Here is a 55,899-nt window from a genome sequence, read left to right on the forward strand (position 1 = left end):
ATCTACCAGAACTGCAACATCTTCAACGACGGCGCCTTCGATGCCCTCAAGGACAAGCAGCAGTCCCAGGAAGCGGTCATCCGCCTGGAACACGGGCAGCCCATCCGCTTCGGCGCCGACGGTTCGCGCGGCGTCGTACGCGACCCGCAGACCGGAGACCTCAACGTCGTCACCGTCACGGCGGACAACGAGTCGCAGATCCTGGTCCACGACGCCCACTCCGCGTCCCCGACCACGGCCTTCGCGCTCTCCCGCCTAGCCGACCCCGACACGCTCCACCACACCCCCATCGGCGTGCTCCGTTCCGTGGACCGGCCGGTCTACGACACCCAGATGGCCGACCAGCTGGACACGGCCATCGAGCAGAACGGCAAGGGCGACCTCGCCGCGCTGCTGGCGGGCGGGGACACCTGGACGGTCGTCGGCTAGCCGAACCGGTATTTCACGAGGCCCGGGCGCTCGCCGCCCGGGCCTCGTCGTATGCGCGGCGGGCCTTCTCGACGTCGTCCATCCGGTCCGAGGTCCAGATCGCGAGCGTCTTCACCTGCGTGGCGGCCTCGCGGCCCAGTTCGGTGAGCGAGTAGTCGACGCGCGGCGGGATGACCGGTTTGGCGTCGCGGTGCACGAGACCGTCGCGCTCCAGGGTCTGCAGCGTCTGCGTGAGCATCTTCTCGCTGACGCGCCCGATGGCGCGGCGCAGCTCGCTGAAGCGGTACGGGCGGTCCAGGAGCTCGATGAGAACGAGCACACCCCAGCGGCTGGTGACGTGCTCCAGGACCAGGCGGTACGGGCACATCGCTGCGTCGGTCTCGTACTTGCTGACTGCTGTCCTACTTACGGCCATGCCAGTACCTTACTTCAAAGTGGGTACTTACGCAGGGTTAGTGCACCTCCTAGGGTTAGTGCCAGACCCACCCCACAAGGAGTTGTTTCAGATATGAGCATCGTCGTCACCGGAGCCACCGGACACCTCGGCCGTTTCGTCATCGAAGGGCTGCTGGAGAAGGTCCCGGCGGACCAGATCACCGCGGTTGTACGTGACCAGGAGAAGGCCGCCGGTTTCGCGGCGCGCGGCGTGAAGATCGCGGTCGCCGACTACAACGCACCCGAGACCTTCGACGGGGTCATCTCCGCCGGCGACAAGGTGCTGCTCATCTCGGGCAACGAGTTCCACCTCGGCCGCGTCGCCCAGCACCAGGTCGTCCTCGACGCCGCCAAGGCCGCCGGTGCCGCGCTCTTCGCCTACACCAGTGCCCCTGGCAGTCTGACGGCCGCCCTGGCCGACGACCACCGGGCCACGGAGGAGGCGATCCTGGCGTCCGGTCTGCCGTACACCCTGCTGCGCAACGGCTGGTACAACGAGAACTACACGGAGAACCTCGCCCCCGTCCTCGAGCACGGCGCCGTCGTCCAGGCCGCCGGAGAGGGCCGGGTCGCCTCCGCCGCGCGAGCTGACTACGCGGCTGCCGCCGTGGCGGTGCTGACCGGCGAGGGCCACGAGAACAAGAGCTACGAGCTGAGCGGCGACACCTCCTTCGGCTTCGCCGAGTACGCCGCCGAGATCGCCGAGCAGTCCGGCAAGGAGATCGTCTACAACGCCGTTCCCGTCGAGGTCTACAGCGGCATCCTGGCCGGCGCCGGTGTGCCCGAGGGCCTCGTCGCCGTCCTGGCGGGCGTGGACACGTCCATCGAGAAGGGCGAGCTGGCCGTCATCACCGGCGATCTGTCCCGCCTGACCGGCCGCCCGACCACGCCGATCGCCGAGTCGATCAAGGCGGCACTGAAGGGCTGACCCTCCCGGCGGCTCCCCGGGCCTCCTTCCCCATCCGGCCTGGGCATCACCCTCCGAACCCCGCCTGTCATGACCGTATGGCGATACGGGCATGACAGGCGGGGGCGCTCGGCGCTACCTTCTTTCAGGCTGCTCCGCCACACGGGAGCGGCCGTCACACGAGAGGGAGGCGCCGGTGGCCGGGAAGCCGAAGGGCGAGCAGCACATAGGTCTGCTGAACGGCTTCGCGGCGTACGGCATGTGGGGGCTCGTCCCCCTCTTCTGGCCGCTGCTGAAGCCCGCCGGGGCGGTCGAGATCCTCGCCCACCGGATGGTGTGGTCCCTCGCCGTGGTCGGCGCCGCGCTGCTGGTGATGCGGCGCTGGGCCTGGGCGGGCGAACTGCTCCGGCAGCCTCGCAAGCTGGGCCTGATCACGATCGCGGCGGCGGTCATCACCGTCAACTGGGGCGTCTACATCTGGGCCGTGAACTCCGGGCACGTGGTCGAGGCCTCGCTCGGCTACTTCATCAACCCGCTCGTCACCATCGCGATGGGCGTACTGCTCCTCAAGGAACGGCTGCGGCCGGTGCAGTGGACGGCGGTCGGCGTCGGCTTCGCCGCGGTCCTCGTCCTCACGATCGGATACGGCCGCCCGCCGTGGATCTCCCTCTGCCTCGCCTTCTCCTTCGCCACGTACGGGCTGGTGAAGAAGAAGGTCAACCTCGGCGGTATCGAGTCGCTCGCCGCCGAGACCGCGATCCAGTTCCTGCCCGCGCTGGCCTATCTGCTGTGGCTGGGGACCAAGGGTGACGCGACCTTCGGTACGGAGGGCGCGGGGCACGCGGCGCTGCTCGCGGCGACGGGGCTCGTGACCGCCATCCCCCTTGTCTGCTTCGGGGCCGCCGCCATCCGCGTCCCGCTCTCCACCCTCGGGCTCCTCCAGTACCTCGCCCCCGTCTTCCAGTTCCTGCTCGGCATCCTCTACTTCCACGAGGCCATGCCGCCCGAGCGCTGGGCCGGGTTCGCGCTGGTCTGGCTGGCGCTGTCGCTGCTCACCTTCGACGCGCTGCGCACCGCGCGCCGCGCGGCCCGCACGCTCAGGGCCGAGACCAGGGACCCCAGGACGACCATCATCACCGGCACGGTCAGCGCCGCGCGGAAGGCGGACAGCGTGGCGGCGGGACCCGACCCCGTGGACGCCAAGCCGTAGACCGCGGTCACCGCCGAGATCCCGATCGCCGAGCCGAACTGCGCGGCCGTGTGCAGCAGCCCGCTCGCCAGGCACTGCTCCTCCTCCGCCACACCGTCCGTCGCCGCGATCGTCAGCGGCCCGTAGGCGAGGGCGAACGCGGTGCCCGCGATGATCAGCGTCGGGAACATCGCCGCGTACGACCAGTCAGCGCCGACCGGCAAGAACAGCCCGTACGCGACGACGGCGAGCACAAAACCGCCGAGGATCACCCTGGCGTTGCCGTACCGCTGCACGAGCTTCGGCGTGAGCGCGGGCGCCAGCACCGCGTCGCAGCCCATTACGCCCGGTCGGCACACAGCGGCTGGCCGGGACGTTATAAGTGGTAACCATGACGCCCACTCCCCTGCACTGGAAGCTCGTCATCGACGCGGCCGACCCGCACGCCCAGGCCGACTTCTGGGCCGCAGCGCTCGGTTACGAGGTCGAGGACAACAGCACCTTCGTGGAACGGCTGCTCAGCCTCGGCGCCCTGCCGGCGGAGGCCACCGTCGAGTTCCGCGGCCGCCCGGCCTTCCGCGACCTGATCGCCGTGCGGCACCCGGACGACCCGTACGACGAGGAGCGCGGCACCGGCCTCGGCCGACGGCTTCTCTTCCAGCGCGTACCGGAGCCGAAGACCGTCAAGAACCGGCTCCATCTCGATCTGCACCCCGGTGAGGGCCGCTGCGCGGACGAGGTCGAGCGGTTGGAGGGGCTGAGGGCGAGCGTGCTCCGGCGGGTGAAGGAGCCGGCGGGCGAGTGGGTGGTGATGGCGGATCCGGAGGGGAACGAGTTCTGCGTGCATTAGCTCCGACCATGCCCCCTTCAGAAGCGCCGGTATTGCCCGGGCGTTCGCCGGGTCAACTCCCTTGCCGTGGAGGAGCGTTCTACGGTGAGGGCGTGTGCGGCGACCGGCGTGGACCCCGAGCGCATACGGGCCGCGACGGCCGTCGGCACGCGCGCGCCGCGGGCGACATCGGCCTCGACGCGGGAGCGCAGGGCGCCGACCTGGGCCAGGTGATGCCGCAACTGGTCCGGCGTGAGCGTCTCGACCGGGACGCTCACCGCGGCGCGCACGGCGGCCGGGTGCGTCGGGATGGGGGCGGCGCCCCTGGGGGCGCGGGCACGCGGGCCGCCACGCCGGGCGGTTTCGCCGGGAGCGGCGAGCGTACGCCAGCTCATCGTGCCGGTCAGCTCGTTGACGCATACCTCGACGCGCGGGCGCGGTTCGTGCGGACGCGGTTCGCGTGCGCGCGGTTCGTGCGGACGCGCTGAGCGACGGCGGGCGGCGTCGGCCCGGTCATCGTCGCCGCCCCCTCGCCGTGGTCCGGCCGGACCGCCCCCGCCGTCGCCACCGACGACGACGGGCGGGTCCGGCCTCCGTGCTCCCGTCCTCCGACCCCTTTGGTCGTCACTGGCCATGGGCTCGCGGGCTCGGGCTCTGGGTGTAGGGGTTGTCGGCCAGGACGCGGGCGCGCTCGGCGAGGCGGCCCATGCGGGTGCGGGCCGATTCGAGCTGCTCGATGTCGTCGGCGGCGGGGCCGCCGTCGGCCGTGAGCTCGGTCCACACGCCGATCAGATCGCGTCCGAGGTGCAGTCCCTGCAGGGGGTCGCGGACGGCGCGCCAGGCCGCCGCCGCGCTCTGTACGTTGCCGTACGCGGCACGCGGGTCGCGATGGCGTCGGCGGACCCGGGCGAGGTCCAGCGACAGGTGGAACGACCTGAGCGCGTCACCGGCCAAGTAGGCGATGTACGCGGTCAGTTCGCGCAGCTTCAGCACCTCCGGGTGTTCCTCGCCCAGCGACTGCGCCGCCTCCGCGACGGCTCGCTCCGCCATCCCCGCGGCCGCCTCGATCCGGCCCATCTTCACGGCCTCGTTGATCCGCGCCACCGGTTCCACGAGGAACGCCACGGTACCGTCGCCCTCCTGGGCCGAGTTCGGCGCAAGCACCGCCTCGGCGACAGCGTCGAAGCCCCGCACAGGCGCGGGCTTCGGCTCCGGCTCGGGCTCCGGGTCCAGCACGGACATGGCTTCCATCCCCGGAGCCGCCTTCCGCGCGGGAGCTCCTTCGGCCGCCGGAGCCGGCCCGAACTCCCCTGTCGGAGCCGCCACAACCCCGGCCGCCGACTCCGGCACCGACCGCAGTACACGCGTCGCCGCGCTCCCGGGAAGCGGCTTGGGCTCGGGCACCGCCCGCAGCACGAAGGTCGACGGGGTGGGGGTGCTGGGCTCGGGGGCGGCGGGGGGCGCCGGCGGGCGTACGGGTTCTGTGGTCGGGTTGGCGGGTGCCGCGGCGTGTACGGGATCAGGTGCCGCGTCGGCGGGCACCTGGCCACGTGCCGGTTCAGGCGCGGGGGCGGTATGTGCGACGGGAATCGCCGACACGGAAGCCGGGGCGGGCGCCACGGGCTCACCCACGGGCAGTGGCGCCGGGGGCTGGACGGCACTCGTGGAAACGGGTGCCGGGGCGGCGGACGGCGCGGCGGCCGTCGGAAGGGGCGCCGGATCGGCGAACGCCGCGGGCCTCACCGGTTCCGGCGCCGGCACTGGAACCGCCTCGGGCTTCGGTGCGGGCTCAGGTGCATGCGGGAACGTGGGCGCAGGCGCGGGCATGGGCGCAAGCTCCGGCTCCGCGACACGCGCAGGCCCGGGCGCGGGCGCGGGCTCCGGACTCGAGACGGGTACGGGAGCGAGCTCCGGGCCCTGCACAGGTGCCGGGCCAGGCTCCGGCTCCGTGACAGACACCTGCACGGTCCCGCGCTCAGCCTCATCCGCAGGCGCAGGCCCGGGCGCGGGCGCAGGCCCGGGCGCGGGCGCAGGCACCGGACTCGAGACGGGTACGGGCGCGAGCTCCGGGCCCTGCACAGGTGCCGGGCCAGGCTCCGGCTCCGTGACAGACACCTGCGCGGGCCCGCGCTCAGGCTCAGCGGCAGCGGCAGCGGCAGCGGCAGCGGCAGGCCCAGGCTCGGGTGTCGGCTCCGGTACCGCTCGCAGTACGTACGTCGCCTTGTCGCGGCGCGGAACCGGTGGCGTCTCGGGCGCTGTCGGCGCTCCGGTCGCCGGACCCTCGGGCGCCCGGTCACCGGATGCCGGAGGGACGACGGGGGCAGACGGAACCGGTGCGGTCGGCGGCGCCGGTGCGGTCGGCGGCGCCGGTGGCCGCGGCGACTGTCGAATCTCAGGCTCACGCGGCTGCTGTCGCGGTGCCTGCGCGACCCCGGACTCGCGAGCCTCGCCCAGCCCCGGCCGCTCCTGCGGATGCGGACGCGGCTGCGGCTGCTGCGGCGGCTGGATCTGGCCTCCCGGCTGCGGCTCCGTCGCATTCCCCGCCGCCCAAGCCCCCGGCACCGCCGACGTCCCGGCCCCCACCCGCACCGGCTCCCCGGCATACCGGCTGGAGCCGTCCACGGACACCTGGAGCGGTACGACGTAGCCGATGCGTTCGTCGTGGATGGTGGCGAGAACGGGGTGGCCGGTGGCGAGCGCGAGGCGGTGGAGGTAGTTCAGGACGGCGGCCTGGACGGTCTCGCCGGGCGCGGCGAAGACCGGCATGCCGCCGACCGTGGCCCCACCGGCGTCACCGCCCGTGGCACCACCTGTGGACGCCGGCACCCGCACCTCGATCGGTGTCACCCCGGCCGCCGGTTGCCCCCCGGGCACGGCACCGGCCGCGCGCTGCCGCTTGAGTTCCCGCTTCTGTTCGCGGCTGAGTCGAGACATGGGTTCCCTCACGAAGGTGTGGACGAGGAAGAGAGAGACGGGGACGAGGGGGACGGGGACGAAGGAGAGGGGGACGGAGGAACCGCGGCCTCGACCGCTGTCACCTCGTCGACGTGCCACGGCTGTCCCCGACCCGCACGCGTCAGCTTGAGATAGACGTTCGCGCGCGGCCCCGTGCCCGTCCAGCCGTCGCGGCCGTGGGCCGTGCCCTCGACGAAGAGGGCGCGGTAGGCCAGGACAGCCGTGTCGACGGGGCCGTCGCCGTCGTCGTCCGCGGTCACGTCCACCGTGGTCCACGCCTTGTGGCCGGCCCAGGTGTTCCAGTCGTTGCCCGCCCCGCTCGCGGGCCGGTACGACCGCTCGGCGGCGGCCTTCTTCGCCGTGAACCAGCGGGCCGAGCGCAGCACGGCATCGTGCGGACCGGAGTCGTACTTCGTGTCATAGCCGTACGCCACCTCCGCCCACGCCTCCGATACCTCTGTCGCGTCCGTCCCGTCGACGCCCGACGGGCTCGGCACCCGCGCGTCCGCGCCCAGCGGCCTGCCCGACGGCAGTGGCGCCTTGGGCGCCACCGACGGGACCGCGGAGGGTGACGAGCCGGGCACGCCCACCGAATCACGGTGATCCTGCAAACCACAGCCCGTCAACGCCAACAGCCCCGTGACGGACACGACCGCCAGGGCGATCGTCCTCGTAGGCATCGTCGTCGTACCTGTCCTCATACCCGTATTTCCACGCGTCCTCATCCTCGCCTCCCTCCTCACTTCAGCCCCAGCCAGGGTGCCGGATCCACGTACTTGCCGTTCTGCATGACCTCGAAGTGCGCGTGCGGTCCGGTCGAGTAACCGGTGGAGCCCACCTCGCCGACCTGCTGGCCGACCTTCACCTTCTGTCCGACACTGACGTTGAGGGCGCGCATGTGGTTGTAGGTCGTCGAAATCTGGTCGCCATTGATGGTTCCGTGGGAGATCACCACACGGTTTCCGTATCCATTGGCCCAGCCGGCGGAGGTGACCGTGCCGTCCCGGGCCGCCTTGAACGGCGTACCGGCCGCCGCCCCGAAGTCGATGCCGGTGTGCAGCTTGTAGACGTGCAGGATCGGGTGCATGCGCATGCCGTACGGGGAGGTGACGGGCGGGTTGCCGGGGAGCGGCATCGCCATTTGCTGCCCGTCCGGGATCTTGCCCGGCGGGTCGTCGATCGACTCGTACTTGGATATCAGCGACTTGATGCGGGCCACGTAGTTCTGGGTCTCGGTGTACGGAGGCATACCGCCGTACTGGTGCACCGCGCCCGGTCCCGCGTTGTACGCGGCGAGCGCGAGGTCCAGTGTCTCGCCCTGCGCCTCGCCACGGTTCTTGTAGCCCTCGACCTGCTTGGCGAGGGCGCAGTCGTAACGGCCCTGGGCCATGATCGCGTCGCCGGGGTCGAAGGGGGAGGCAACGCCGTTGCCGTCGTCGTCCCGGCCCCACGTCTGCCAGGTGCCGGGCATGAACTGCGACAGCCCCAGGGCGCCGACCGGCGATCGGGCGTTAGGGTTCCAGCCCGACTCGGCCTCGATCTGCGCGGCGATGACCGCGGGCTTGATGACGTCGCAGAGGGCGCCCGCCTTGAGGACCCAGGGCACGTACTGCTGCGGCACCGTGCCGTCCTTCAGCCCCCCGCCCGCGCCCGACCCCGTATCCGCCTCGCTCGGCGATCCGCTCACCGCGACCATCATGACCACCGGCATGATCACCGCGGCAAGACAGCCGCCGACCACCCAAGTCATGGTGGATCCACCCCCGTTGGACATCGGCTCCCCTCAGCCTCAAGATCCGGTCGTGTACCTGCAGTTGAGTCTCTCGGCTCCCACCCGCTCCATGCGTCACCACGGCGTCACAGGCTCGTCCCAGGAACTCACGCCCCGTTACCTAACCTGTTCGGGCGCCGTGAAGATCGGTGGGCGACGACGGAGGAGAGTGGCGATGCAGGGGGTGGCGATGCACGGGAACGAGCGGCGCGGGCCGGACGGGCCCGAGATCTGGATCCGCGGGCCGGTCGGCGAACCGGAGCCGCACCGGCGGCAGGAGGAGGGACCGGAAGCCCACCAACTCCCGGTGAGCACACGGCGGTTCGCCTGGGTCGCCACTCACGGCGGCGCCGGTGCCTCCACGCTCGCCGCCGTCTTCGGCGGTCACGACGCGGGCCGCAACTGGCCCCGGCCGGAACAGGGCGAGCCGGGTTCCGTCCTCCTCGTGGGGCGTACGCACGCGACCGGCCTGGACGCCGTCTCGCACACCCTCGACATCTTCCGGCGGGGCGACGCGCCCCCGGGGCTCGACCTCGACGCCATCGTCCTGGTCGCCGACGCGCCCGGGCGACTGCCCCGTCAACTCACCCAGCGCATCAAGGTGATCGGCTCGGTCATCGACGTCTACCGAGTGCCCTGGGTGCCCGCATGGCGCACCGGCGACCTCACGGGACCGCTGCCGCGCGAGATCGCATCACTGGCCCGACTGACCGGGAGGACGACCCCATGAGCACCCTGCACACGATGACCGCCACGCTGGCGGCGGGGGACGGCCCTCCGGCCGGTGTCGCCACCCAGCTGAACTACGTCCTGAACATCATCGCCTGGCTGGTCACCGCGGCCGGCGTGACGGGGCTGATGATCGTGGGCTCCCGCATGGCGATCGCCGTCAAGGTCGGCGACGGAGAAGAGCACTTGAGCCAGTTCCTGATGGTCATGGGGGCGTGCGTCATCGGCGCGACGGCGGGCCCGATCGTCGGTTTCCTTCTCTGAAACACCCGTCCGTCAAGCTCCACCCCCCGAAGGCGCCATCCGAACCTGATGGCGCCTCACTTCTTTTACGGGGCCGCCCACCTGGTACTTGATGACGATCTCTTCCCGTCTGTCACGGACACGTCACTGACAGGTGCTGGATCACTACATCGCTTGGCCGGAACTCACAGGAGTCGCCAAGCTCACTGTGCAACCGGGAACTCGGGCGTCACACAGCCCTCAATCACCCGCGAGAGAACCCTCAAGCACCTTCAAGCACCGCTCACATCAAGCACGTTGTCGGCCGGCAGCCGACCACATCGGGGAGAAGCCATGTTCAAGGCGATAGCAGCCAAGGCCCACATCTACCTGGCGGACGGCAAGGTCCCCAACCCCAAGAGCGACGCGCCGGGCGAGCTGACCGGCAAGGTCGACACCGTCCTCGGCATCCTCGCCTGGGCCGGCACCGCGGCGGGCGTCGCGGGTGTGCTCATCACCGGCGCCATGATGGCGATCTCGATGCGCCGCGGCGAGGGCTCGGAGCACATGGGCCGCCTCGGCATGGTCCTCGGCGGCTGTGTCCTGGTCGCCACCGCGGGCCCCGTCGTCACCTTCGTCTTCGCCTGACCTGATCCACACCTGATCAGAAACCGATGCGAAGGGAGCGCAAACCATGCTGAACTCCGGCCGGTCCCAAGGGGGCAGCGGGGAGTGGGAGCAGCCGTTCTGGCAGCAGCGAGGCTGGATCCTGTCGGCCGGGTTCCTGCTGGTGCTGCTCGTGCTCGCCGGCTTCACGATGATGAGCGGCGGCGACGGGAAGCCGGCGAACGGGTCGGGCGCCCCGGACCCGCAGCCGACCTCGTCCGCCGGCTCGGACTCGGGCGGCGGCAGCGGCGGTTCGGACGCCCGGCCCGCCGGCTGTCGCACCGACGACAGCGACCAGGCCAAGCCGACGGCCGCCCCGAAGGACTTCACCTGGAAGGCCAACGGCACCGGACTGGTACCCGTCTCGAAGACGGTGGGCCCGCTCAAGTACGACGGACCGGTCTGGTCCTGCTTCGCACACACGCCGATGGGCGCGGTCATGGCCGCGCACTCCATCACCGACCACCTGAGCTACCAGGGCTGGCGCGAGGTCGTCGACCGGCAGGTCATCCCCGGTGCGGGCCGCGACGCGCTGATCAGGAGCCGTACCGCGGAGGGCGACAAGCCCACCTCGGGCACGCCCGATGCGGGCGGCTACGCCGGCTTCACGGTCCTGTCGTACGACAAGGAGAAGACGACGTTGATGGTCGTGGTCCGCATCGCAGGCAAGGACGCCTACGGCACCGCGTCGGTGACCATGCGCTGGCAGGACGGCGACTGGAAGCTCGCGCCCGACGCCGACGGCACCGTCTACTCGGGCATGTCGCAGGTCAGCGGCACCTCGGGCTTCGTCACCTGGGGGGCGTGACATGGCTTGTTCCTGGCGGATTTACGACTGTGTGATCGACGAGGTCGGTACCCAGTTCACCCAGGGTGCCGTCGTGGTCTTCGCCAAGGCGATCGGCGACGCCGCGTCGGAGGTGCTCAAGGCGCTCAACGGCGTCTGGATGAACGTCGACGTGGACGACCCCTCGAAGCCCATCGGCCTCATCGACAAGGAGGTCGACTGGATCGTCGCCTATGTGGCCGTGGCCTCGCTGCTGGTCGCCGCCATCAGAATGGCCCTCGACCGCAAGGGCCAGCCGATGAAGCAGGCGTTCCTGGGGATGTGGAAGGTCATCCTCGTCGGCGCGGTCGCCGTGCCGGTGGTCCAGGCGCTCACCAAGGCCTCGGATCTGTACGCCCAGCACGTGTACGAGAAGTCCGACCTCGGCGACACCGCGTCGACGATGCTCGGCGTACTGACGCTCAACCAGCCGGGCCTGGTGCTCATCTTCGGTCTGCTGGTGATGCTGTCGAGCTTCGTGCAGATCTGTCTGATGTACATCCGCATCGGCGTCATGATCATGCTCGTCGGCACGCTGCCGCTGGCCGCCGCCTCCTCGATGACCGGGTGGGGCGAAGGCTGGTGGAAGAAGCACATCGGCTGGCTCGCGGCCTGGCTGCTCTACAAACCGGCGGCCGCCCTGATCATCTATTCGGCCACGTCGATGACCCAGGACACCAAGAACCTCGACCAGACCATCGCGGGTCTGGGCATGCTGATCATGGCGGTGTTCGCGCTGCCGGCGCTGCTCAAGCTGATCGTTCCGGCGACGGCGGCGCTCGGCGGCACGTCCGGCGGCACGGTCGCGCTCAACGCGGCCAACAACATCGCCACCGGCGCCGTCAGCATCGCCGCGGGCGGTGCCGGAGGGGGCGGCGGGGGCGGCGCGGCCGGCCCGAAGGGCTCGCCGTCCTCGGGCGCCGGCGCTCCGGCCGGTGGCGCGGGCGGAGCGGGCGGAGCGGCCGCCGGAGGCGGTGCCGCCGCCGCGGGTGCGGCCACGGGTGGCGCGGCCCTCGCGGTCCAGGCCGCCGCGGTCGCCGTACAGACCGGCGTCGCGGCCGCCACGGAAGTCGCCAACTCCCTTGACGACAACGACGGCATGAAGGGCCACAACCAGTAGGCGCCGGTCCACGCCCGGGCGCTGGGGCGGCGACTGCCCGACAGGCGCCGCCCCAACCCCCGTACACCCCAAGCACTTTGAGCCGAGCCGGAAGAAGGAACTCCATGTCCACCGACGCCATGACGCGTCCCACGTACGGGAACTGGCGCAGGCCCCGCCGTCCCGGACTCGGTCCGCTGGGTCTGCTCGGCACCGTCGTCGCCTTCGGCGGACTGCTGGTGGCGCTGCTGGCGTCACTGGTATCGCTGATGGCCGCGATCGCCGTGCTGGTGCCGGTCGGGCTGTTCCTCGCCCCGCTGGCGCTGCGCACGGTGGACGGCCGCAATGTCTACCAGGTCCTCGCGGTCCGGATCGGCTGGATGAAGCGCAAGGCGAACGGCTCGCACACCTATGTCTCCGGGCCGCTGTCCAAGCGCCCCGGCGGCCGCTTTCAGCCGCCCGGCCTGCTCGCGCGCACCAAGATGTACGAGGGCCGCGACGCCTACAACCGCCCGTTCGGTGTGCTGCACCACCCGGGCCGCGGCCTGTACACGGTGGTCCTGGCCTGCGAGCCGGACGGTGGTTCGCTGGTCGACCCGCAGCAGGTCGACATCTGGGTGGCGTCCTGGGGCGACTGGCTCGCGCGGCTCTCGCACGAGCCGGGCCTGCGCGGCGCCCAGGTGGTCGTGGAAACCGCCCCGGACACGGGTACCCGCCTCGCGGCCGAGGTTCTCCCCCGCATCTCGCCGGACGCTCCGGCCGCGGCCCGCGCCGTGATGGAGGAGGTCGTCGAGCGCTATCCGTCGGCGAGCTCCGAGATGCACACGTACATCGCGTTGACGTACGGCCCGACGGGCGGCCCCAAGCGCGAGGTCGACGACATCATCACCGACCTGTCGATGCGCCTGCCCGGACTGCTCTCGGGCCTGGTCGCCGCGGGCGGCGGCAGCGCCTACCCCCTCGCCGCCGAGCGGCTCGCCGAGATCGTCCGTGTCGCGTACGACCCCGCCATCGCCCCCGACGTGCTCAGTGCCCGCGCCGAACACGCCACCACCGGCCTGGAGTGGAACGACGCGGGCCCGGCGGCCGCCGTCGAGACCGTCGCGTCGTACAAGCACGACTCGGGGATCTCGCGCACCTGGATGCTGACGCTGGCGCCGCGCGGCACGGTCAGGTCGAGCGTGCTGCGCGGCCTCCTTGAACCCGCGCCGGGCACCCGGCGCAAACGGGTCTCCCTCATCTACCGGCCCATCGACCCGGCGACCTCCGCCCGCATCGTCGAGTCCGACCGGCGCTCGGCCCACTTCATGGCGGGCTCGCGGCGCGGTCTCGTCCAGGCGCGGGCCAGTTCGGAGATGCAGGCCGCCGAGCAGACCGCGGCCGAGGAGGCGGCCGGTGCCGGGCTCGTGGAGTTCTCGCTGATGGTGACCGTCACCGTCGACGACGAGGAACACCTGCAGGACGCGGGCATCACCGTACGCAATCTCCAGGCCTCGTCCCGCATTCTGATGCGTCCCGCGGACCGCATGCAGGCCTCGGCCTTCACCTGCACGCTGCCGGTCGGCCTGCTGCCGTGGGAGCACACCCTCGTTCCGTACCAGATCAGGGAGGCGCTGTGAGTGCCGTGAAATCCATACCCACCGCCCCGCCGCGCGGCTGGTACGGGCCCGGCGGCGGCCAGGTCGGGCACGTGGACCCGCCCTCGATGTGGCGCGCGACCACGGTTCAGGCGTGCGGGCTGTGGCCCTTCGCTGCGGGCTCCGGCGCGCCGATGACCGGGGTCCCGCTCGGCCAGCATCTGCACACCGGAGCGACCGTCTGCGGCGACCCCATCTCCTGGTTCACCCGCGCCCGTTACATCTCCAACCCGTCCCTGTTCATGCTCGGCATGCCCGGCCTGGGCAAGTCGACGCTGGTCAACCGCATGCTGATCGGCATGTCCGCCACGGGCATCACCCCGCTGGTACTCGGGGACCTGAAGCCCGACTACGCCGACACCGTACGGGCGTTGGGCGGCCAGGTGATCTCGATCGGTCGGGGCGTCGGGGGCATCAACGTCCTCGACCCGGGTGCGATGGGCGAGGCGGCCGTACGGATCGGGGGCGAGCGGGGCCGCATCCTCGCGGCGGAGGCGCACGGCCGGGTCCTGAACATGGTCGCCGCGCTGATCACGATCGTGCGGGGCCGCCCGATGGACGACCACGAACAGTCCGTGCTGTCCGCCTGCCTCCACCACCTCGCGGAGCGTACGAAGCCGGGGCGGGCACCGTTGCTGCCGGATCTGCTGAAGGTGCTGGACGAGGGTCCGGACCGGGTCCGGGCGGTGACGCTGGACCGGGGGAACGTCGCCCGCTATCAGGAAGCGGTGGACCCCCTCCACCGGTCGCTCCTGGGTGTGCTGGACGGGCCCCTCGGCGACACGTTCGCGTCCGAGACCTCGACGCGGATCAACCCGGCCTCGCCGGCGGTCTGCGTGGACATCTCGCGTATCGGCGAGGCGGATACGCAGCTGACCGCGGCCGCGATGCTCGCCGCGTGGTCGGACGGACTGGGCACGGTGGCGGCCGCCCACGCGCTCGCGGACGCGGGGCTGGCCCCACAGAGGTGGTTCTTCACGGTCCTGGACGAGCTGTGGCGACCGCTCCGGGCCGCCTCCGGCATCGTCGAGCGGATCGACGCGCTGACCCGGCTGAACCGGTCGCTGGGGCTGGGCGACGCGAAGATCACGCACACGCTGAAGGACGCGGAGGCGTTGGGCAGCGAGTCCGACCGCGCCAAGGCGCGCGGGTTCGTGGAGCGGGCGGGGATGGTCGTCTGCGCCGGGCTTCCGCGTACCGAGATGAAGGAGCTCGGCGAGATCGTCGGCATGTCCGAGCGGGAGATCGAGCTCGTGTCGTCCTGGTCGTCGCCGCCCGGGTGGGCGAGCACGGGCGGGAACGAGGAGCCGCCGGGGCGCGGCCGCTTCCTGATCAAGGTGGGCGGGCGTCCCGGGATCCCGATCAAGGTGTCCATCACGGACACCGAGCGGGCGTTGCACAACACGAACACGCGGTGGTCGGAGGCGGGGAAGCCGAACCTTTCCAAGGGGGCGGGGCGATGAGCGCGGGCCCTGGACAGCCTCTCTTCGCCCCCTCCGCCCCTGCGCCCCCGGGTACGGGACGGGCAGGGGCGGAGGGGGGCGAAACACTTCTGACGGGGGATCACGGATGAGCAGCACACGGAAGAATCACAGCAGCGGGGAGGACCTCCTCCCCTGGATCGTGCCGGGCGCCGCCCTCCTCATCGGCACCCTGTTCTTCGGGGCCTGGCTGGGCGGAACCCTCGGGGCCGCGGCGAGCGGAGCCGGCTGGGACCCGCCCCCGTTCGGGCTGTCCACCCTGTCCACGCTGGTCGACGACGGCCCGGCCACGATGTGGCCGAAGGCGTCGACGACCGCGGTCGCAGCGGGCATGGCAACCGTCTTCGGCGCAGTCGTGGCCCTCGTCGTCGTACTCATCACACTCGTACGGCGACGGACCGCCAAGCCCGACGGACTCGCGGGCCGTAAGGAGCTCGCGAGCCTCCTCCCCAAGGGCGCCGCCCAGCGCGCACGTCAACTCCGGCCCTCGCTGGCCAAGTTGGGCAAGATCACCCCAGACGACACCGGGAACCTGCTCGGCAACCTGGAACCGGGCGGACCGGAGCTCCGCTCCAGCCACGAGGACGTGGAGCTGGACCTGATGGCCCCCCGGGCGGGCAAGTCCACGAGCATCGCGGTGCCGCGCGTCCTGCGGGCCCGCGGCAGCGTGCTGCTGACGTCGAACAAGGCGGACGTCTACAGCGTGACCCGAACGGAGCGCGAACGCGTCGGCCGGGTGTGGACGTTCGACCCCCAGGGCATCGCCCACACCCCCCGCACCCTGTGGTGGGACATGCTCGCCGACGCCGCCACCATCGAGGGCGCCCGCCGGCTGGCAGGCCACTTCGTCGGAGCCGTCAACGACGACGCGTCCAAGCGCGACTTCTGGATCTCGGCCGCGCAGAACACTCTCACCGCCCTCTTCCACGCGGCCCACCGCGGCGAGCGGCAGATCGGCGAGGTGCTCGCCTGGCTGGCCGACCCGGCGGACCGCACCCCCGTCGACCTGCTGCGGGACGCCGGAATGGCGGCCCTCGCCGACCAGCTGCAAGGCACCGTGCAGGGCGCCGTGGAAACCAGGGACGGCATCTACGAGACGGCCCGCCAGTGCGTGGCCTGTCTGCTCGACCCGTCGATCGCGGCCTGGGTGACCCCGGACCCCGACCTGCCGCAGTTCCTCCCGGAGCGGCACGTCCTGTCCGCGGACACGCTGTACCTCCTCTCCAAGGACGGCGGCGGCTCGGCGGCCGGTGTCATCGCGGCGGCCGCGGACTCCGTACTGCGTGCGGGAGTCGTGGCCGCGGAACGCATGGGCGGACGACTCGATCCGCCCATGACGGCCGTCCTCGACGAGGCCGCCAACGTCTGCCGGATCTCCGATCTCCCCGACCTGTACTCGCACTTCGGTTCACGCGGCATCAACATCGTGACGCTGCTGCAGAGTTACCGGCAGGGCGTCCGGGTGTGGGGCGAGGCCGGCATGGACGCACTCTGGGGAGCCGCCACCATCAAGCTGCTCGGCGCGGGCCTGGACGACGCGGACTTCGTGGAGAAGATCTCCCGGCTCGTCGGCGAGCACGACGTGTCCACGGTCAGCTGGTCCAAGAGCAAGGACGGGCGGTCCCGTTCCACCTCGTACCGCCTCGAGCGCATCCTGCCCGCCGACCGCATCCGCGCCCTGCCCAAGGGCACCGCGCTGCTCCTGGCCACCGGCATCAGGCCGGCGCTGGTCAGGCTGCGCCCCTGGTACGCCGAACCCGGCGCCGACCGTATCGCGACCGCGGCGCAGGCCGAGGTCAAGGCCATCACCGCCCGAGCCGCCGAAGGGATCATCAAACGATGACGACCACCACCGCGGAGCAGGTCCAGGAGGGGCCTGCCGCCCCGCCGTTCATCCTCTATCTCGACGGCGCGGAGTACGCCGAGGAGATGCGCCAACTCGCCGTCTGGGTAGCCGACTTGCTGCTGCCGGTGTACGGCCGCGAGGTCACCTCGCAGCAGCCGTGGTGCCCGCGCTGGTGGGAACACCTGGAGGCGGTGGCCCGGCTGCACGGGCTGTGGCTGGCCTGGCAGGAGCACACCGATCCGGCCGCGGGCGCGTCCGGGCCGGCCGTCTGGCACCGCGACCACCTCGGCCCCGTACTCACCGAACTCCGCTCCCCCACTGGCCCGTTCGCCGGGTGCAAAGCAGGCAGCCACCGTCCGAAGACGGCGCCGACCGTCGAGTCGTACGAGGATGCCGTCGCCGCCGCCCCGCGGCCCGACCCCGATCCCTACGACACCAGCCTGTGGTGAGCGGAGTACGAAACGAGGTGTGGTGAGCGGAGTCCCGCGCGGCCTCAGCCGCCGGCCCGCTCGCTCTTCACGCCGGCGAGGAAGCCGCCCCAGGCCCCGGGCGAGAAGAGCAGGACCGGGCCCTGCCGGTCCTTGGAGTCACGGACGCCGACCCTGACGGCGATGCGGGCCGTCTCCACGCAGGTCGCGTCATGGTTGCCGCTGTAGGAACTCTTGCGCCAGACAGGAGTTGCCGAGTACGCGTCCTGTGCCCGCTCCATTTCCCGCCCCTCACCGCAGGTGAATCCCCTGCCCTACCCTGAACCGACGCGCAGAAGATTACCCGGCCGGCATCGGACGGAAACGAGGCCCGGAAGACATGACGGACAAAAAGCGGACCAGCGGGATCGAGCACCTGGGCTCCCTCCCGAAATACACCGAGCGGGAATCCGAAGACTTCGTGCGCGCACGCGACTTGATCGGCGCGCTCGTCGCCCACTACAGCGCACGTATTCACCGGGAATCGGATCCGCGAGCCGCCGAGCGGCTCATTCAGGAACAGCGCAAGTACTGGACGGAGATGCAGAGCCTTTCCGTCCAGGACGGGGAGGCGATTCGCCGCGTCATCTCCGAGTATCCCGAAATCCTGCGGAAGGCACGGGAGGACATGGAGTGACGAACACTCCGCCGCAAAGAGATGTCCTTCCCCAGAAGGAGATCGAGGAGATATTCGAGCGCTCCATCAAGCCCCTCATGTCGGGGCCCTCGAAGGAACAGCCGGTCGCGGTGTTCATCGGCGGTCAGCCCGGCGCCGGAAAGAGCACGCTGGAGGCACAGCTCGTCGAGGCGAAGGGGCTGCGGGACGCGGTCCGGATCGACGGCGACGACCTGCTTCTGTTCCATCCCCGGTATGTCGAGCACGCCCGCGAGAACGACCGGACGGCGGCCGCCGTGTGCAGCGACGCGCGCTGGTGGAACATGGCCGTCGAACACGTGCGGGAGCAGCGGGCCGACGTGGTCATCAGCTCTCCGCTGGCCGGTCCGGAATGGGCCCAGGAGCGCTTCAAGGACTTCCGGGACGCCGGATACCGGGTGGAGACCGTGTTCGTCGCGGTCGACGACGCCCGCAGTCAGCTCGGCATCGTCGACCGCTATCAGGCCATGCGGGACGACCAGGGGTACGGCCGCTGGGTGGGGCCCGAGTGGCACGACACCGCCTACCAGCGCGTCCTGGAGACCGCGGACGCCATCGATCGCAACCAGTCCACGGACGCCGTCCACGTCGGCCTCAGGGGCGGCGAGATCGTGCACAGCAACGAGTCCGCGCCGGACGGCGGTTGGCGCCTTCCGGTGCCGACGCGTGAAGTGATCGAGCGCGAGCGGGCCCACCCCTGGACGGAGCAGGAACAGACCCGGTTCAAGGCGCGCGTCGAGTCACTCGCCACCCGTGTCCCGGAGGACCTGAAGCCGCTGCTGGCCCGTACGGTCGAGCGCGCACAGGCCCATGTCCCGACGACCGCGCAGACGCATACGCCGACGACCGCGCAGACCCGGATACCGCCCATGCGGGCCCATCCGGCGACCGCACAGTCCCATACGGCGACCCCGCCCGCCGCCGCTTCCGCCACCTCGGCGGTCCCGCCCACGCCCGGCGGGCTCGCCGCGGCGGCGGCCTCCCGCAGCGGCCCCCGGGCGTCGTCGCAGGCCACCGGGGGTGTGTCCGCCACGGCCCTGCCGTCCTCGCCTACCCCCTCGGCCCCGCCCCGGACGCCGCGTCCCGCGTCGAGTGGCGGAGCGCCGTCGCGGAGCCGCTAGTTTCCGCTTCCGCGTCCGCGACAGCGCACGCTTCCGTGACAGCGCCAACTGCCCTGGAATCCCAAGGAGAAGCACGTATGAACCACCCGCACCCCGCTCACCCGCACGTCGACTACTTCGAGGACGTCGTCGACTGGCGCCACCACCGGGCCGGCCGGGCGCACACCTTGGTGCGCGCGGTCCGTTCGCCCGACGGCCGGCGGGCGGTGGCCGTCGTGTCCGAGCTGGCGAGCAACCCCGACGACCGCGGGATCACGGACGACTTCGGCTCCGTGGCGAACGCCGTGCTGCCGACGCTGCGCCTGAGCTTCGGCGCGCAGCTCGAACAGGTCGACTGGATCGCGCACTTCGGGGAGTTCTCGTACCACGACCCGACAGGACCCGAGACCTTCACCCGGATCACCGTCACCGCCGGGCCGGGCGGACACCACGACGACCTGAGCGGCGACCGGCCGCTGGCGGCGAGCGAGGTGGAGGAGCTGCTGGGCCGCAAGCTCGAACCCGTCGTCCAGGTGCTCGCGCGGATCCAGCAGCACGGCGGGTGAGGCGACGATGACTGAGCATGTGTCGGGACGGGACGTCCTGCGGCAGGCCAAGGAGCTCTACCAGCCCTACCGGGACGCGGTGGAGCCCACGGGACAGCGGGTGGCCATCATCCGGTTCGAGCCCGCCGCCACCGATCCGCCGGACTGGCGGGTGCGTCTTGAGGCCTCCAAGGTCTCCGCCGAGCAGAAGGTGAAGAGCTTCGAGCACCTGGGCTTCAAGGCGGACCACGTGGTGATGCCTCCGGGGACCACGCGTGCGCAGTTCGCCGAGGCCCTCGACCGCGCCAACCAGGATCCCGCGACCCGGGCGATCATCGTCCAGTTCCCGCCGCCGGCCCATCTGCGCCCGCTCGTCGAGCGGATGGACCCGGCCAAGGACATCGACGCCCTGCTCAAGGGGCGTTCGCAGTACACCGCGTGCGCGACGGCTGAGGGCATCTGCCGTGTGGTGGAACCCTTCGCGCAGGACGACCCGACGATCGCCGTCGTGGGCAGCAAGGGTTTCGTGGGACAGGGCGTGGTGAACACCCTGCGGGAGCGGGGACACCGGCTGATGGAACTCGACGCCGGCGACGACCTGAAGCGGGTGCGGGACGCCGACATCGTCGTCTCCGTCACCGGCAACCCGGGCATCCTCGGCCCCGAGCACCTGCGACCGCACCACCGGCTCGTCGTCGACTCCGGTTTTGTACCGCAGCCGGACGGGAGCGTGCGCGGAGACGTCCAGCGCGCGGCGTACGACATCCCGCAGCACCTCACCCCCGTGCCCGGCGGCATCGGCCCGGTGGAGATGGCGACGCTCATGGAACGGGTGGTCCGCAAGGAGGTCGATCCGGCGGCTCCGTCCTGGAAGGTCGAGCCGCGCCCGTATCTGACGAAGGAGCAGATGGCCCAGGGGGCGTCCACGACACCGGCTGCGCCGACGGCACCTACGTCTGCGGTGGCGTCGACGGCCCCTGCGGGCCCCGCGGCCTCGGCGGGCCCGGTCGCGTCGGCGGGTCCGGTCGCGTCGGCGGGTCCGCAGTCGGCCGCGGCTCCGGGTAATCCCGTGGCGCAGGCCGCGAAGCTCCGCGGGGTCGGTGGCGGTGCTCCCGGTGCCGGAAGCGTGCCGGGACGGCCTCCCGCCGCCGGCCCTTCGAGCCCGCTCCGCCCGCAGCTCCCCCAGCAGCCGAAGCCACCGGGACCCGGCGGGGGTCCCGGCCGCTGAGCCGCGTACGAGTCACCTCGCAACGAGCTGCCCCGTACGAGTCACACCGAAGGAGTCTCCGAGAACCCATGGAACTGGATCTGTCGCCGGACGGCTATCCGTCCTTGTCGGCCGAGGACATCGCCGCCGCCGTCCGGGCGCGCACGGTCGGCGCCGTGGACGTGGTCGCTGCCTCGCTGGCGCGGATCGAGCGGGTGGAGCCGGCCCTCTCCGCGTTCGCCGAGGTATGGGCTGAGGAGGCGCTGCGGCGGGCGGGCGAGGTGGACGCGCGGGTCGCCGCGGGCGAGTGGCTGCCGCTCGCGGGGGTCCCGATCGGAGTGAAGGGGCGCCGCGGGCTGCGTACGGCGGGCGCGCTGGTCGCCGCCGGGTGCGTGCCCGTGGGAGCCACGTCGGTGCCCGGGCCGGGTACGGCCTGGCAGACATGGGGGCTCGGGGCGCACGGACGGACCGTCAACCCCTGGCGGGCCGACCGGTCCCCGGGCGGCTCCTCGGCCGGGTCCGCGGCCGCGGTCGCCGCGGGACTGGTGCCGATGGCCACCGGCAGCGACGGCGCGGGCTCCGTACGGATCCCCGCGGCGTGGTGCGGCGTCTTCGGCCTCAAGAGCACGAACGGCCGACTCGCGTCCACCGACCGTACGGGCCTCACGGCGGCCGGCGTTCTCACGCGCACCGCGTCGGACGCGGCCGCGTACTGGCGGGTCGTGTCCGGCAGCACACCGCGGCGGCCGGACGAGGGGCCGGACCGGACACCGGACCAGGGTCCGGACGCGGGCCACGCGGGCCGGGGTCCGCACCCTGGCCGGGGTCCGCACCCGGGCCCGGGGCCGAACCCGAGCCCGGATGCGGGTCCTGACCCGAGCCCGGGTGCGGGTCCTAACCCGAGCCCGGGTGCGGGTCCTAACCCGAGCCCGGGTGCGGGTCCTAACCCGAGCCCGGGTGCGGGTCCGAGCCCGGTCTCGGACGCGCGCCGGAACCCGACCCCGAGCCCGGACTCGGACCAGAGCCATCGCCCGAAGCCGAGCCCGGACCTGCACCCGAGCCATGGCCCGGCCCCGAGCTCAAACGTGCTGCCGAGCCATGGCCAGGCCCCCGGCAGGCATCCGGGCTCGTACCAGGAGTCGGACCAAGGCCGGAACCCACACCCGCACCCGAGCCAGACCCCGCACCACAACCCGAACCAGCCCCCGTCCCCCATCCCCGCCGTCTGGTCCCCCGACCTCGGCTTCGCCGACACCGATGCGGACATCGCGACCGTCGCTCACGGCGCGGTGGAGCGGCTCGTCGAGGCGGGGATCGTACGGCTGGTGTCCCGGGACGTATGCCTGGACGACCCCGGCCCCGCCTGGCTGGCGCTGCGGACGCCGGGTGCCGACGCCGCCGTGGCTCAGCCGCTCCGGGAGGCGAACGACCACCTGCTCGCCGGGCTCTTCGCCGAGACTCCCCTGCTGCTGACCCCGACCACACCCAACCCACCGCACGGCCACGAGGGACCGGGCGACCGCTATTCCACCGCCCTGACCTGGGCGTTCAACCTGAGCGGCCACCCCGCGACGAGCATCCCCGCGGGCCTTGGCCCCGACGGCTGCCCGGTCGGCCTCCAGCTCGTGGCCCGGCACGGTGCCGAGCCGCTGCTCCTACGGGTCGCGCGGCTGAGCGAGCTCAATCGGACGAGAGAACAGGACCCCCACTGATGCGATGGACCGTCCACGGCGAGCGCACCCTGCACGACACACCCTGGGTCCGCCTGCGTTCCCTCGATGTCGAACAGCCCGACGGCACCCGCGGCGACTACCACGTCGTCAGGCTGCGGGACGTCGCCGTCACCGCGGCGGTGGACGGGCAGCGGCGCGTACTGATGATGTGGCGGCACCGCTTCGTCACGGACACCTGGGGCTGGGAGCTGCCCATGGGCCTGGTCGAGGAGGGGGAACGCCCCGAGGACACGGCGGCGCGGGAGCTGGAGGAGGAGACCGGCTGGCGCCCGGACTCGCTGCGGGAGTTGATCTACGCGCAGCCGGCCGGCGGGATCACCGACTCCCAGCACTTCGTCTTCCGCGCGGACCGGGCGACGTGGGTCGGCGAGCCGACGGAACGCAATGAGTCGGACCGCCTCGAGTGGATCCCGCTGGCGGACATCCCGGGGATGATCGCCCGCCGGGAGATCGTCAGCAGCGCGACGCTGGTCGGCGTCATGGCTCTCCTGCTGGACCTGGGAGCCTGGGCGGCCCTGCTCGAAGCCTGACGTCTGAACCGTTCCGCGCCGTGACCGTGGCAGAGCCCTGGACAATTAAATGCGTGCGCATATATTGTCCACGCATGTAGTCACCGTTCGCCGCGCACGTACTCACGCGCACGCACGCGCTCCAAGGGGGACCCATGAACCGCCACTTCCTGTTCGTGCTCGGCAGCAGCCGTTCCGACGGCAACACCGAGATACTGGCCCGCAAGGCCGCCGAACAGCTGCCCGCGGATGTCGAGCAGCGCTGGCTGAGCCTCGCCGAGCATCCGCTGCCCGACTTCGTGGACCTGCGGCGCGACAGCGACCACGTGCGCTCCCCCGACGGGAGCAACACGGCGCTGCTGCTCGACGCCACGCTCGCGGCCACCGACATTGTGATCGCCTCGCCGCTGTACTGGTACTCGGTCTCCAGCCTCACCAAGCGCTACCTGGACTACTGGTCGGGCTGGCTGCGCACCCCGGGTGTCGACTTCAAGGCGACCCTGGCCGGTCGCACGCTCTGGGGTGTCACCGCCCTCGCGGACAACGAGCCGGAGGTCGCCGAGCCGCTGATCGGCACGCTCAACAACTCCGCCGCGTACCTGAAGATGCGCTTCGGCGGGGTGCTGCTCGGCAACGGCAGCGCGCGGGGCGACGTACTGAACGACACGGAGGCACTGGCGCGCGCGAAGACCTTCTTCGCACAGGACCCGCCGCTCGCCCGCTTCCCGCACGAGACCGCCGCCCGGTGAGTCCTACGCCGTAATGTCCTTCGCCGTGAACCGCGCCCACGCCGCCGACCCGAACACGGCGGCGTACAGCGCCTGAAGCCCGAGGTTGCGGACCAGGTCGTCCCAGTACACCGGGTCGCGCATGAGGTCGGCGAAGGACAGCCAGTAGTGCGAGAAGAAGTACGGCTGGAGCGCGTGGAGCTGGGGGATCTGGTCGAGGATCTGGATGGTGATGAGGAGGCCGACCGTCGTCGCCATCGCCGCGATGCCGCTGTTGGTCAGGGTGGAGATGAACAGGCCGAGCGCCGCGACGCCGATCAGTGAGGAGGCGACGACCAGCGCGATGAGCAGGGCCCGCCCGAGTCCCTCGGCGAAGCTGATCCGGGTCCCGGAGATCGTGGTCAGCTCGCCCAGCGGGAACAGCAGCGCACCCACGATGAGCGCGGACGCCGCCACGACCAGGGTCGCGACCAGGCAGAACGTCATCGTGGTCGCGTACTTGGTGAGGAGCAGACGGGTACGGCCCGCGGGGGCGACCAGGAGATAGCGGAGCGTTCCCGCGTTGGCCTCGCCCGCGATCGAATCGCCCGCGATGACGCTGATCGCCATCGGCAGGAAGAAGGGGAGCGTCGCGGCCAGCGCCGTGAACACCAGGAACAGGCCGTTGTTGGTGATCTGCGAGATGAACGCCGGCCCTTCGCCGCCGCCACCGCCCGCCGCCGGACCATCGCTCGTCTCGATCTTGATCGCGATGCCGATGAGGATCGGCACGGCGGCCAGCACGCCGAGCAGCGCGATCGTCCGCCAGCGCCGGAAGGTGGTGACGAGTTCGCTGCGGAAGAGTCCAAAGGTCCACAGGGGGCTCGGTTTCCGTACGGCTGTGTCCTTGGCCGGCACCGTCTCGGCCCCCGGCGCCGCCTCAGCCCGCGACATCGAACCCCTCCCCCGTCAGCGCCACGAACGCGTCCTCCAGCGAGGCCCGTTCGACCCCGAAGCCACGGACCCGGACACCCGCCGCGACCAACGCGGCGTTCAGCTCGGCGAGTTCGCGGTCCGGGGGCTCGGCGGTCACGCCCGTCTCGGTCACGACGAGATCCGTGACGCCCTGTTCTTTCAGTACGCGCGCCGCGTCCCCGGGGTCCGGGGTGGTCACGACCAGCCGGCCCCGCGCACCCGCCGCGAGATCGGCCACCGCACCCTGGGTGATGAGCCGCCCCTGCGCCATCACGGCCGCGTGTGTGCACACCTGCTCGATCTCGTCGAGGAGGTGCGAGGAGAGGAAGACGGTCGTGCCGTCGGAGGCCAACTCCCTGACCAGGGATCGGATTTCACGCATGCCCTGCGGATCCAGGCCATTGGTCGGCTCGTCCAGAACGAGCAGTCGGCGGGGCTGGAGCAGCGCGGCCGCGAGCCCGAGCCGCTGCTTCATTCCGAGCGAGTACGCCTTCGCCTTCTTGCCGGCCGCGGCGGTGAGCCCGACCCGGTCGAGGGCGGCCGCGACGCGCGTACGCCGCGTGCGCGGGTCGGCGGTCGGGTCGGCGGCGTCGTACCGGATGAGGTTGTCGCGCCCGGAGAGGAAGCCGTACAGCGCGGGGCCCTCGATGAGGGCGCCGACATGCGGGAGCACGGCGCGGGTGGCCCGGGGAATGGGCTGCCCCAGCACTCGCGCCGTGCCGGAGGTCGGCTCGATCAGGCCCATCAGCATGCGGATGGTGGTGGTCTTGCCCGAGCCGTTCGGCCCGAGGAAGCCGAAGACGCTGCCTGCCGGGACGGTCAGGTCCAGGCCGTCGACGGCGAGCTGTCCGCCGCGGTAGCGCTTGGTGAGCGCGCGGGTGGCGATCACGGTGTCCTCCGCGACCACTGCGCCGCCCGTGTCCACCATGTCCGGTTCCGCGGCGGAGAGTTCCTCCATGGGCTCCCTCAATTCATGGTGCGCATACGGTGATCACCGGGCGGCGTTGGCCGCCTTCACCAGCGCGTCCTTGGTGACGGCACCGGCGTACACCTTGCCGTCGTCCGTGATCAGCGCGTTGACCAGGCGGGTCGAGAAGACCGTGCCCGAGCCGAACTTGCCGGTGACGTGGTCGCCGAGGGAGTTCAGGAACCCGTCGACGTCCCCGTTGCCGGACGAGCCGGACGGGACGCCCTGGCCGCCCGTGTCGAACACGGCGATGGAGTTCCAGCCCTTGCCGAGGGTCTTCAGGCCGTCGAGGCCCTTGGCGAAGTCCTCGTCGCCCTTCGGCTGCGCCTTCTCCTCGCTCTTCAGGTCGTCACCCTCGGTGACCTTCGCGCCCCTGGGCGGCGTGAAGTCGAACGTCGACGCGGCCGGCTTGGCGAAGTCGACCTTGGTGAAGCCCGCGTCCACGACGGCGGCGCCACCGCTCGACGGCGTCAGCGTGAACTTCAGCGGCAGCCCGGTCTTCGCGTCCACCGCGATGCTGATCGCGCCGACCGTGGTTCCGGACTGCTTCGGCTTGATGAGCAGCTTGTACGCGTCACGGCCTGCGACCTGCGCGGTGCCGTCGACGGTCACGGAGGTGGTGTCGTCGACCGACTTCAGGGCCTCGTCGGCGAAGTCCTTGGGCGTGGCGGGGACCTCCTCCTTCCCCTTCTGGCTCTCGGACTGGGGCGCGGTCGCGTGGTAGGCCTCGTTCGACTTGCTGTCGTACGCCCATACCTCGTTGCCGTTGTGGATGACGCTGTATTCGGCGGCGCTGTCCAGCAGGGAGACCTTGCCCTTGTCCGGGCCGTCGGCCGCGACGCGCAGCGTGTGCGTGCCGGAGGCGAGTTCGAGCAGCTTGGACTGCGGGTCGGCGGAGGAGCCGCCGTCGCCCTGGGCGGCGCCGGACGCGAAGCTGCTCTCCAGGCCGCCCAGGTTGGGCAGTCCGAGATCGGTGCTGATCTTGACCGTGCCGGACAGCTGCTGGACGTCCGACTTGGCGATCTTCTCGATGAGCTGCTGTGCGGTGATCTTCGGCAGGTCGGGGTCGCCGGAGTCGGCGAGCGCCGGGACGAGCCCGATGGTCGCCGCCGCCACCCCCACCACCGCGACCGGGACGACGTACCGCGCGGCTTTGCGTCGCCCGGCGCGCACGTCCTCGGCCTCTTCGGCCTTCGTGCTGTCGTCGGATTCGTACGGTGCCATGTGTGCCTTACCTCCGTCGTCGGCGGCGGCCTACCGTCCTCACGCTCTTCCACCCCTGAGCCGCCATTCTCACCCGAACCGGTGAGGAGTGGTGTACTCAATCTGACCAAATCGGCCAGAGAGAAGCGTCAGACCCCGGACTCAACTCCACGTACTCCTGCGGTATGACGTGAGGAGGCGGCGCCTCCCCCGACCCGTAGGGGTCGACGGAGACACCGCCTTCCATGCGCTCGGTCGATCAGCGCTGCACGAACACGTAGTCCGCCTGGTAGGGGACACCCACGATCGTCCCCGGCGAGCAGGACCCGGCCGGAGCGACGCCGCCGACGGTGTTGAGGCGCAGGATCTCCTGCGTCCCTGCCAGCAGGCCGCGGTGCTTGCCGGACTGGGTGGCCTTGAGGTCGAGCTCGGGGATGTTCTTGTCGCCGTTCGGGGTCTTGGAGATCAGTGCGCCGGTGACCGCGCTGCGGTCGGGCGCGACCCACTGGGGCGTACCCGAGTTGGGCTTCACGAACGAGTGTGCGATGTTGCCGCCGAGCAGGGCCGCGACGTCGCGCTGGGCGAAGGCGTACCCGCCGCCCTCGACCGGCTTGCACTCGTAGATCTGCTTGCCCTTGACGACCGACGCCTGGAAGTTGTTCAGGGCGTGCCGGAAGGCGAAGGAGCTGGTGACCTTGTGGAGCTGGCCGCGCACGGCGCCGCCCGGGAACTCGGCGGTGTGCAGATTGGCGTAGAAGGAACCGGGGTCGGACTTCAGGGCGGCGAGCAGAGCCGCGTCCTCGACCTTGACGGTACCGACGACACTGTGACCCTTGATCTTGTCGAGCAACTTGCTGAAGTCGACCTTGACGCCGCCATTGGTGCCCTTGGCGCCTTGGTGGATGTGGAGCAGGGTCGGCCTGCCGGTGCCGCGCCAGGTCACGGCGACGGACACCTTGTTGCCCTTGACCTTGATGAACTCCAGCGCGGCGCCGTCCTTGTCGCCGACGGCGGGGCCGCCCTGGACGGGCACCTCGTTGGCGCCGTTGAGGCTGGTGGCGAGGATGGTGCCGCCGCTGCCGCCCATGACGCCGCTCTGCGTGACGATGGTCTGGTCGCCGTGCGCCGAGTGGCTCGTACCGCTGTGGCTCTTGCCGTGGCTGCCGCTGTCGGCGACCGCCGGGATGACGGCGGCGGCGACACCGGCCGCGGCGGCTACCGCGACGCCGGTCAGGATCAGGCTCTTGCGACGCGTGGTGAACGTGGCGTTCGATCCCATGATTCTGTTTTCTCCCCGTATCTCAGCTGACACCCCCTGCGTCAGCTTCTGGGCATGAGTACGGACTGGATCCGACCCTGGACTCAATCCAACTATGTGACCCCCGTCACATCACTCGAGGGGCAAGCGAAAACTCACCCAAATCCGTACATCTGAGTGGCAGCAATTGGCATCGGTCTAGGGGGTAGCCATGCGGCACATCATTGGTTACGCGGCCACGGGCACCGCGCTGGTGGCGCTCACGCTCGCCGGGTGCGGGAGCGGAGGGAGCGGCGGCGGTGGCGCCACGAAGGCCGGCACCTCGACGGCGTCGGGGACCACGCTGACAGCCGCCGACGTCAAGAACGTCGGCACGGTCGTGACCGACAGCAAGGGTTACGTCCTCTACCGCTTCGACGCGGACTCCGCGAACCCGACCAAGGTCACCTGCTACGCCGCGTGCGCCATGCTCTGGCCCGCCGCGACCGCCCAGGGCGCCATCACGACCAAGGGCATCGACAAGAACCTCGTCTCCACCGTGAAGCGCACCGACGGCACCACCCAACTCACCCTCGCCGGCTGGCCCCTCTACCGCTACAGCAAGGACGACGAACCGAAGGAGGCGTACGGCCAGGGAGTCGACGGAACGTGGTTCGCGGCGACACCCACAGGAGCGAAGGCGTCAGGCGAGCCGGCGACGAACACGGGAGGATCGGGTTACTGAGACAGCCGCCGCAGCAGTAGACATGCGCGCCGGGGGCCGGGGCGCCGGGGGCCGCCAGCCGACCCAGCTGTGGGCAATCGTGCCGCCGGGGCGGCACAGGTGGGCACAGCGGCACCCCGTACAGCAGCGGGCCGCGCAACCCACCCGACGGCAACCCCACCCCCGGGCACCCGGAAGGCGGACCTCACCCGGCCCGGTGCACCACCGCGTCGACAAGCTCCGTCAGCGCGGCCTTCGCATCACACTCCGGAAGCGGAGCCAGCGCGGCCCGCGCATCCTCCGCGTACCGCACGGTGTCCCGCCGCGCCTGCTCCAGCGCGGGATGGACCCGCAGCCGGGAGAGCGCCTCGGCATGCCGGGCGTCGTCCGTCAGGTCGGAGTCGAGCAGCTCGCACAGCGCGATGTCCTCGGCAAGACCCAGCCGCTCCGCCCGCTCCCGAAGCCGCAGCACGGGCAGCGTAGGAATCCCCTCACGCAGATCCGTCCCCGGCGTCTTCCCGGACTCGTGCGAGTCGGACGCGATGTCCAGCACGTCGTCCGCGAGCTGGAAGGCGACACCCAGCCGCTCCCCGTACTGCGTCAGCACGTCCACGACCGTCTCGTCGGCCCCCGACATCATCGCCCCGAACCGGCACGCGACGGCGACCAGCGAGCCGGTCTTGCCGCTGAGCACGTCCAGGTAGTGGTCGACCGGGTCACGCCCGTCGCGCGGTCCCGCGGTCTCCAGGATCTGCCCGGTCACGAGCCGTTCGAACGCCTCGGCCTGGATCCGGACGGCCTCGGGCCCGAGGTCGGCCAGGGTGTGCGAGGCACGCGCGAAGAGGAAATCACCCGTGAGGACGGCCACCGAGTTGCCCCAGCGGGTGTTCGCGCTGGGCACCCCGCGTCGCGCGTCCGCCTCGTCCATCACGTCGTCGTGGTACAGCGTGGCGAGATGGGTCAGCTCGACGACCACGGCCGAGGGCACGACACCCGGCGCGTACGGATCACCGAACTGCGCGGCGAGCATCACGAGCAGCGGACGGAACCGCTTGCCACCGGCCCGGAGAAGATGCTGCGCGGCCTCCGTAATGAAGGGAACCTCGCTCTTGGTGACTTCGAGCAAGCCCTCCTCCACAGCCGCCAATCCGGCCTGGACATCGGCTTCGAGAGCCTGGTCCCGCACGCTCAGCCCGAACGGCCCGACGACGGTCACGAGAGGTTCTCCTGTCTGCTGACGATCACATGGCGAACTCGGTCGATCATTCGGTCGATGACACGGTTTGTCGATGTGTCGCTGCCATCACTCAAGTCAGCGTATCCGGTCACGTTTCGATCACCACGAGCGCCCACCGTCCCCCCGCTCGACTTCGCTCCAGCAGCAGGTACCCCGCTCGCCCGGGCGATATCGGATCACGGGCGGTATGTTCTTGATCAGCTGATACGACCGGACATGCAACGACCCATCCGGAGGGACCCCGCCGTGTCCCGAAGCGCCGTCGAGACCGAGCCCGGCAGCCGGCAGCCGCCGGGTGACGACCAGGCCTTTTTCGCCAGGCCCAGGGGCCTGCCGCCCCTCTCCGGCCTGGAGGTCCGGGAGCGCTTCTCGTTCCTCGGCATGCAGGTGATCCTGATTCTCTGCTGCGCCGACATCGTCGCCCACGGCGGCATGGGCATGGCCGCGGGCACGGCGGCGTACGCAACGCTCGTCCACCTGGGCTCCGTGGCCCGCGGCCGGCTCGCCGACCGCAACGGGGGATTCTCGGCGGCGGCCATCCGGATGACATTCGGCCCCACCCCGTACGTGGCGGGCCGCCGTCACCTGGCCGGACGCGGACACGCCGCGCAATTCGCCCGCGCGCCCTGACCGCGCCGCACGATGCACCCGGTCCACTGACGCCACTGGGGTGACGCTCATGCACATCCGTACGTCCTTCCCGTACGAGATCACTCACGAGGACATCTGGATCCCGCTCCCGGACGGCACCCGCGTGTACGCCCGCGTCTGGCGCCCGCTGACCGACGAGCCCGTGCCCGTCCTCCTCGAATACCTCCCGTGTCGCCTCACGGACTGGACCGCGCCCCGCGACTGGCAACGCCATCCCTGGTACGCGGGCCACGGCTACGCCTCCGTCCGGGTGGACGTCCGCGGCCACGGCAACTCGGAGGGCCTGCCGACGGACGCGTACTCGGAGGTGGAGCTGGCCGACGGGGTGGAGGTCGTCAACTGGCTCGCGTCCCAGCCCTGGTGCACCGGCAAGGTCGGCATGTTCGGCATCTCCTGGGGCGGCTTCAACTCCCTCCGGATCGCGGCTCTCGCGCCCGAGCCGCTGAAGGCGATCGTCACGGTCTGCTCGACGGACGATCGCTATGACAACGACGTGCACTACATGGGAGGTTCCGTCCTCGCCGTCGACATGCACGCCTGGGCGGCCACCCTGCTCGCCTTCGTCTCCCGCCCGCCCGACCCGGTGCACGTGGGCCAGGTGATGTGGCGCGACATGTGGGTGAAGCGCCTGCAGGCGGTGGACCCGCTCATCCACACCTGGCTGTCCCACCAGACCCGGGACCCGTACTGGCGGCACGGCAGCGTCTGCGAGGACTACGGCGCGATCCGGGCGGCGGTCCTCGCGGTCGGCGGCTGGCACGACCCGTACCGCGACACGGTGCTGCGGCTGGTGGAACACCTTCCGCGGGATCGCGTACGCGGCCTGATCGGCCCCTGGTCGCACCAGTATCCCGACCGGGGCCTGCCGCCCGGCCCGGCGATCGGCTTCCTCCAGGAGACCCTGCGCTGGTGGGACCACTGGCTCCGGGACAAGGACACGGGCGCCTTGTCCACCCCCGTCCTCCGCTCGTACGTGATGGACGCACATCTCCCGGCGACGACGTACTCGGAGCTCCCCGGCCGCTGGGTCGGCGACCCGGCCTGGCCCTCCCCCTCCGTCACCCCCGTCTCGTACGCGCTCCAGGGCGACCCGGTACTGATCCGCTCGCCCCAGCACACGGGCGCGGACGCGGGCCGCTTCCTCCCCCTCGGGAACGACGCGGACCTGCCCCCGGACCAGCGGGAGGAGGACGCGAGATCCGCCTGCTTCGAATTCGAAGTACCGGAGGAGACCTGGGTGTTGGGCCGTCCGAGAGTCCGCCTGCGGCTGAGGTCCTCGGTTCACCGGGGTCAGGTGATCGCCCGCCTCTGCGACGTGGCCCCCCACGGAGCCTCGACACTCGTCACCCGGGGTGTACTGAACCTGTCAAAGCGTCATGGTCGTGACCAGGCGGTTCCCTGGAAGCCGGGTGCTACGGAGGAGGTGGTTTTCGACCTGACCAGCATCGGCTACGCGTTCCCGCCGGGCCACCGCATCCGCCTCTCCGTCTCCAACGCGTACTGGCCCTGGATCTGGCCCCAGCCGGGCTCGGAGGCCGGTATCACCCTGGACCCGACGGGCAGCCTGCTGGAACTCCCGGTAAGAACACGGGAGTCGACGCCCTCCCTCACTTTCGAGGATCCGGAGCAGTCCGAACCGCTGGGGGTCATCGTCCCGACGACGCTGGACGAACCCCGCCCGGAACGCCTGGTGGTCCGCGACGTGGCCGCCTGCGCGTGGCGCTTGGAGGTCGACCCGCGCTACGGCGGCACCCGCGTCTACCCCGACGGTCTCGAATTCACCGAGAACGCGCTGGAGACCTACACCATCAACGACTCCAACCCCCTCTCCGCCCGCGCCCGCTCGACGTGGTCGGTCCGCCTGCACCGCCCGGACCTGCCCTGGGACGCGCGCATCTCGACGAGCTCCGAAATCACTTGCGACGCCGAGGACTTCATCACCTCCAACGAGGTCGTCTGCAAGGACGGCGACGAGGTGGTCTTCCACCGGACCTGGGAGAAGCGGATCCCCCGAGCCGCGGGCTAGGACTTGGAGGGCCGGGGGTCCGGCAGGGAGCCCTGAGGCCATGGCGCAGACGCGGACCGCGGAATTCCTGATGGACCTCGACGAGGGCATGCTCGCGCACTTCCGCGAGATGGCCCACGAGATGGTCACGCGCTTCGGGATCTCACGGGCGGAAGCCGTCGCGAGGATCAACAGGGCATACCAGGGGCGGCAGTTCGAGCCGTATCCCGACCTGATGTGCCACGAACTCCCCGAATACTGGGGCTACGGCCTCTACTTCAAGCCCGACGCGGGCCGCCTCCCCGACGACAACCCCGACACGGACCTCTCCGTGTGGGAGGTGCGCCCAGCTCCTCCCCGGCATTCCCCGGCCCGGACGCTCGATGCGTAATGTCCGAATTAAAAGCATTGCCGCTTTAATGTGCCTTGGTCGCGTGAATTGAGTCACGCCCGAGCCGCCCCGGCGCCATGCCCCACCACCTCGATTCCCCTTCGCGAAAGCCAAGTTGAGGATCACATTCCGGCACAATCGGGCATTTCACCCCCTCCTTTTCCGGGATTAAAACGGACTGAGCCATGAATTCGGGTCTTGTTCCCGACATGTGCTCTCGCATACGTTCGCCCCGATCCGGGCGGATCGCCGAATCCTGCCACCGCCCGGAAACCCACCCACCCACGCACGGCAGGAGCGGGGGACCCAGGTAAGCCGCCGGTCCGGACCAACGGAACGGCTAGGGGTGAAGCCGCGCCCAGCGCGCGGCCGGGCACCTCCCGCCCGAACCCGACAGCTCACCTCGCAGGCGCCGGAGAGGAATGTCGTCATGCCCGCACGAGGCAAGCACTACCGCCCCAAGACCAGCAGCACGTTCACCCGCTGCATGATCGCCGCAGGCACGAGCGGAGCCGCGCTGGCCCTTCCCCTCGTGAGCGCGACCAGCGCGCACGCCGCCCAGCCGGCGCAAGCGCCGCAGGTCACGAAGGCTGCCGCAGTCACGATCACCGACGTCCAGCTCGTCACCTACAAGGTGGTCGCGGGCGACACCCTGTCCAAGATCGCGCAGAAGTACCCGCAGAGCGGCGGCTGGAAGAAGCTGTACGACGCCAACCGTGCGGTGATCGGTGCGAACCCGACGGCCCTCTCCCCGGGCCTGACGCTGACAGTGGGCACGAGGACCGTGAAGTTGGGCTCGGCGACCAAGGCAAGCACCCAGTCCGCGACGCCGGCCGCCCCCGCCTCCACGAAGACGTACGCCAACAATCTGGACGGCTGGATCAAGCACTCGCTGGACATCATGGGCAAGGCGCACATTCCGGGCACCTACAACGGCATCCACCGCAACGTCATGCGGGAGTCCTCCGGCAACCCCCGGGCCATCAACAACTGGGACTCCAACGCCGCCGCCGGCATCCCGTCCAAGGGCCTCCTCCAGGTCATCGACCCGACCTTCAAGGCGTACCACGTCCCCGGCACCTCGATGGACCCCTACGACCCGGTCGCGAACATCACGGCGGCCTGCAACTACGCGGCGGCGAAGTACGGCTCGATCGACAACGTCAACGGCGCCTACTGAGACACGTTCTCCCGGGCCTTCTCCTGGGCCCCGAAGAGCCGCTCCAGCACCACCGCGATCCCGTCCTCCTCGTTCGACAGGGTCACCTCGTCGGCCACCGCCTTCAGCTCCGGGTGGGCGTTGGCCATGGCGACGCCATGGGCGGCCCAGTCGAACATGGGGATGTCGTTGGGCATGTCGCCGAAGGCGAGGGTGGTGGCGTGGCTGAGGCCGAGGTGAGCGGCGGCGAGGGCGAGCCCCGTCGCCTTGGTCACACCGCATGGCTGGAGTTCGACGGTGCCCGGCCCCGACATGGTGACCGTCGCCAGCGAACCGACCACTCCCCGCGCGGCCAAGGCCAACTCGTCGTCGGACAGCGAGGGGTGACGGAGCAGCACCTTGCTGATCGGCTCCGTCCAGAGGTCGTCGCGGCGCGGCACCCGTACCGCCGGCAGCGTCGGATGCGGCATGACATACCCCGGCTCGATGAGCGTCAGGCCGTCCACACCGTCCTGGTCCACCGCCGCGTAGAGCAGCCCGACCTCCGCCTCGATCTTGCCGAGCGCGGTCTCCGCCAGCTCCCTGTCCAGGGTCACCGACCACAGCAGACGGTGCGCCCCGGCGTCGTACAACTGCGCCCCCTGCCCGCACACCGCCAGTCCCTGGCCGCCGAGTTCGTCCAGGAGCGGTCGGACCCTGGGTGCCGGCCGTCCCGTCACCACCAGATGCTGGGCACCCTCGGCCGTGGCTCTCGCCAACGCGGCGCGCGACCGGTCGGAGAGTGTGTCGTCGCCGCGCAGCAGCGTCCCGTCCAGGTCAGTGGCGATGAGTGAATATGCAGTCGGAGCGGCCATGATCCGAAGAATACGGATCGAACGACTCATCGGCCCGGCGTGAACCGGACGACGTCCGGTATCCCGTCAGCAACACCGTTCACCGCACGGACGGTATGGGCGATACCGGCGTTATCGGCCGTACTGGCCATGGGTGGTCCACTTCTGCCCACACCGGTGTGCGCCACCGCGTCCGGGTCCAACAACAGCCCCCAGGCGCGGAGTTGGCCCGACGCGAGCCGCGGGCGGGACGAGCGGCCGGAGCCGTGCCGATGTGATGCGACGGCCAGGGGGCGCACCCACGCGCAAGGGCGCCCCCTGCCTCGACTACCCGTGCGCAGCCACCAAGTGCTTGGCCAGCCGCGGTGAAGCGAACTCCGTCCCGCACACGAACCGCATCACCGGCCCGTACGAGGCCGCCGCCGGCAACCCCGTGAAGTACAACCCGGGCACGGACGACCGATACCCCCCGCCGAGTTTCGGCGTACCCCGGCTGACCGCGAGCTCGGTGCGGAGCTCGTGTCCGAGGAAGTCCATCGCGGCGATGTCGACGCGATAGCCGGTCGCGGCTATGACGTGGTCGGCGGAAAGCTCCTCGGTCCGGCCGCCGTGGGTCTGGGCGGAGAGGACGGGGTGGCCGTCGCGCGCGTCGACGCGGACGATCCGGGAGACCTCGCGGACGTCGACCTTGCCCTCGAAGCGGTCGCGCAGCCACCAGGCGCCGAGCGGACCGAGCACACGGCGGACCAGGTAGTGCCGGGCTTGCGCGGGCAGGTAACGGTAGGGCTGTGGGTAGTAGCTCAGCGCCCACAGGGACCAGGCGCGGCCGAAGGGCGACTCGGGGCGCAGCTTGGGCTGCTTCCACGGGGGCGCGCCGAAGTCGACCGCGCCCTTGCCACGGGAGACGATGCGCACCTGCGCGCCCGCCTCCGCCGCGAGCGCGGCCGTCTCCAGGGCGGACTGGCCCGCGCCGACGACGATGAGCTCCTTGCCGGAGAACCGGGTCAGGTCGTGGTGCTGGGAGCTGTGGGAGACAGGGCCCGTGGGGGTGGGTCCGTCTGCCGCCGCTCCCGCGAGCTCGGCGGGCAGATGGGCGAGTCCGGACAGACCGGTGGCCACCACGACCGCCCGAGCCGTGAACAACTCCCCTGAATCCAGCTTGAGTTCGAAGCCGTCGGAGCCGCCGGAGCCCTTACGGCCGTCCTTGCGGTCGACCGAGACGACCCGCACCCGCTCCAGCTCGGGCACGAGCTTGTGCTGGAACCACTCCCCGTACGCGATGAACGTCTCGACCGGGATGATGTCCTCGTCCGTGACCAGTCGCGGTATCCCCGCCGCGTCGCAGTAGTCGAGGAGTGTGTGCCCGCGCTGCGGGGCGTCGATGCTGGAGGCGGCGGGGGTCGACTTGAGGAGCATCCCCTCGGGCATGTGATCGCGCCAGCTCACCATGGGCTCGCCGAAGACACGCACCGGAACACCGCGCGCCCGCAAATGGGCGGCGGTGGACAGGCCGAATGGCCCGGCCCCGATGATTGCTACCGGATGAATCACGAAGTCCCCTCCCCAGGACGTACTACGTCTACTTCGCGGTGGAACTGTTGGTGCTGCCTAAGCGGTTGGTCCGCCACAGCTGATACAGATGCTTCGCGCCCGGCCGCACGAAGCGCGCGAGCATCGTGAAGAACGGCCGCAGGTCGTCACCCGCGAGCCACGCAAGTTCCGTACCGCTCGCGCGAACCGGCGCGTGCGGTGTCGTATAGCCGCTGCGCCGATAGGCGAGCAGGGCCGGCAGGTCGATGTTCTCCACGATGTACCGGTGACCGGCGCGCTGTTCCCCCTCTGGAACGGTGCGTCCGGTCAGGTCCAGATGCATGGCACGGACGACGTCGATCCCCGACTCGTTCTCGAAAAGCCGGAATTGCGCGCCCATCCGTGGGTTGAAGTCAAGGAGCTTGTACTGTCCGTCGCGCCGGTCGAAGCGCAGGTCGAGGTCGATGACGCCGCTGAAGCCGATCTGTTTGATGAAACGCGCGGCGAGGTCCGCGAGTTCCGGATTGTCGACGACGTACGCATTCGCCGTCATTCCCGCGTGCGGCGGCCAGGAGCGGACCTTCACGCCCGTGAACATCGCGAGCGGCGTCGAGTCCGCGTCGAAGTACGCGTGCACGATCCAGTCCTCCGCCTCCTCCCTCGGCAGGTACTCCTGAAGGATCACGCCCGGTTGCGCGCCCCAGTCCCGGGCGAGCGTCAGCAGCCCCTCGCGGGTCGCGATCCGCGTCGTCCCGTTCACCGCAGGCCGGCTGCGGCGCACGAACGCCTCGCGGTTCTTGGCGACGAGCGGGAAGCGGGCGCTCTCGGCGAACGCGACGATCTCCTCGTACGACTGGGGAAAGGCCGCCTGCGGGCTGGGGATGCCGTGTTCCACGCACAGTTCGTGCAGACCCTGTTTGCTGGCGAGGCGGCGCGGCAGCTTGGCGTCCACACGCGGAAAGAGAAAGCGGTCCCCCAACTCGTCCTGATGCTCGGCGATCAGCACGGCGGCCTCTTCGTCCGTCGGGACGAGTACCGTCGGCCGCCCGATCCGCCGCCCGATCCGCAGCAGCCCCTCGACGAGCCGCTCCGGCTCCTCCGTCCCGGTCGTCGGCCAGACGAAGGCACGCCGCAGATAGCGCGAGGCCGCAGCGGGCGTGTAACGGTCCTCGGTGATCGCATACATCGGTATGCCGAGCCGGCCCAGACTGCGGATGGCGCCCACCCCGCCGTGGTGCAGCGGGTAGTCGCCGAACTTCACGATGAGGCCCGGAACCTCCCGGTCGGCGTCGACCGGCACACTGCTGGAGCTCCTGGCCACGGGTCCCCCCACGCGTCCCCCTACGGACCGGATCCACCCCGTCCGTGTCCCCAAAGGACGCTAAGCCGGAATTGCCGCGTCCGACAAGGCCAATTCGGACATTGCAAACTCTTTAGGCCCTGCCACGGCACGGTCACTCCCCCGTAACGTGTGCCCCGACCACTTGGAACACATGAATCACATGGCGAGTACGAGTCCGAAAGTGAGGCAGCACCCGATGCCCCCCTTCGATGTCCCCGAGGGCGATCCCTTCGGCCCGCACAACCTTCCGTACGGCGTCTTCAGCCGGGTGGGCTCGTCCGAGCCGACCGTCGGCGTCCGGCTCGGCGATCACGTACTCGACGCGGGCGCGGCGGCCCGCGCCCTCGGCTCCCCGTACGCCGAGCTGCTGGCGCAGCCGACCCTGAACCCGTTGCTCGCGGCGGGCCGCACGGCCTGGTCCGACGTACGGCGTGCGCTCACGGCCTGGGTGACCGTCCCGGCCCACCGGGAGACCCTCGCGCCCCACCTCCACCCCCTCTCCGAGGTGACCCTGCACCTCCCCTTCGACGTAGCGGACTACGTCGACTTCTACGCCTCCGAGAACCACGCCCGGAACGTAGGCCAGATCTTCCGCCCCGATGCCGCCGACTCGCTCACCCCCAACTGGAAGCACCTGCCGATCGGTTACCACGGCCGCTCCGGCACGGTGGTGGTGTCCGGCACGGAGGTGGTCCGCCCGTCGGGCCAGCGCAAGCCCCCCTCCGACACCGCCCCCACCTTCGGCCCTTCGCTCCGCCTGGACATCGAGGCGGAGGTCGGCTTCGTGGTCGGCACACCTTCACCCATGGGCACCTCCGTCCCCCTCTCCGCCTTCCGCGACCACGTCTTCGGCCTCTGCCTCCTCAACGACTGGTCGGCTCGCGACATCCAGGCATGGGAGTACGTCCCCCTCGGCCCCTTCCTCGGCAAGTCCTTCGCCACATCGGTGTCGGCGTGGATCACCCCGCTCGACGCACTCGAAGACGCCCGGGTGGCGCCCCCCGCCCGCACGCACCCCCTGCTCCCCTACCTCGACGACTCCTCCGAAGACCCCGGCGGCTACGACCTCCGCATCTCCGTCGCGATCAACGGCCACGTCGTGTCCGAACCCCCCTTCTCCACCATGTACTGGACCGCCGCCCAGCAACTGGCCCACATGACGGTCAACGGCGCCTCCCTGCGCACCGGCGACCTGTACGGCTCCGGCACCGTCAGCGGTTCCGCCGAGACCGAACGCGGCTCCCTCCTCGAACTCACCTGGAACGGCCGCGACACCCTCGCCCTCCCCGACGCCAAGCGCACCTTCCTGGAGGACGGCGACGAGGTGACCCTGACGGCGTGGGCTCCGGGGCCGGGCGGCACGCGTGTGGGCCTCGGCGAGGTGACGGGCCGGATCACGGGCGCCTGAGAGAAGGCGCCGCGAGGCCTTGGGGGCCGACGAGGCGATGGTGATCACGGCCACGCGGGAGTCACCGGGACCACAGCCCCCACGCACCCGCAGTCGCCCACGCACGGAAGGGTCCGTGCCGGTACATCGAATGCCCGTCCCTCACGACAGGCAAGTTCGACTTCACGGAGAACGTCCGCACCGCGACGGGCGGATGTACCGGCACGGACCCGCCCCACCCACACGCGTAAGGCGCACGCGGGCAGACCACCGGTGGCACACCGCAGGCATACCGGTGGCATGCCGGTGGCAGATCTTGCCCGCGGACACACGAAACCCCAGGTCAGCAGGGCGTCCACAGCGACTGGCAGTGGCGCAACACTCCGGCAACACCACAGTCAACCCCCCGTCGGTATGGTCCGTCGCATGCCCACCGACCGCATCCGAGACCACGCCGGCCAGGGCGCGACCACCGTCGCCGCCCACCGGCGGCGGCTGCGCGCGGACCAAGCCCGCCAACTCGCCGACCTGCTGCGCCACCAGATCCTGACCGGCGGCTACCCGGATGGCTCCCTGCCACACGAGACCACCCTCGGCGCCGACTACCGCGCCTCCCGCAACACCGTCCGCCAAGCGCTCGACCTGCTTCGCGCGGAAGGCCTGGTGGAACGCCTCCCCGGCGTCGGCACGGTGGTCGTCGCCCAGAAGTACCCGCACGGACTCGACCGGCTGATGGGACTCGCGGAGACCCTGCGCGAACACGGCCAGGTCACCAACGAAGTCCGCACCGTCGGCCCCGTCGCCGCACCCGCCCCGGTGGCCGACCGCCTCCGCCTCGCCCCCGGTTCCGACGTGCTCTACATCGAACGCCTCCGCCGCCTCGACGGCCTCCCCCTCTCCCTCGATCTCACCTACATCCCGCTCGACCTCGGCACCGCCCTGCTCGGCGCCGACCTGGAGAACACCGACGTCTTCCGTCTCCTGGAAGCCGTCGCGGGGCAGCCCCTCGGGCACGCCGACATCACCCTGGAAGCGGTCAACTCCGACACCCACTCGGCCGCCGTACTGCAGGCGCCGCGCGGCACCGCCGTACTCATGCTGGAACGCCTCACGCACCTCGCCGACGGCCGCCCCGTCGACCTGGAGTTCATCCGCTTCCGCGGCGACCGCATCACGATGAGCGGCCGGCTCCGCCGCGCACGCTGACCCCTTCCCGCCCGACCCCACCCGGCCAGACCCCACCCTTCCCGCAGGACCTCCCTGGAGACAGCCATGCCCTTGGCGCCCCAGCGGGCCGACGTGCCCGTGATCATCGACGAGTCGAAGTGCATCGCCGGCTGCACGCTCTGCGTGGACATGTGCCCGCTGGACTCCCTCGCCATCGACGAGAGCAACGGCAAGGCGTACATGCACGTCGACGAGTGCTGGTACTGCGGCCCGTGCGCGGCCCGCTGCCCCACCGGAGCCGTCACGGTCAACATGCCCTATCTGCTCCGGTGAGAGGCCTGAACTCCCATGATTCACAAGGCAATACACAAGGCAGGGCACGGAGCCGCACACGGGGCCGTACGCGGCGCCACGAGCAAGGCACTCGCCGCCCTCGCCGCGACCGCCCTCGCACTCCCCCTCACCGCCTGCGGCGCCGACACCGGGTCCGGCGGCTCCACGGTGACCGTCACGGTCGGCTACCAGTCCAAGACGATCAATACGGTCACGGCGGGAACCCTCCTCCGTTCGCTCGGCTACTTCGAGAAGGAGTTGAACTCTCTCGGAGACGGCATCACCTACAAGGTGAACTGGCAGGACTACGCGACCGGCGCCCCGATCACCGCCCAGATGACCGCGGGGAAGATCGACATCGGCTCGATGGGCGACTTCCCGCTCCTCATCAACGCGGCCCGCGGCAAGCAGCTCGGCCGCCCCACCCACCTGGTCTCCGTCACCGGCTACAACCTCCACGGCGGCCTCAACACCATCGTCACGACGCCGGGTTCGAAGCTCCGTTCGCTGAATGACCTGCGCGGCAAGAAGGTGTCGACCAGCGTCGGCTCGGCGGCCGACGGCACGCTCGTACGGGCCCTCCAGCGCGCCGGAATCGACCCGGACAAGGGCATCGAGAAACTCAACCAGCAGCCGGCCGTGGGTGCTTCGGCCCTCGCGGCGGGCAGCACGGACGCGCTCTCCCAGTTCGTCGCGTGGCCCGGTCTGCTCGCCTACCAGGGCAAGGCGAAGGCCCTGTACGACGGCGCCGAACTGAATCTGCCGACCTTCCACGGCGTCACGGCCCGCGAGGACTTCGCGAAGCAACGCCCGGCCGTACTGGAAGCGTTCTTGAAGGCGCAGTCGGACGCGACGGCCTACCTCCACGACCATCCGGTGGCCGCGGCGGAGAAGGTCGCGAAGGCGACCGGCCTGCCCGCCGAGGTCGTCTACCTCTACAACGGCGCTCATGGCATCGCCACCTTCGACCCGGCACTGCAACCGAGTCTGATCTCCGCCCTGAAGAAGGACGTGTCCGTCCTGAAGTCGGCGAAGCTCGTCGGCGACGTGGACGTGGACGCCTTCGTCGACGACCAGTACGTGAAACGCGCCCTCGGCCCGACCGCGTACGCCGACCAGCTCGCCGCGACGCCCCCACCGGCCGCGAGCGAGGCCTGGCCCAAGGGCGCCACCAGCACGCGCACCTTCAACTCCGCCGCCTCCCTTCTCCACTACGTGGCCGCGCATCGCACCGCCCTCCGCGCCGTGTACATCCCCGACGCCACCACCGGCACCCTGTGGTTCGCCGACAATGCGGTGTGGGTGGCCGACGGCGACGACCTGCACCCGTTCGTCACGGCGGCGACCGCCCGGGCGTACATCGCCGGTCACCAGGGCGCGCGCACGATCTCGTACGCCACCGCCCTGGAGCGGGCGTCATGACCCGGTATCTGGTCAGGGCCGCGTCGCTCACCACGGCCCTGACCGCCTGGCAGCTGCTGACCAGCCTGAACGTCGACCTCTGGCTGCGCTTCTCGCAGTTCCCGACCGTCGCCGACGTGGCCCGCGCCTTCGGCGACCGGCTGGGCGGCGACGACTACTGGACGGACCTCACCGACAGCCTCACCCGCATCCTCACCGGCTTCCTGCTGGCGGCCGTGCTGGGCGTGGCGACCGGAGTGGCCGTGGCGCGCTCCCGCCTCGCCGAGGACCTGCTCGGCCCGCTGCTGGAGGTCGTCCGCCCGATCCCGGCCATCGCCCTCGTCCCCGTCGCGATCCTGCTCTTCCCCTCCAACGAACAAGGCATCGTCTTCATCACCTGCACCGCCGCCTTCTTCCCTGTCCTGGTCTCCACCCGGCACGCGGTGCGCGCGCTGACCCCCGTGTGGGAGGAGGCGGTGCGCTCGATGGGCGGCGGCCGATGGCGGGTGCTCGGCTCGGTGGTCCTGCCGGGCGCCCTGCCCGGGATCTTCGGCGGCTTGTCGGTCGGCATCGGTGTCTCGTGGATCTGTGTCATCTCCGCCGAGATGATCTCCGGCCAGTACGGCGTCGGCTACCGCACCTGGCAGGACTACACCGTCGTCGACTACCCAGGAGTCTTCGTCGGCATGGTCACGATCGGGGTGCTCGGTTGGCTCACCTCCACGGCCGTCGAACGCGTGGGCCGGTGGCTCACCCGCTGGCTGCCACGCACGGAGTACGTCACCGGCGCGCGCCGGCGCAAGGCTGCCGCCCCGGTCTCCCCCACGCCGGCGCCCGTACGCCCCGAGGGGGTGCGCGATGAGCACCTCGTCTGAGACCGAGACGTCCGTCGCCGACCTGGAGTCGCCCGTCGCCGAGACCGGGACATCCAGCGCCACGCGCGGCACCCGGCTGTCCCTCGTGAACGCCTCGCTCGGGCGCCCCGGCACACCCGTCCTCGAAGACGTCGACCTCGACATCGCCCCCGGCGAGATCGTCACGGTCGTCGGCCCTTCGGGCTGCGGCAAGTCGACCCTCCTGCGCACCCTCGCCGGGCTGCTGCCCGCCCTCACGGGAACGGTCGCCCAGGACGGCCGCCCCTTGGTGGGCCCCGCCGCCGACCGTGCGATCGTCTTCCAGGAGGACGCCCTGCTCCCCTGGCGCACCCTGCGCGCCAATGTCGAACTCCCGCTGGTCATCAAGGGGTTGCCCCGCGCCGAACGCCGCGCCCAGGCCGAATCCTGGCTCGCCCGGGTCGGACTCACCGGCCGCGAACGGCAGTTGCCGCATCGTGTCTCCGGAGGCCAGCGCCAGCGCGTCCAACTCGCCCGCGCCCTTGCCGGAGCACCCCGCGCCGTCCTCATGGACGAACCCTTCGGCGCCCTCGACGCCCAGACCCGCGCCGGCATGCAGGACCTACTGGTCGAGGTGTTGCACGGCACCGGCGCCACGGTCGTCTTCGTGACGCACGACGTGGACGAGGCGCTGTTCCTGGGCGACCGAGTCGCGCTGCTCGGCTCCGGACGTCCGCTCGGTGGCGGCTCCCACAGCACCAGCGGGCTCCGCGCCGTACGCGAAGTCCCGCGCCCCCGTGAGCGATCCGCACTCGACGACCCGGCACGGCTCACCCTGCGCCGCGAGGTCCTCGCATCCCTCAGCACCTGAAAGGCACCCCCGTGGACACCACCCGCGCGGACACCCGCATGGAGATCCCCGCCCTCGCGGACGCCGCGGAACTCACCTGCGACGTCCTCGTCATCGGCGGCGGCACGGCCGGCACGATGGCGGCCCTCACCGCCGCCGAGCATGGGGCCGACGTCCTCCTCCTGGAGAAGGCGCACGTCCGCCACTCCGGCGCCCTCGCCATGGGCATGGACGGCGTCAACAACGCGGTCATCCCCGGTCGCGCCGAACCCGACGACTACGTAGCCGAGATCACCCGCGCCAACGACGGCATCGTCGACCAGTCCACCGTCCGCCAGACCGCGACGCGCGGCTTCGCCATGGTGCAGCGCCTGGAGTCGTACGGCGTGAAGTTCGAGAAGGACGAGCACGGCGAGTACGCGGTCCGCCAGGTGCACCGGTCCGGCTCGTACGTGCTGCCGATGCCCGAGGGCAAGGACGTCAAAAAGGTCCTCTACCGGCAGCTGCGGCGCCGTGAGATGCGTGAGCGGATCCGCATCGAGAACCGCGTGATGCCGGTGCGGGTCCTGACGGCGGGCGGCCGGGCGGTCGGGGCGGCGGGCTTCAACACCCGCACGGGCGGCTTCGTCTCGGTTCGCGCCGGTGCCGTCATCCTCGCCACCGGCGCCTGCGGCCGCCTCGGCCTGCCCGCCTCCGGCTACCTCTACGGAACGTACGAGAACCCCACCAACGCCGGTGACGGCTACGCCATGGCCTACCACGCCGGCGCCGGACTCACCGGCATCGAATGCTTCCAGATCAATCCGCTGATCAAGGACTACAACGGCCCCGCCTGCGCCTACGTCGCCAACCCCTTCGGCGGCTACCAGGTCAACCGGCACGGTGAACGCTTCGTCGACTCCGACTACTGGTCGGGCCAGATGATGGCGGAGTTCGCCGCGGAGGTCTCCTCGGACCGCGGCCCGGTGTACCTCAAGCTGAGCCACCTCCCCGAAGAATCGATCAGCGCCCTCGAATCCATCCTGCACACCACGGAACGCCCCACCCGCGGCACCTTCCACGCCGGCCGCGGCCACGACTACCGCACCCACGACATCGAGATGCACATCTCCGAGATCGGCCTGTGCGGCGGCCACTCCGCTTCCGGCGTTCGGGTCGACCATCACGCCCGTACGACCGTGCCGCGCCTGTACGCCGCCGGGGACCTGGCCTGTGTCCCCCACAACTACATGATCGGCGCCTTCGTCTTCGGCGACCTCGCGGGCGCGGACGCGGCCCAGTACAAGCCCTACGAGGGCGAGTTGCCGCAGGACCAACTCCGCGACGCGCACGAGCTGATCTACCGCCCGCTGCGCAACCCGGAGGGGCCGCCGCAGCCCCAGGTCGAGTACAAACTCCGCCGCTTCGTGAACGACTACGTGGCACCGCCGAAGTCCGGCGCCCGGCTCTCGCTCGCCCTGGAGGCGTTCGAGCGGATGCGCGCGGACATCGCGGAGATGGGTGCCCGTACTCCGCACGAGCTGATGCGGTGTGCCGAGGTCACCTTCATCCGCGACTGCGCGGAGATGGCCGCGCGCGCCTCGCTGGCCCGCACGGAGTCCCGCTGGGGTCTCTACCACAACCGCACGGACCATCCCGCGCGCGACGACGCCTCCTGGTTCCACCACCTCGACCTGCACAAGTCCCCCTCCGGCTCGATGGAGTTCACGGCCCGACCCGTTGCTCCCTATCTCGTCCCCGTCCCCGACTTCACGCCGACCGGCGGCCCCTCCCGACACCTCGGCGAGGTCCACCCGGAGGGGGTGGCCACGGCGGGTGCGCGTGATGCGGCACCGGTGGCCTCGCGGCCTGCGGCCACCGATGTCCCGGAGGCCACCACCAGCAGTCACCCGGACGCGGATGACAACTCCTCCCCCCGCCTGCTCGAACTCCTCGCTCTCTCCGAAGAGCAGCCCGAACTCGCCGCCCTGCGGCCTTACTTGAACGATCCAGCCCCCGCCGTCCGGCGGGCGACCGTTGCCGTACTCACCGAGACCGTGCCGTCCGGTACCGGCCCCGCCCTCGCCGCCGCACTCCGCGACCCGCACGGCGACGTACGGGCCGCCGCCGCGGCCTCGCTGCGCGAGCTGGTCGAGACGCTGCCGCCCGAGCCCTACCTGCGCGACGGCCTCGCCTCCGCCCTCGCCGAGGACGATCCCGTCGTGCGCGCCGCCGCCCTGGACGTCCTGCGGGCGCTGCGCCTCGGTGACGCGGCGCTGTTCGCGGACGCCCTCGCCGATCCCGCCATCGCCGTCCGGATCGAGGCCGTACGCGCCCTCGTCTCGGTCGATGCCGCGGAGCCCGTGGCCCGGGCGGCGGCCGACCCCTCCCGCGAGGTCCGCGTCACCGTTGCCAAAGCGCTGGCCGGCGTGACCCCGGGGAATCCGGTCCAGGACACCCTCGACCGGCTCACCGAGGACTCCGAAGCCCTGGTCCGCGCGGCGGCCTTCGAGGCGCTGGCGGCCACGGGATGCCCGGCGCCGCTGGCCGCTCGCGCCGTCGCCGCCCAGTCCGACCCCGCCTGGCAGGTCCGTGCCGGCGCCGCCACCGCGCTGTCCGGCACGGCTGCCGACGTGGCCGTCCCTGTCCTGGCCAAGGCGCTGGGCGACCCGAACGCCGACGTCCGCAAGGCTGCGGTGCTGGCGCTGGTCCGCCATGGCGATGTCGCGGATGCGCGCGCCGCCCTCGCCACGGCCGTGACGGACCCCGACGCGGACGTCAGGGCGTATGCGTCACGGGCGCTGTGACGCCGTGTCGCGGGCTGCTGCCGCCGCGTCCCCAATCTCTCAGGGCAATACACCTAGGGCGCCCGGCGTGGGTGCTTGGCTCGGGGATGGGCCGCCCGGCGCTTACGGAGTGCCGCTCTCTTTGGGGGCGGGCGCCGCCCCCAGCGGCACGCATGCCCACAGCGGGGGCGGTTGGGTTGCGAACGCGCCCCGCCCCTATATCCAGTCCTCCGGAGCCGGTTCCGCGTCCATCTCGGGCCAGTCCGGATCGGGTGCCTCGTCGGGTGCGGCGTCGGGTGCGGCGTCGGGCGTTCCCCCGGCAGCGCTCAGCGAGACAAGCACCCCCAGCACCCCCTCCCCATACGTCGCCAGCTTCTTCTCTCCCACCCCGCTGATGGTGCCCAGTTCGGCCACCGAGGTGGGCCACACCGTGGCGATCTCCCGGAGTGTGGCGTCGTGGAAGATGACGTACGCGGGGACACCCTGCTCGCGGGCCTGTTCGGCGCGCCAGGAGCGCAGGGCCTCGAAGGCGGGGACGAGCTCGGGAGGCAGCTCGGCCACGGAGCCCTTGGGCTTGCGCTCGCCCCGGCCAGAGCCCGAACCGGACCCCGACCGGGAGGCCACCGGCTTCGGCGGCTCCTTGCGCAACGGCACCTCACGCTCGCGCCGCAGCACCGTCCCACTGGCCTCGGACAGCACCAGCGTCCCGTACTCGCCCTCGACCGCGAGCAGCCCCTGGGCCAGCAACTGCCGTACGACACCCCGCCATTCGGATTCGGCCAGCTCCTCTCCGATACCGAAGACGGACAGCTGGTCGTGGTCGAACTGGATCACTCTGGCAGTCCGGCGGCCCAGCAGGATGTCGACGATCTGGACCGCACCGAACTTCTGACCCCGCTCACGCTGCAACCGCACCACCGTGGACAGCACCTTCTGCGCCGCGACCGTGCCGTCCCAGGTCTCGGGGGGCGTCAGACAGGTGTCGCAGTTGCCGCACGCGGGGGTGTGCGGGTCCTGGCCGAAGTAGGCCAGGAGCTGGGAGCGCCGGCACTGGGCCGTCTCGCACAGCGCGAGCATCGAGTCCAGGTGGGCGGCCGCCCGGCGACGGAACGCCTCGTCGCCCTCCGAGCCCTGGATCAGCTTGCGCTGCTGGACCACGTCCTGAAGGCCGTACGCCATCCATGCCGTGGACGGCAGTCCGTCACGGCCGGCGCGGCCCGTCTCCTGGTAGTAGCCCTCGACGGACTTCGGCAGGTCGAGGTGGGCGACGAACCGCACGTCCGGCTTGTCGATGCCCATGCCGAAGGCGATGGTGGCGACCACGACCAGTCCCTCTTCGCGCAGGAAGCGCGACTGGTGGGCCGCACGGGTGCCCGCGTCCAGCCCCGCGTGGTAGGGCACCGCCTCGATGCCGTTGCGGGACAGGAACTCGGCGGTCTTCTCGACCGAGTTGCGTGAGAGGCAGTACACGATGCCCGCGTCGCCCGCGTGCTCCTCGCGCAGGAAGGACAGCAGCTGCTTCTTGGGGTCGGCCTTCGGGACTATCCGGTACTGGATGTTGGGGCGGTCGAAGCTCGCTTCGAAGTGCCGGGCCTTCGGCATGCCGAGGCGCTGGGTGATCTCCTTGTGCGTCGCACGGGTGGCCGTGGCCGTCAGCGCGATCCGCGGAACGTCGGGCCAGCGCTCGCCCAGCAGCGACAGCGCCAGATAGTCGGGGCGGAAGTCGTGGCCCCACTGGGCCACGCAGTGCGCCTCGTCGATGGCGAAGACGGAGATCTTCGCGCGCGCCAGCAGGTCCAGTGTCGTGTCCAGACGGAGCCGCTCCGGGGCCAGGTAGAGCAGGTCCAGCTCCCCCGACAGGAACTCCGCCTCCACCACCCGCCGCTCGTCGAAGTCCTGCGTGGAGTTCATGAACCCGGCGCGCACGCCCAGCGCGCGCAGCGCGTCCACCTGGTCCTGCATGAGCGCGATGAGAGGGGAGACCACGACGCCCGTACCGGGTCTGACCAGCGCGGGAATCTGGTAGCAGAGCGACTTGCCGCCACCCGTCGGCATCAGGACGACGGCGTCACCGCCCGCCACCACATGCCCGATGATCGCTTCCTGCTCGCCGCGGAAGGCGTCGTACCCGAAGACCCGGTGGAGCGTGGCCAGTGCCTCGCTGTCGCCCAGTGTCTCCGTCGTGTCCGCTCCGGTCATCGCACCTGCCCCGCCCATCCCGCTCATCGCCCGTCGTCCCCCGTATGTCGTGCTTCGCCCACGACAGCCACCATAGGGCCCCGCACCGACAGCCTCAGAGTTATCCACAGGCTGCGACCGGACGGCTTCGGTACGCACCGGCGCCCGGCTCCCCGCGCTGCTCTGGACGGCGTGCCCCGTCGGCGTTCAGCCCGTTGGTCCCTTCCGCATGGCGGCCCCTCGCGACGACGGGACATGCTGCTCGGGCGGGAGGAGGGGGCCCGCGCCCGACGGGCCGGCGTCGGCCCGTACGCCTCTCGCGCCTCTAGGAGTCACCGCATGCCCCAGCGTCCCCTCAGGACCGTCTTCACCCTCGCGACAGCCGCTGTCGCGTCGCTCTCCCTGGCCCCCGTCCCCGCTCATGCCACCGCGGACGACCCCGGCGACCCGACGGTCCGGGCGCAGCTGGCCGAGTCGTACGCCGCGACGGCGAAGTACCTCTACGAACCGAACGCCGTGGCCGACGGATATGTCCCCGACCGGTGCTCCAACGACCCCATGGGCCACGGCAGCATGGGTTACCACTACTTCAAGGAGTCCCTCTACGGCTCGACCGACCCGGCGAAGCCCGCGGCGCTCCTCTATGAGGACGGGGAGGACGGGACGCGCAGGCTCGCCGGAGTGGAGTGGATCGTTCCGGACGCCGACCAGAACCTGAGGACGCACGACGACAGACCTTCGATGTTCGGCGGCGAGAAGTTCGACGGACCGATGCCCGGCCACACCCCCACCATGCCGATCCACTACGACCTGCACGTATGGCTGTACAAAGACAACCCCAACGGTCTGTTCGACCGGTGGAATTCCACGGTGAAGTGCTCAGCCGACACAGCCCCCTCGACGCACTCCGCCCACCCGGCCCACTGAACATGACTCGGGCCCCGCTCCCGAGGAGGGAGCGAGGCCCGGCACCCGCGCGGTTCAGCGGACGAAGACCCCCGCCTGGCCTGCCAGGTCGAGGAAGTACTGGGGCGCCACACCCAGCACCAGCGTGACCGCCACGCCCACCGCGATCGCCGTCATGGTCAGCGGCGACGGCACGGCGACCGTCGGCCCCTCCGGCCGCGGCTCGCTGAAGAACATCAGCACGATCACACGGATGTAGAAGAACGCCGCGATCGCCGACGAGATCACACCGACCACGACCAGCGGGCCCGCGCCGCCCTCCGCCGCCGCCTTGAACACGGCGAACTTTCCGGCGAAGCCGGAGGTCAGCGGGATGCCCGCGAAGGCCAGCAGGAAGACCGCGAATACGGCCGCCACCAGCGGGGACCTGCGTCCGAGCCCCGCCCACTTGGACAGGTGCGTGGCCTCGCCGCCCGCGTCCCGGACGAGCGTCACGACGGCGAAGGCGCCGATCGTGACGAACGAGTACGCGCCCAGGTAGAAGAGCACGGACGAGACGCCGTCGGGCGAGGTCGCGATGACACCCGCGAGGATGAAGCCCGCGTGCGCGATCGACGAGTACGCCAGCAGCCGCTTGATGTCGGTCTGGGTGATCGCGACGATCGCGCCGCCCAGCATGGTGACGATCGCGACGGCCCACATGACCGGCCGCCAGTCCCAGCGCAGGCCCGGCAGGACGACGTACAGCAGCCGCAGCAGCGCGCCGAAGGCGGCCACCTTCGTCGCCGCCGCCATGAAGCCGGTGACCGGTGTCGGCGCGCCCTGGTAGACGTCCGGCGTCCACATGTGGAACGGCACCGCGCCGACCTTGAACAGCAGGCCCATGACGACCATGGCCGCGCCGATCAGCAGCAGGGCGTCGTTGCCCATGGTGCCGGCCATCACCGGGTCGACATTCGTGATCGTGCCGTCGACGACCTGCGCGATCGTCGCGTACGACACCGAGCCCGCGTAGCCGTACAGCAGGGCGATACCGAAGAGCGTGAACGCGGAGGCGAAGGCGCCGAGCAGGAAGTACTTGACCGCGGCCTCCTGCGACATGAGCCGCTTGCGGCGGGCCACGGCGCACAGCAAGTACAAGGGCAGCGAGAAGACTTCCAGGGCGATGAACAGCGTCAGCAGGTCGTTGGCCGATGGGAAGACCAGCATGCCGCCGATCGCGAAAAGCAGGAGCGGGAACACCTCGGTGGTGGTGAACCCGGCCTTCACGGCGGCCTTCTCGCTGTCGCTGCCGGGCACGGAGGCGGCCTGCGCGGCGAACGAGTCGACGCGGTTGCCGTGCGCCTCCGGGTCGAGCCGTCGCTCGGCGAAGGTGAATACGCCGAGGATGCCCGCGAGCAGGATCGTGCCCTGCAGGAACAGGGACGGTCCGTCCACCGCGATCGCGCCCATCGCCGCGATGTGCGCCTTCGTGGTGCCGTATCCGCCAGCCGCGAGGGCGACGACCGCGGCGAACGCGGCGGCGAGTGCGACGACGGAGACGAACACCTGGGCGTAGTAGCGCGACTTGCGCGGCACGAACGCCTCGATCAACACCCCGACGATCGCCGCGCCGATGACGATCAAGGTGGGCGACAATTGCCCGTATTCGATCTTCGGCGCGTCGATCTTGGAAATCGGATCGGCCGCTGTTGTCCACAGGCTGTGGACGGCTGCTGCGCTCACTTGGCCGCCTCCACCTCGGGCTTGGGGTCCTTCTGCTGGACGTCGGACATGGTCTGCTTGACCGCCGGGTTGACGATGTCGGTGACCGGCTTCGGGTAGACACCCAGGAAGATCAGCAGTGCGATCAGCGGGGCGACCACCAGGAGCTCACGCACCCTGAGATCGGGCATCTTGGCGACCTCCGCCTTCACCGGGCCCGTCATCGTCCGCTGGTAGAGGACGAGTGTGTAGAGCGCGGCGAGGACGATGCCGAAGGTGGCGATGATGCCGACGGCCGGGTAGCGCGTGAACGTGCCGACCAGGACCAGGAATTCACTCACGAAGGGCGCGAGCCCGGGGAGCGAGAGGGTCGCCAGGCCGCCGATCAGGAAGGTGCCCGCGAGCACCGGGGCGACTTTCTGCACCCCTCCGTAGTCGGCGATCAGACGCGAACCGCGCCGCGAGATCAGGAAGCCCGCCACCAGCATCAGGGCGGCGGTCGAGATCCCGTGGTTGACCATATAGAGCGTCGCGCCCGACTGGCCCTGGCTGGTCATCGCGAAGATGCCCAGGATGATGAAGCCGAAGTGGGAGATCGACGCGTACGCGACCAGCCGCTTGATGTCCCGCTGGCCGACCGCGAGCAGCGCCCCGTAGATGATGCTGATGAGCGCCAGTACGAGGATGACGGGCGTCGCCCACTTCGACGCCTCCGGGAACAGCTGGAGGCAGAAGCGGAGCATCGCGAAGGTGCCGACCTTGTCGACAACTGCCGTGATCAGTACGGCTACCGGGGCGGTGGCCTCACCCATGGCGTTGGGCAGCCAGGTGTGCAGTGGCCACAGCGGCGCCTTCACCGCGAACGCGAAGAAGAAGCCGAGGAAGAGCCACCGCTCCGTGCTGGTCGCCATGTGCAGCGAACCGTTGGCGCGGGCCTCCACGATCTCCTGGAGTGAGAAGTTTCCGGCCACTACGTAGAGACCGATCACGGCGGCCAGCATGATCAGACCGCCGACCAGGTTGTAGAGCAGGAACTTCACGGCGGCGTACGTGCGTTGCGTCGCCGCCGCCTCGTCGCCGTGCTCGTGGGCACGGTCTCCGAAGCCGCCGATGAGGAAGTACATCGGGATGAGCATGGCTTCGAAGAAGATGTAGAAGAGGAAGACGTCGGTTGCCTCGAAGGAGATGATCACCATCGCCTCGACGGCCAGGATCAGGGCGAAGAAGCCTTGGGTCGGCCGCCAGCGCCTGCTTCCGGTCTCGTGCGGGTCTGCGTCGTGCCAGCCCGCGAGGATCACGAACGGGATCAGCAGTGCCGTGAGCGCGATGAGCGCCACCGCGATGCCGTCCACCCCCAGCTCGTACCGCACCCCGAAGTCCTTGATCCAGGCATGGGATTCGGTGAGCTGGTAGCGGTCGCCGTCGGGATCGAAACGCACCAGGGTGACGGCGGCGAGCACCAGGGTGCCGAGCGAGACGAGGAGCGCCAGCCACTTGGCGGCGACGCGCTGCGCGGCCGGCACGGCGGCCGTGGCGATCGCCCCGAGGGCCGGGAGCGCCGCCGTCGCTGTCAGCAGAGGAAAGGACATCGGTATCAGACCGCCCTCATCAGCAGGGTGGCGGCGATGAGGATCGCCGCACCGCCGAACATCGAGACCGCGTAACTGCGCGCATAGCCGTTCTGCAGTTTCCGGAGCCGCCCGGAGAGGCCGCCCATTGAGGCCGCCGTGCCGTTGACGACCCCGTCGACCAGGGTGTGGTCGACGTACACCAGAGAGCGCGTGAGGTGCTCTCCGCCGCGCACCAGCACGACGTGGTTGAAGTCGTCCTGAAGCAGGTCGCGCCGGGCGGCCCGGGTGAGCAGGGAGCCATGCGGGGCGACCACCGGGACGGGACGGCGCCCGTACTGGGCGTACGCGATTCCGGCGCCGACGACGAGGAGCACCATCGTGGCCAGCGTGACCGTAAGGGCGCTGACGGGCGAGTCGCCCTCCGAGTGTCCGGTGACGGGCTCCAGCCAGTGCAGGAAGCGGTCGCCGATGCTGAAGAAACCACCCGCGAAGACCGATCCGAAGGCCAGCGCGATCATCGGGATCGTCATGGACCTGGGCGACTCGTGCGGGTGCGGTTCATGCCCTTCCGCGTCCGATTCCCAGCGCTTCTCCCCGAAGAAGGTCATCAGCATCACGCGCGTCATGTAGAACGCGGTGATCGCCGCGCCCAGAAGGGCCGCGCCGCCGAGGATCCAGCCCTCGGTGCCGCCCTTGGCGAAGGCCGCCTCGATGATCTTGTCCTTGGAGAAGAAGCCTGACAGGCCCGGGAAGCCGATGATGGCGAGGTAGCCGAGGCCGAACGTGACGAACGTGATCGGCATGTACTGCCTGAGGCCGCCGTACTTCCTCATGTCGACCTCGTCGTTCATGCCGTGCATGACCGAACCGGCGCCGAGGAAGAGCCCGGCCTTGAAGAAGCCGTGCGTCACCAGGTGCATGATCGCGAAGACGTAGCCGATGGGGCCGAGGCCCGCGGCGAGCACCATGTAGCCGATCTGCGACATGGTCGAACCGGCGAGTGCCTTCTTGATGTCGTCCTTCGCGCAACCGACGATCGCACCGAAGAGGAGCGTGACCGCGCCGACGACGGTGACGACCAGCTGTGCGTCGGGCGCGGCGTTGAAGATCGCGCCGGAGCGGACGATCAGGTACACGCCCGCGGTCACCATGGTCGCGGCGTGGATGAGGGCCGAAACCGGGGTCGGGCCCTCCATCGCGTCCCCGAGCCAGGACTGCAGCGGCACCTGGGCGGACTTGCCGCAGGCGGCGAGCAGCAGCAGCAGACCGATGGCGGTGAGCTTGCCCTCGCCCGTCTTGTCCACGCTGTCGAACACCGGCCCGAAGGCGAAGCTCCCGAAGGTCGTGAACATCAGCATGATCGCGATCGACAGACCCATGTCGCCGACGCGGTTGACCAGGAAGGCCTTCTTCGCGGCGGTGGCGGCGCTGGGCTTGTGCTGCCAGAAGCCGATCAGCAGGTACGAGGCGAGACCGACGCCCTCCCAGCCGACGTACAGCAGCAGGTAGTTGTCGGCGAGGACGAGCAGCAGCATCGCCGCGAGGAACAGGTTCAGATAGCCGAAGAAGCGGCGGCGGCGCTCGTCGTGCTCCATGTACCCCACCGAGTACAGGTGGATCAGCGAGCCGACGCCGGTGATCAGCAGCACGAACGTCATCGACAACTGGTCGAGCTGGAAGGAGACGTCGGCCTGGAAGCTGCCGACCGAGATCCAGGTGTACAGGTGTTGGCCGATGGCTCGGTGCTCCGCGTTCTTCCCCAGCATGTCGGCGAAGAGCACCACGCCGATCACGAAGGAGGTGGCCGCGAGGGCCGTACCGATCCAGTGGCCGACGGCGTCCAGCCGCCTGCCGCCGCACAGCAGTACGGCCGCTCCGAGCAGAGGCGCCGCTACCAGCAGCGCAATCAGGTTCTCCACGATTCAGCGACCCCTTACAGCTTCATCAGGCTGGCGTCGTCGACCGAGGCCGAGTGGCGGGAACGGAACAGCGACACGATGATCGCGAGCCCGACCACGACCTCCGCGGCGGCGACGACCATCGTGAAGAAGGCGATGATCTGGCCGTCGAGATTGCCGTGCATACGGGAGAAGGCGACGAACGCGAGGTTGCAGGCGTTGAGCATGAGCTCGACGCACATGAACACCACGATCGCGTTCCGCCTGATCAGCACGCCGGTGGCGCCGATCGTGAACAACAGGGCGGCGAGATAGAGGTAGTTGACCGGGTTCACTTCGACCCCTCTCCCGAGTTCGTGCGCTCCAGGCGCTCCTCGGCGCGCTGCTCCAGGGCCTTCAGGTCGCTCAGCGCCTCTGTCGACACGTCACGGATCTGCCCGCGCTCACGCAGCGTCTTGTTGACGGTCAGCTCGGACGGGCTGCCGTCGGGCAGCAGGCCCGCGATGTCCACCGCGTTGTGCCGGGCGTAGACGCCGGGGGCCGGCAGCGGCGGTACGTGCTTGCCCTCCCGTACACGCTGCTCGGACAGCTCGCGCTGGGTCTTGGCGCGCTCGGTGCGCTCGCGGTGCGTGAGGACCATGGCACCGACGGCGGCCGTGATGAGCAGGGCGCCGGTGATTTCGAAGGCGAACACGTACTTCGTGAAGA

At 70.7% G+C, this 55,899-nt stretch carries 51 protein-coding genes, 4 pseudogenes and 1 riboswitch (1 of these 56 only partly in view); of the genes and pseudogenes, 34 read left to right on the forward strand and 21 right to left on the reverse strand.

Annotated features, from left to right (window positions below; genetic code table 11):
* Positions 1 to 429: pseudogene (locus ACZ4RZ_RS30455) on the forward strand (2-oxoacid:ferredoxin oxidoreductase subunit beta); the annotation flags it as partial.
* 13 nt (positions 430 to 442) lie between these two features.
* On the opposite strand, the gene ACZ4RZ_RS30460 reads toward ACZ4RZ_RS30455, so the two are convergent.
* Positions 443 to 844, reverse strand: a complete 402-nt coding sequence (locus ACZ4RZ_RS30460) for a winged helix-turn-helix transcriptional regulator (RefSeq protein WP_467749418.1) — start codon at positions 842 to 844, stop codon at positions 443 to 445.
* A 93-nt stretch (positions 845 to 937) separates the two neighbouring features.
* Between ACZ4RZ_RS30460 and ACZ4RZ_RS30465 the strand changes: the two genes are divergently transcribed.
* Both ACZ4RZ_RS30465 and rarD read left to right on the forward strand, forming a co-directional pair.
* Positions 938 to 1,792 carry an NAD(P)H-binding protein gene (locus ACZ4RZ_RS30465; protein WP_467749419.1) on the forward strand — a complete coding sequence of 285 codons (855 nt, stop codon included), beginning with the start codon at positions 938 to 940 and terminating at the stop codon, positions 1,790 to 1,792.
* 238 nt (positions 1,793 to 2,030) lie between these two features.
* A complete protein-coding gene (gene rarD / locus ACZ4RZ_RS30470) occupies positions 2,031 to 2,981 on the forward strand; it encodes an EamA family transporter RarD (protein WP_467749790.1) in 951 nt (316 codons plus the stop codon).
* Between the two features lie 32 nt (positions 2,982 to 3,013).
* On the opposite strand, the pseudogene ACZ4RZ_RS30475 reads toward rarD, so the two are convergent.
* Positions 3,014 to 3,301: pseudogene (locus tag ACZ4RZ_RS30475) on the reverse strand (MFS transporter); the annotation flags it as partial.
* A 50-nt stretch (positions 3,302 to 3,351) separates the two neighbouring features.
* On the opposite strand from ACZ4RZ_RS30475, the gene ACZ4RZ_RS30480 reads away from it, so the two are divergent.
* On the forward strand, positions 3,352 to 3,810 hold the full coding sequence (locus ACZ4RZ_RS30480; protein WP_467749420.1) for a VOC family protein: 459 nt from the start codon (positions 3,352 to 3,354) through the stop codon (positions 3,808 to 3,810).
* 17 nt (positions 3,811 to 3,827) lie between these two features.
* Here the strand turns inward: ACZ4RZ_RS30480 and ACZ4RZ_RS30485 are convergent, their stop codons facing one another.
* From ACZ4RZ_RS30485 to ACZ4RZ_RS30500, 4 genes are all read right to left on the reverse strand, one after another.
* Positions 3,828 to 4,184, reverse strand: coding sequence for a hypothetical protein (locus ACZ4RZ_RS30485; RefSeq protein WP_467749421.1), 357 nt, complete (start codon positions 4,182 to 4,184; stop codon positions 3,828 to 3,830).
* Positions 4,185 to 4,413: 229 nt separating this feature from the next.
* Positions 4,414 to 5,331, reverse strand: coding sequence for a hypothetical protein (locus tag ACZ4RZ_RS30490; protein ID WP_467749423.1), 918 nt, complete (start codon positions 5,329 to 5,331; stop codon positions 4,414 to 4,416).
* Positions 5,332 to 6,731: 1,400 nt separating this feature from the next.
* The gene (locus ACZ4RZ_RS30495) at positions 6,732 to 7,424 is read right to left on the reverse strand and encodes a hypothetical protein (RefSeq protein WP_467749425.1); all 693 of its coding nucleotides are present in this window, start codon (positions 7,422 to 7,424) and stop codon (positions 6,732 to 6,734) included.
* Positions 7,425 to 7,483: 59 nt separating this feature from the next.
* Positions 7,484 to 8,494 carry a peptidoglycan DD-metalloendopeptidase family protein gene (locus ACZ4RZ_RS30500; protein WP_467749427.1) on the reverse strand — a complete coding sequence of 337 codons (1,011 nt, stop codon included), beginning with the start codon at positions 8,492 to 8,494 and terminating at the stop codon, positions 7,484 to 7,486.
* 196 nt (positions 8,495 to 8,690) lie between these two features.
* On the opposite strand from ACZ4RZ_RS30500, the gene ACZ4RZ_RS30505 reads away from it, so the two are divergent.
* From ACZ4RZ_RS30505 to ACZ4RZ_RS30545, 9 genes are all read left to right on the forward strand, one after another.
* A complete protein-coding gene (locus ACZ4RZ_RS30505; protein WP_467749428.1) occupies positions 8,691 to 9,245 on the forward strand; it encodes a DUF6668 family protein in 555 nt (184 codons plus the stop codon).
* Positions 9,242 to 9,508 carry a hypothetical protein gene (locus ACZ4RZ_RS30510; protein WP_467749429.1) on the forward strand — a complete coding sequence of 89 codons (267 nt, stop codon included), beginning with the start codon at positions 9,242 to 9,244 and terminating at the stop codon, positions 9,506 to 9,508. The genes ACZ4RZ_RS30505 and ACZ4RZ_RS30510 overlap by 4 nt, the downstream gene beginning before the upstream one ends.
* A 312-nt stretch (positions 9,509 to 9,820) precedes the next feature.
* Positions 9,821 to 10,114, forward strand: a complete 294-nt coding sequence (locus tag ACZ4RZ_RS30515) for a hypothetical protein (RefSeq protein WP_369248493.1) — start codon at positions 9,821 to 9,823, stop codon at positions 10,112 to 10,114.
* Positions 10,115 to 10,160: 46 nt separating this feature from the next.
* Positions 10,161 to 10,940, forward strand: a complete 780-nt coding sequence (locus ACZ4RZ_RS30520; RefSeq protein WP_467749431.1) for a DUF8175 domain-containg protein — start codon at positions 10,161 to 10,163, stop codon at positions 10,938 to 10,940.
* Position 10,941: 1 nt separating this feature from the next.
* Positions 10,942 to 12,078, forward strand: coding sequence for a hypothetical protein (locus ACZ4RZ_RS30525; protein ID WP_467749433.1), 1,137 nt, complete (start codon positions 10,942 to 10,944; stop codon positions 12,076 to 12,078).
* 104 nt (positions 12,079 to 12,182) lie between these two features.
* Positions 12,183 to 13,676 carry an SCO6880 family protein gene (locus ACZ4RZ_RS30530; protein ID WP_467749435.1) on the forward strand — a complete coding sequence of 498 codons (1,494 nt, stop codon included), beginning with the start codon at positions 12,183 to 12,185 and terminating at the stop codon, positions 13,674 to 13,676.
* 5 nt (positions 13,677 to 13,681) lie between these two features.
* On the forward strand, positions 13,682 to 15,157 hold the full coding sequence (locus tag ACZ4RZ_RS30535; protein WP_467749437.1) for an ATP/GTP-binding protein: 1,476 nt from the start codon (positions 13,682 to 13,684) through the stop codon (positions 15,155 to 15,157).
* A gap of 106 nt (positions 15,158 to 15,263) precedes the next feature.
* Entirely contained in the window at positions 15,264 to 17,018 is a 1,755-nt protein-coding gene (locus tag ACZ4RZ_RS30540) for a type IV secretory system conjugative DNA transfer family protein (RefSeq protein ID WP_467749439.1), read from the forward strand.
* Entirely contained in the window at positions 17,015 to 17,470 is a 456-nt protein-coding gene (locus ACZ4RZ_RS30545) for a DUF4913 domain-containing protein (protein ID WP_467749440.1), read from the forward strand. Before ACZ4RZ_RS30540 ends, ACZ4RZ_RS30545 begins: the two co-directional genes overlap by 4 nt.
* Positions 17,471 to 17,514: 44 nt before the next feature.
* On the opposite strand, the gene ACZ4RZ_RS30550 is transcribed toward ACZ4RZ_RS30545, so the two are convergent.
* Complete coding sequence (locus ACZ4RZ_RS30550; protein ID WP_467749442.1) at positions 17,515 to 17,730, reverse strand: DUF397 domain-containing protein; 216 nt, start codon at positions 17,728 to 17,730, stop codon at positions 17,515 to 17,517.
* A gap of 98 nt (positions 17,731 to 17,828) precedes the next feature.
* On the opposite strand from ACZ4RZ_RS30550, the gene ACZ4RZ_RS30555 reads away from it, so the two are divergent.
* From ACZ4RZ_RS30555 to ACZ4RZ_RS30590, 8 genes and pseudogenes are all read left to right on the forward strand, one after another.
* A complete protein-coding gene (locus ACZ4RZ_RS30555; RefSeq protein ID WP_467749444.1) occupies positions 17,829 to 18,125 on the forward strand; it encodes a hypothetical protein in 297 nt (98 codons plus the stop codon).
* The gene (locus ACZ4RZ_RS30560; protein ID WP_467749446.1) at positions 18,122 to 19,264 is read left to right on the forward strand and encodes a zeta toxin family protein; all 1,143 of its coding nucleotides are present in this window, start codon (positions 18,122 to 18,124) and stop codon (positions 19,262 to 19,264) included. The genes ACZ4RZ_RS30555 and ACZ4RZ_RS30560 overlap by 4 nt, the downstream gene beginning before the upstream one ends.
* Positions 19,265 to 19,341: 77 nt before the next feature.
* Complete coding sequence (locus tag ACZ4RZ_RS30565; RefSeq protein ID WP_467749448.1) at positions 19,342 to 19,809, forward strand: hypothetical protein; 468 nt, start codon at positions 19,342 to 19,344, stop codon at positions 19,807 to 19,809.
* Between the two features lie 7 nt (positions 19,810 to 19,816).
* Positions 19,817 to 21,016 carry a tetrahydrofolate dehydrogenase/cyclohydrolase catalytic domain-containing protein gene (locus tag ACZ4RZ_RS30570; protein WP_467749449.1) on the forward strand — a complete coding sequence of 400 codons (1,200 nt, stop codon included), beginning with the start codon at positions 19,817 to 19,819 and terminating at the stop codon, positions 21,014 to 21,016.
* A 68-nt stretch (positions 21,017 to 21,084) separates the two neighbouring features.
* Positions 21,085 to 21,733: pseudogene (locus ACZ4RZ_RS30575) on the forward strand (amidase family protein); the annotation flags it as partial.
* Positions 21,734 to 22,395: 662 nt separating this feature from the next.
* Positions 22,396 to 22,707 (forward strand): amidase family protein, encoded by a 312-nt coding sequence (locus tag ACZ4RZ_RS30580; RefSeq protein WP_467749792.1) that lies wholly within the window; start codon positions 22,396 to 22,398, stop codon positions 22,705 to 22,707.
* On the forward strand, positions 22,707 to 23,258 hold the full coding sequence (locus tag ACZ4RZ_RS30585; RefSeq protein ID WP_467749451.1) for an NUDIX hydrolase: 552 nt from the start codon (positions 22,707 to 22,709) through the stop codon (positions 23,256 to 23,258). The genes ACZ4RZ_RS30580 and ACZ4RZ_RS30585 overlap by 1 nt, the downstream gene beginning before the upstream one ends.
* A 134-nt stretch (positions 23,259 to 23,392) precedes the next feature.
* Positions 23,393 to 23,986 (forward strand): flavodoxin family protein, encoded by a 594-nt coding sequence (locus tag ACZ4RZ_RS30590; RefSeq protein ID WP_467749452.1) that lies wholly within the window; start codon positions 23,393 to 23,395, stop codon positions 23,984 to 23,986.
* Positions 23,987 to 23,989: 3 nt separating this feature from the next.
* Here ACZ4RZ_RS30590 and ACZ4RZ_RS30595 read toward each other — a convergent pair whose 3' ends face one another.
* The 4 genes from ACZ4RZ_RS30595 to ACZ4RZ_RS30610 all read right to left on the reverse strand — a co-directional run bounded on the left by ACZ4RZ_RS30595 (position 23,990) and on the right by ACZ4RZ_RS30610 (position 28,368).
* A complete protein-coding gene (locus ACZ4RZ_RS30595) occupies positions 23,990 to 24,898 on the reverse strand; it encodes an ABC transporter permease (protein WP_467749454.1) in 909 nt (302 codons plus the stop codon).
* On the reverse strand, positions 24,885 to 25,877 hold the full coding sequence (locus ACZ4RZ_RS30600) for an ABC transporter ATP-binding protein (RefSeq protein ID WP_467749456.1): 993 nt from the start codon (positions 25,875 to 25,877) through the stop codon (positions 24,885 to 24,887). Before ACZ4RZ_RS30600 ends, ACZ4RZ_RS30595 begins: the two co-directional genes overlap by 14 nt.
* A gap of 33 nt (positions 25,878 to 25,910) precedes the next feature.
* Entirely contained in the window at positions 25,911 to 27,110 is a 1,200-nt protein-coding gene (locus ACZ4RZ_RS30605) for a LolA family protein (RefSeq protein ID WP_467749458.1), read from the reverse strand.
* A gap of 238 nt (positions 27,111 to 27,348) precedes the next feature.
* Positions 27,349 to 28,368, reverse strand: a complete 1,020-nt coding sequence (locus ACZ4RZ_RS30610; protein WP_467749459.1) for a CHRD domain-containing protein — start codon at positions 28,366 to 28,368, stop codon at positions 27,349 to 27,351.
* A gap of 190 nt (positions 28,369 to 28,558) precedes the next feature.
* On the opposite strand from ACZ4RZ_RS30610, the gene ACZ4RZ_RS30615 reads away from it, so the two are divergent.
* Positions 28,559 to 29,071, forward strand: coding sequence for a hypothetical protein (locus ACZ4RZ_RS30615; RefSeq protein ID WP_467749461.1), 513 nt, complete (start codon positions 28,559 to 28,561; stop codon positions 29,069 to 29,071).
* Positions 29,072 to 29,255: 184 nt separating this feature from the next.
* Here ACZ4RZ_RS30615 and ACZ4RZ_RS30620 read toward each other — a convergent pair whose 3' ends face one another.
* A complete protein-coding gene (locus ACZ4RZ_RS30620; protein ID WP_467749462.1) occupies positions 29,256 to 30,266 on the reverse strand; it encodes a polyprenyl synthetase family protein in 1,011 nt (336 codons plus the stop codon).
* A gap of 267 nt (positions 30,267 to 30,533) precedes the next feature.
* Here ACZ4RZ_RS30620 and ACZ4RZ_RS30625 point away from each other — a divergent pair.
* From ACZ4RZ_RS30625 to ACZ4RZ_RS30640, 4 genes and pseudogenes are all read left to right on the forward strand, one after another.
* A pseudogene (locus tag ACZ4RZ_RS30625) lies at positions 30,534 to 30,914 on the forward strand (hypothetical protein); the annotation flags it as partial.
* 52 nt (positions 30,915 to 30,966) lie between these two features.
* Entirely contained in the window at positions 30,967 to 32,964 is a 1,998-nt protein-coding gene (locus ACZ4RZ_RS30630; RefSeq protein WP_467749464.1) for a CocE/NonD family hydrolase, read from the forward strand.
* A gap of 40 nt (positions 32,965 to 33,004) precedes the next feature.
* The gene (locus ACZ4RZ_RS30635; protein WP_467749466.1) at positions 33,005 to 33,334 is read left to right on the forward strand and encodes a hypothetical protein; all 330 of its coding nucleotides are present in this window, start codon (positions 33,005 to 33,007) and stop codon (positions 33,332 to 33,334) included.
* 269 nt (positions 33,335 to 33,603) lie between these two features.
* Positions 33,604 to 33,761, forward strand: a riboswitch (cyclic di-AMP (ydaO/yuaA leader).
* Positions 33,762 to 33,764: 3 nt separating this feature from the next.
* Entirely contained in the window at positions 33,765 to 34,514 is a 750-nt protein-coding gene (locus ACZ4RZ_RS30640; protein WP_467749468.1) for a transglycosylase SLT domain-containing protein, read from the forward strand.
* Here the strand turns inward: ACZ4RZ_RS30640 and ACZ4RZ_RS30645 are convergent.
* The 3 genes from ACZ4RZ_RS30645 to ACZ4RZ_RS30655 form a co-directional block, all read right to left on the reverse strand.
* Positions 34,508 to 35,347, reverse strand: coding sequence for an HAD family hydrolase (locus ACZ4RZ_RS30645; RefSeq protein ID WP_467749469.1), 840 nt, complete (start codon positions 35,345 to 35,347; stop codon positions 34,508 to 34,510). The genes ACZ4RZ_RS30640 and ACZ4RZ_RS30645 overlap by 7 nt on opposite strands.
* Positions 35,348 to 35,653: 306 nt before the next feature.
* Positions 35,654 to 36,877 (reverse strand): FAD-dependent oxidoreductase, encoded by a 1,224-nt coding sequence (locus tag ACZ4RZ_RS30650; RefSeq protein WP_467749471.1) that lies wholly within the window; start codon positions 36,875 to 36,877, stop codon positions 35,654 to 35,656.
* Between the two features lie 28 nt (positions 36,878 to 36,905).
* The gene (locus ACZ4RZ_RS30655) at positions 36,906 to 38,177 is read right to left on the reverse strand and encodes a carboxylate--amine ligase (RefSeq protein ID WP_467749472.1); all 1,272 of its coding nucleotides are present in this window, start codon (positions 38,175 to 38,177) and stop codon (positions 36,906 to 36,908) included.
* Positions 38,178 to 38,394: 217 nt separating this feature from the next.
* On the opposite strand from ACZ4RZ_RS30655, the gene fahA reads away from it, so the two are divergent.
* The 7 genes from fahA to ACZ4RZ_RS30690 all read left to right on the forward strand — a co-directional run bounded on the left by fahA (position 38,395) and on the right by ACZ4RZ_RS30690 (position 46,955).
* Complete coding sequence (gene fahA, locus ACZ4RZ_RS30660) at positions 38,395 to 39,606, forward strand: fumarylacetoacetase (RefSeq protein WP_467749474.1); 1,212 nt, start codon at positions 38,395 to 38,397, stop codon at positions 39,604 to 39,606.
* Positions 39,607 to 40,011: 405 nt separating this feature from the next.
* On the forward strand, positions 40,012 to 40,791 hold the full coding sequence (locus ACZ4RZ_RS30665; protein ID WP_467749475.1) for a GntR family transcriptional regulator: 780 nt from the start codon (positions 40,012 to 40,014) through the stop codon (positions 40,789 to 40,791).
* 66 nt (positions 40,792 to 40,857) lie between these two features.
* Entirely contained in the window at positions 40,858 to 41,085 is a 228-nt protein-coding gene (locus tag ACZ4RZ_RS30670) for a 4Fe-4S dicluster domain-containing protein (protein WP_467749477.1), read from the forward strand.
* Positions 41,086 to 41,100: 15 nt separating this feature from the next.
* Positions 41,101 to 42,507, forward strand: coding sequence for an ABC transporter substrate-binding protein (locus ACZ4RZ_RS30675; protein WP_467749479.1), 1,407 nt, complete (start codon positions 41,101 to 41,103; stop codon positions 42,505 to 42,507).
* Positions 42,504 to 43,361, forward strand: coding sequence for an ABC transporter permease (locus tag ACZ4RZ_RS30680; RefSeq protein WP_467749480.1), 858 nt, complete (start codon positions 42,504 to 42,506; stop codon positions 43,359 to 43,361). Before ACZ4RZ_RS30675 ends, ACZ4RZ_RS30680 begins: the two co-directional genes overlap by 4 nt.
* A complete protein-coding gene (locus tag ACZ4RZ_RS30685; protein ID WP_467749481.1) occupies positions 43,345 to 44,190 on the forward strand; it encodes an ABC transporter ATP-binding protein in 846 nt (281 codons plus the stop codon). The genes ACZ4RZ_RS30680 and ACZ4RZ_RS30685 overlap by 17 nt, the downstream gene beginning before the upstream one ends.
* A 38-nt stretch (positions 44,191 to 44,228) precedes the next feature.
* Entirely contained in the window at positions 44,229 to 46,955 is a 2,727-nt protein-coding gene (locus tag ACZ4RZ_RS30690) for a fumarate reductase/succinate dehydrogenase flavoprotein subunit (protein ID WP_467749794.1), read from the forward strand.
* Positions 46,956 to 47,150: 195 nt separating this feature from the next.
* On the opposite strand, the gene recQ is transcribed toward ACZ4RZ_RS30690, so the two are convergent.
* Positions 47,151 to 49,160: a DNA helicase RecQ gene (recQ, locus tag ACZ4RZ_RS30695; RefSeq protein ID WP_467749483.1), complete on the reverse strand. Its 2,010-nt coding sequence runs from the start codon at positions 49,158 to 49,160 to the stop codon at positions 47,151 to 47,153.
* A gap of 291 nt (positions 49,161 to 49,451) precedes the next feature.
* Here recQ and ACZ4RZ_RS30700 point away from each other — a divergent pair, with 291 nt between their 5' ends.
* A complete protein-coding gene (locus ACZ4RZ_RS30700; RefSeq protein WP_467749485.1) occupies positions 49,452 to 50,039 on the forward strand; it encodes a hypothetical protein in 588 nt (195 codons plus the stop codon).
* A gap of 54 nt (positions 50,040 to 50,093) precedes the next feature.
* Here ACZ4RZ_RS30700 and nuoN read toward each other — a convergent pair whose 3' ends face one another.
* The 5 genes in view from nuoN to ACZ4RZ_RS30725 are tightly spaced (at most 14 nt apart) and all read right to left on the reverse strand, a layout consistent with a single transcriptional unit that may run on beyond the window.
* Positions 50,094 to 51,743, reverse strand: coding sequence for an NADH-quinone oxidoreductase subunit NuoN (nuoN, locus tag ACZ4RZ_RS30705; protein ID WP_467749487.1), 1,650 nt, complete (start codon positions 51,741 to 51,743; stop codon positions 50,094 to 50,096).
* Positions 51,740 to 53,311 (reverse strand): NADH-quinone oxidoreductase subunit M, encoded by a 1,572-nt coding sequence (locus ACZ4RZ_RS30710; RefSeq protein WP_467749489.1) that lies wholly within the window; start codon positions 53,309 to 53,311, stop codon positions 51,740 to 51,742. The genes nuoN and ACZ4RZ_RS30710 overlap by 4 nt, the downstream gene beginning before the upstream one ends.
* A gap of 5 nt (positions 53,312 to 53,316) precedes the next feature.
* On the reverse strand, positions 53,317 to 55,212 hold the full coding sequence (gene nuoL / locus ACZ4RZ_RS30715; protein WP_467749491.1) for an NADH-quinone oxidoreductase subunit L: 1,896 nt from the start codon (positions 55,210 to 55,212) through the stop codon (positions 53,317 to 53,319).
* Positions 55,213 to 55,226: 14 nt separating this feature from the next.
* The gene (gene nuoK / locus ACZ4RZ_RS30720; protein WP_004927567.1) at positions 55,227 to 55,526 is read right to left on the reverse strand and encodes an NADH-quinone oxidoreductase subunit NuoK; all 300 of its coding nucleotides are present in this window, start codon (positions 55,524 to 55,526) and stop codon (positions 55,227 to 55,229) included.
* Positions 55,523 to 55,899 carry the final stretch of an NADH-quinone oxidoreductase subunit J gene (locus ACZ4RZ_RS30725; RefSeq protein ID WP_467749493.1) on the reverse strand. The gene runs 439 nt beyond the window's last position, so only the last 377 of its 816 coding nucleotides appear in the window; its start codon lies beyond the right edge, outside the window; its stop codon occupies positions 55,523 to 55,525. The genes nuoK and ACZ4RZ_RS30725 overlap by 4 nt, the downstream gene beginning before the upstream one ends.

Source organism: Streptomyces sp. NPDC027189, assembly GCF_055566975.1.

What these genes read in the sequence shown, in the direction of transcription:
- ACZ4RZ_RS30460 (WP_467749418.1), bottom strand. Translation starts at nt 844, where the DNA reads ATGGCCGTAAGTAGGACAGCAGTCAGCAAGTACGAGACCGACGCAGCG.
- ACZ4RZ_RS30465 (WP_467749419.1), top strand. Translation starts at nt 938, where the DNA reads ATGAGCATCGTCGTCACCGGAGCCACCGGACACCTCGGCCGTTTCGTC.
- rarD (WP_467749790.1), top strand. Translation starts at nt 2,031, where the DNA reads ATGTGGGGGCTCGTCCCCCTCTTCTGGCCGCTGCTGAAGCCCGCCGGG.
- ACZ4RZ_RS30480 (WP_467749420.1), top strand. Translation starts at nt 3,352, where the DNA reads ATGACGCCCACTCCCCTGCACTGGAAGCTCGTCATCGACGCGGCCGAC.
- ACZ4RZ_RS30485 (WP_467749421.1), bottom strand. Translation starts at nt 4,184, where the DNA reads ATGAGCTGGCGTACGCTCGCCGCTCCCGGCGAAACCGCCCGGCGTGGC.
- ACZ4RZ_RS30495 (WP_467749425.1), bottom strand. Translation starts at nt 7,424, where the DNA reads ATGCCTACGAGGACGATCGCCCTGGCGGTCGTGTCCGTCACGGGGCTG.
- ACZ4RZ_RS30500 (WP_467749427.1), bottom strand. Translation starts at nt 8,494, where the DNA reads ATGACTTGGGTGGTCGGCGGCTGTCTTGCCGCGGTGATCATGCCGGTG.
- ACZ4RZ_RS30505 (WP_467749428.1), top strand. Translation starts at nt 8,691, where the DNA reads ATGCAGGGGGTGGCGATGCACGGGAACGAGCGGCGCGGGCCGGACGGG.
- ACZ4RZ_RS30510 (WP_467749429.1), top strand. Translation starts at nt 9,242, where the DNA reads ATGAGCACCCTGCACACGATGACCGCCACGCTGGCGGCGGGGGACGGC.
- ACZ4RZ_RS30515 (WP_369248493.1), top strand. Translation starts at nt 9,821, where the DNA reads ATGTTCAAGGCGATAGCAGCCAAGGCCCACATCTACCTGGCGGACGGC.
- ACZ4RZ_RS30520 (WP_467749431.1), top strand. Translation starts at nt 10,161, where the DNA reads ATGCTGAACTCCGGCCGGTCCCAAGGGGGCAGCGGGGAGTGGGAGCAG.
- ACZ4RZ_RS30525 (WP_467749433.1), top strand. Translation starts at nt 10,942, where the DNA reads ATGGCTTGTTCCTGGCGGATTTACGACTGTGTGATCGACGAGGTCGGT.
- ACZ4RZ_RS30530 (WP_467749435.1), top strand. Translation starts at nt 12,183, where the DNA reads ATGTCCACCGACGCCATGACGCGTCCCACGTACGGGAACTGGCGCAGG.
- ACZ4RZ_RS30540 (WP_467749439.1), top strand. Translation starts at nt 15,264, where the DNA reads ATGAGCAGCACACGGAAGAATCACAGCAGCGGGGAGGACCTCCTCCCC.
- ACZ4RZ_RS30545 (WP_467749440.1), top strand. Translation starts at nt 17,015, where the DNA reads ATGACGACCACCACCGCGGAGCAGGTCCAGGAGGGGCCTGCCGCCCCG.
- ACZ4RZ_RS30550 (WP_467749442.1), bottom strand. Translation starts at nt 17,730, where the DNA reads ATGGAGCGGGCACAGGACGCGTACTCGGCAACTCCTGTCTGGCGCAAG.
- ACZ4RZ_RS30555 (WP_467749444.1), top strand. Translation starts at nt 17,829, where the DNA reads ATGACGGACAAAAAGCGGACCAGCGGGATCGAGCACCTGGGCTCCCTC.
- ACZ4RZ_RS30565 (WP_467749448.1), top strand. Translation starts at nt 19,342, where the DNA reads ATGAACCACCCGCACCCCGCTCACCCGCACGTCGACTACTTCGAGGAC.
- ACZ4RZ_RS30570 (WP_467749449.1), top strand. Translation starts at nt 19,817, where the DNA reads ATGACTGAGCATGTGTCGGGACGGGACGTCCTGCGGCAGGCCAAGGAG.
- ACZ4RZ_RS30585 (WP_467749451.1), top strand. Translation starts at nt 22,707, where the DNA reads ATGCGATGGACCGTCCACGGCGAGCGCACCCTGCACGACACACCCTGG.
- ACZ4RZ_RS30590 (WP_467749452.1), top strand. Translation starts at nt 23,393, where the DNA reads ATGAACCGCCACTTCCTGTTCGTGCTCGGCAGCAGCCGTTCCGACGGC.
- ACZ4RZ_RS30595 (WP_467749454.1), bottom strand. Translation starts at nt 24,898, where the DNA reads ATGTCGCGGGCTGAGGCGGCGCCGGGGGCCGAGACGGTGCCGGCCAAG.
- ACZ4RZ_RS30600 (WP_467749456.1), bottom strand. Translation starts at nt 25,877, where the DNA reads ATGGAGGAACTCTCCGCCGCGGAACCGGACATGGTGGACACGGGCGGC.
- ACZ4RZ_RS30605 (WP_467749458.1), bottom strand. Translation starts at nt 27,110, where the DNA reads ATGGCACCGTACGAATCCGACGACAGCACGAAGGCCGAAGAGGCCGAG.
- ACZ4RZ_RS30610 (WP_467749459.1), bottom strand. Translation starts at nt 28,368, where the DNA reads ATGGGATCGAACGCCACGTTCACCACGCGTCGCAAGAGCCTGATCCTG.
- ACZ4RZ_RS30615 (WP_467749461.1), top strand. Translation starts at nt 28,559, where the DNA reads ATGCGGCACATCATTGGTTACGCGGCCACGGGCACCGCGCTGGTGGCG.
- ACZ4RZ_RS30630 (WP_467749464.1), top strand. Translation starts at nt 30,967, where the DNA reads ATGCACATCCGTACGTCCTTCCCGTACGAGATCACTCACGAGGACATC.
- ACZ4RZ_RS30635 (WP_467749466.1), top strand. Translation starts at nt 33,005, where the DNA reads ATGGCGCAGACGCGGACCGCGGAATTCCTGATGGACCTCGACGAGGGC.
- ACZ4RZ_RS30640 (WP_467749468.1), top strand. Translation starts at nt 33,765, where the DNA reads ATGCCCGCACGAGGCAAGCACTACCGCCCCAAGACCAGCAGCACGTTC.
- ACZ4RZ_RS30645 (WP_467749469.1), bottom strand. Translation starts at nt 35,347, where the DNA reads ATGGCCGCTCCGACTGCATATTCACTCATCGCCACTGACCTGGACGGG.
- fahA (WP_467749474.1), top strand. Translation starts at nt 38,395, where the DNA reads ATGCCCCCCTTCGATGTCCCCGAGGGCGATCCCTTCGGCCCGCACAAC.
- ACZ4RZ_RS30665 (WP_467749475.1), top strand. Translation starts at nt 40,012, where the DNA reads ATGCCCACCGACCGCATCCGAGACCACGCCGGCCAGGGCGCGACCACC.
- ACZ4RZ_RS30670 (WP_467749477.1), top strand. Translation starts at nt 40,858, where the DNA reads ATGCCCTTGGCGCCCCAGCGGGCCGACGTGCCCGTGATCATCGACGAG.
- ACZ4RZ_RS30675 (WP_467749479.1), top strand. Translation starts at nt 41,101, where the DNA reads ATGATTCACAAGGCAATACACAAGGCAGGGCACGGAGCCGCACACGGG.
- ACZ4RZ_RS30680 (WP_467749480.1), top strand. Translation starts at nt 42,504, where the DNA reads ATGACCCGGTATCTGGTCAGGGCCGCGTCGCTCACCACGGCCCTGACC.
- ACZ4RZ_RS30685 (WP_467749481.1), top strand. Translation starts at nt 43,345, where the DNA reads ATGAGCACCTCGTCTGAGACCGAGACGTCCGTCGCCGACCTGGAGTCG.
- ACZ4RZ_RS30690 (WP_467749794.1), top strand. Translation starts at nt 44,229, where the DNA reads ATGGAGATCCCCGCCCTCGCGGACGCCGCGGAACTCACCTGCGACGTC.
- recQ (WP_467749483.1), bottom strand. Translation starts at nt 49,160, where the DNA reads ATGAGCGGGATGGGCGGGGCAGGTGCGATGACCGGAGCGGACACGACG.
- ACZ4RZ_RS30700 (WP_467749485.1), top strand. Translation starts at nt 49,452, where the DNA reads ATGCCCCAGCGTCCCCTCAGGACCGTCTTCACCCTCGCGACAGCCGCT.
- ACZ4RZ_RS30710 (WP_467749489.1), bottom strand. Translation starts at nt 53,311, where the DNA reads ATGTCCTTTCCTCTGCTGACAGCGACGGCGGCGCTCCCGGCCCTCGGG.